General features: G+C 49.7%; 48 protein-coding genes and 4 pseudogenes (1 of these 52 running past the window's edge). 44 read left to right on the top strand and 8 right to left on the bottom strand.

The features are described 5' to 3' along the window. Window positions 1-605: 605 nt before the first annotated feature. Window positions 606-1,706, bottom strand: coding sequence for a glycosyltransferase family 2 protein (locus DWX76_RS09220; protein WP_118570534.1), 1,101 nt, complete (start codon window positions 1,704-1,706; stop codon window positions 606-608). A 175-nt stretch (window positions 1,707-1,881) separates the two neighbouring features. Continuing rightward, a complete protein-coding gene (locus DWX76_RS09225; RefSeq protein ID WP_107000661.1) occupies window positions 1,882-3,009 on the bottom strand; it encodes a carbohydrate kinase family protein in 1,128 nt (375 codons plus the stop codon). Window positions 3,010-3,362: 353 nt separating this feature from the next. Between DWX76_RS09225 and DWX76_RS09230 the strand changes: the two genes are divergently transcribed. The 8 genes and pseudogenes from DWX76_RS09230 to hisD all read left to right on the top strand — a co-directional run bounded on the left by DWX76_RS09230 (window position 3,363) and on the right by hisD (window position 9,545). Then, entirely contained in the window at window positions 3,363-4,184 is an 822-nt protein-coding gene (locus DWX76_RS09230) for a TraX family protein (protein WP_118524391.1), read from the top strand. A 191-nt stretch (window positions 4,185-4,375) separates the two neighbouring features. Further along, a complete protein-coding gene (locus DWX76_RS14460) occupies window positions 4,376-4,711 on the top strand; it encodes a FeoA family protein (protein ID WP_243022514.1) in 336 nt (111 codons plus the stop codon). A 94-nt stretch (window positions 4,712-4,805) separates the two neighbouring features. Then, the gene (locus DWX76_RS09240; protein ID WP_022359013.1) at window positions 4,806-5,030 is read left to right on the top strand and encodes a FeoA family protein; all 225 of its coding nucleotides are present in this window, start codon (window positions 4,806-4,808) and stop codon (window positions 5,028-5,030) included. Between the two features lie 32 nt (window positions 5,031-5,062). After that, window positions 5,063-7,245, top strand: a pseudogene (gene feoB, locus DWX76_RS09245) (ferrous iron transport protein B). Window positions 7,246-7,446: 201 nt separating this feature from the next. Then, entirely contained in the window at window positions 7,447-7,602 is a 156-nt protein-coding gene (locus DWX76_RS13990) for a hypothetical protein (RefSeq protein ID WP_022359011.1), read from the top strand. Beyond that, window positions 7,599-8,018, top strand: a complete 420-nt coding sequence (locus DWX76_RS09250) for a heavy-metal-associated domain-containing protein (protein ID WP_107000658.1) — start codon at window positions 7,599-7,601, stop codon at window positions 8,016-8,018. Before DWX76_RS13990 ends, DWX76_RS09250 begins: the two co-directional genes overlap by 4 nt. A gap of 265 nt (window positions 8,019-8,283) precedes the next feature. After that, entirely contained in the window at window positions 8,284-8,508 is a 225-nt protein-coding gene (locus DWX76_RS15085; RefSeq protein ID WP_412693799.1) for a histidinol dehydrogenase, read from the top strand. Next, window positions 8,424-9,545 (top strand): histidinol dehydrogenase, encoded by a 1,122-nt coding sequence (hisD, locus tag DWX76_RS09255; protein WP_412694032.1) that lies wholly within the window; start codon window positions 8,424-8,426, stop codon window positions 9,543-9,545. The genes DWX76_RS15085 and hisD overlap by 85 nt, the downstream gene beginning before the upstream one ends. Window positions 9,546-9,637: 92 nt before the next feature. On the opposite strand, the gene DWX76_RS09260 is transcribed toward hisD, so the two are convergent. Continuing rightward, a complete protein-coding gene (locus tag DWX76_RS09260) occupies window positions 9,638-10,117 on the bottom strand; it encodes an S-ribosylhomocysteine lyase (protein WP_022359008.1) in 480 nt (159 codons plus the stop codon). A 69-nt stretch (window positions 10,118-10,186) separates the two neighbouring features. Beyond that, window positions 10,187-10,468, bottom strand: coding sequence for a hypothetical protein (locus DWX76_RS09265; RefSeq protein WP_118570535.1), 282 nt, complete (start codon window positions 10,466-10,468; stop codon window positions 10,187-10,189). Window positions 10,469-10,909: 441 nt separating this feature from the next. Between DWX76_RS09265 and DWX76_RS09270 the strand changes: the two genes are divergently transcribed. The 6 genes and pseudogenes from DWX76_RS09270 (at window position 10,910) to DWX76_RS09295 (ending at window position 20,061) form a co-directional block, all read left to right on the top strand. Next, the gene (locus tag DWX76_RS09270; protein WP_118293832.1) at window positions 10,910-12,022 is read left to right on the top strand and encodes a carbamoyl phosphate synthase small subunit; all 1,113 of its coding nucleotides are present in this window, start codon (window positions 10,910-10,912) and stop codon (window positions 12,020-12,022) included. Further along, a pseudogene (gene carB / locus DWX76_RS09275) lies at window positions 12,013-15,307 on the top strand (carbamoyl-phosphate synthase large subunit). The gene DWX76_RS09270 and the pseudogene carB overlap by 10 nt, the downstream one beginning before the upstream one ends. 149 nt (window positions 15,308-15,456) lie before the next feature. Continuing rightward, a pseudogene (locus DWX76_RS09280) lies at window positions 15,457-17,074 on the top strand (CTP synthase). A 19-nt stretch (window positions 17,075-17,093) separates the two neighbouring features. After that, window positions 17,094-18,278 (top strand): LL-diaminopimelate aminotransferase, encoded by a 1,185-nt coding sequence (locus tag DWX76_RS09285; protein ID WP_118570536.1) that lies wholly within the window; start codon window positions 17,094-17,096, stop codon window positions 18,276-18,278. 94 nt (window positions 18,279-18,372) lie between these two features. After that, the gene (locus tag DWX76_RS09290; protein WP_118570537.1) at window positions 18,373-19,362 is read left to right on the top strand and encodes a guanosine polyphosphate pyrophosphohydrolase; all 990 of its coding nucleotides are present in this window, start codon (window positions 18,373-18,375) and stop codon (window positions 19,360-19,362) included. Between the two features lie 114 nt (window positions 19,363-19,476). Further along, window positions 19,477-20,061, top strand: coding sequence for a GNAT family N-acetyltransferase (locus DWX76_RS09295; RefSeq protein ID WP_118570538.1), 585 nt, complete (start codon window positions 19,477-19,479; stop codon window positions 20,059-20,061). A 131-nt stretch (window positions 20,062-20,192) separates the two neighbouring features. Here the strand turns inward: DWX76_RS09295 and DWX76_RS09300 are convergent, their stop codons facing one another. The 3 genes from DWX76_RS09300 to DWX76_RS09310 form a co-directional block, all read right to left on the bottom strand. Further along, complete coding sequence (locus tag DWX76_RS09300) at window positions 20,193-20,735, bottom strand: NADH peroxidase (protein WP_107000650.1); 543 nt, start codon at window positions 20,733-20,735, stop codon at window positions 20,193-20,195. Between the two features lie 353 nt (window positions 20,736-21,088). After that, entirely contained in the window at window positions 21,089-21,484 is a 396-nt protein-coding gene (locus DWX76_RS09305; RefSeq protein ID WP_118570539.1) for a transcriptional repressor, read from the bottom strand. A gap of 86 nt (window positions 21,485-21,570) precedes the next feature. After that, complete coding sequence (locus DWX76_RS09310) at window positions 21,571-21,960, bottom strand: ATP-binding protein (protein ID WP_118570540.1); 390 nt, start codon at window positions 21,958-21,960, stop codon at window positions 21,571-21,573. Here DWX76_RS09310 and DWX76_RS13830 point away from each other — a divergent pair. From DWX76_RS13830 to DWX76_RS09435, 29 genes are all read left to right on the top strand, one after another. Further along, window positions 21,935-22,114: a hypothetical protein gene (locus DWX76_RS13830; protein ID WP_118471376.1), complete on the top strand. Its 180-nt coding sequence runs from the start codon at window positions 21,935-21,937 to the stop codon at window positions 22,112-22,114. The genes DWX76_RS09310 and DWX76_RS13830 overlap by 26 nt on opposite strands. A 266-nt stretch (window positions 22,115-22,380) precedes the next feature. Further along, entirely contained in the window at window positions 22,381-22,890 is a 510-nt protein-coding gene (locus tag DWX76_RS09315; protein WP_118469480.1) for a heme-binding protein, read from the top strand. Window positions 22,891-23,149: 259 nt separating this feature from the next. Beyond that, window positions 23,150-24,928 carry a hypothetical protein gene (locus DWX76_RS14465; protein ID WP_243022515.1) on the top strand — a complete coding sequence of 593 codons (1,779 nt, stop codon included), beginning with the start codon at window positions 23,150-23,152 and terminating at the stop codon, window positions 24,926-24,928. After that, window positions 24,891-26,231, top strand: a complete 1,341-nt coding sequence (locus DWX76_RS14470; RefSeq protein ID WP_243022516.1) for a hypothetical protein — start codon at window positions 24,891-24,893, stop codon at window positions 26,229-26,231. Before DWX76_RS14465 ends, DWX76_RS14470 begins: the two co-directional genes overlap by 38 nt. Further along, entirely contained in the window at window positions 26,156-27,976 is a 1,821-nt protein-coding gene (locus DWX76_RS14475) for a hypothetical protein (RefSeq protein ID WP_243022517.1), read from the top strand. The genes DWX76_RS14470 and DWX76_RS14475 overlap by 76 nt, the downstream gene beginning before the upstream one ends. A 67-nt stretch (window positions 27,977-28,043) precedes the next feature. Then, complete coding sequence (locus DWX76_RS09325) at window positions 28,044-29,375, top strand: lactate dehydrogenase (RefSeq protein ID WP_118469478.1); 1,332 nt, start codon at window positions 28,044-28,046, stop codon at window positions 29,373-29,375. 36 nt (window positions 29,376-29,411) lie between these two features. After that, complete coding sequence (locus DWX76_RS09330; protein ID WP_243022518.1) at window positions 29,412-30,560, top strand: flavodoxin family protein; 1,149 nt, start codon at window positions 29,412-29,414, stop codon at window positions 30,558-30,560. 307 nt (window positions 30,561-30,867) lie between these two features. Next, window positions 30,868-32,148, top strand: coding sequence for a sensor histidine kinase (locus tag DWX76_RS09335; protein ID WP_107000642.1), 1,281 nt, complete (start codon window positions 30,868-30,870; stop codon window positions 32,146-32,148). Next, the gene (locus tag DWX76_RS09340; RefSeq protein WP_022359963.1) at window positions 32,149-32,994 is read left to right on the top strand and encodes a DNA-binding domain-containing protein; all 846 of its coding nucleotides are present in this window, start codon (window positions 32,149-32,151) and stop codon (window positions 32,992-32,994) included. A 155-nt stretch (window positions 32,995-33,149) separates the two neighbouring features. Next, window positions 33,150-34,337 carry a sodium/glutamate symporter gene (gene gltS / locus DWX76_RS09345; RefSeq protein ID WP_118469477.1) on the top strand — a complete coding sequence of 396 codons (1,188 nt, stop codon included), beginning with the start codon at window positions 33,150-33,152 and terminating at the stop codon, window positions 34,335-34,337. A 435-nt stretch (window positions 34,338-34,772) separates the two neighbouring features. Then, window positions 34,773-36,125, top strand: coding sequence for an NADP-specific glutamate dehydrogenase (gene gdhA, locus DWX76_RS09350; protein WP_117796258.1), 1,353 nt, complete (start codon window positions 34,773-34,775; stop codon window positions 36,123-36,125). 276 nt (window positions 36,126-36,401) lie between these two features. After that, on the top strand, window positions 36,402-37,550 hold the full coding sequence (locus DWX76_RS09355) for a TAXI family TRAP transporter solute-binding subunit (RefSeq protein WP_243022519.1): 1,149 nt from the start codon (window positions 36,402-36,404) through the stop codon (window positions 37,548-37,550). A 41-nt stretch (window positions 37,551-37,591) separates the two neighbouring features. Beyond that, window positions 37,592-39,589: a TRAP transporter permease gene (locus tag DWX76_RS09360; RefSeq protein ID WP_182426688.1), complete on the top strand. Its 1,998-nt coding sequence runs from the start codon at window positions 37,592-37,594 to the stop codon at window positions 39,587-39,589. 310 nt (window positions 39,590-39,899) lie between these two features. Then, window positions 39,900-40,814 (top strand): S1 RNA-binding domain-containing protein, encoded by a 915-nt coding sequence (locus DWX76_RS09365; RefSeq protein WP_107000639.1) that lies wholly within the window; start codon window positions 39,900-39,902, stop codon window positions 40,812-40,814. A gap of 71 nt (window positions 40,815-40,885) precedes the next feature. Then, complete coding sequence (locus DWX76_RS09370) at window positions 40,886-41,617, top strand: GTP pyrophosphokinase family protein (protein WP_333489802.1); 732 nt, start codon at window positions 40,886-40,888, stop codon at window positions 41,615-41,617. Between the two features lie 12 nt (window positions 41,618-41,629). After that, a complete protein-coding gene (locus DWX76_RS09375) occupies window positions 41,630-43,447 on the top strand; it encodes a glycerophosphodiester phosphodiesterase family protein (RefSeq protein ID WP_118570541.1) in 1,818 nt (605 codons plus the stop codon). A 38-nt stretch (window positions 43,448-43,485) separates the two neighbouring features. After that, window positions 43,486-43,944 carry a D-aminoacyl-tRNA deacylase gene (gene dtd / locus DWX76_RS09380; protein ID WP_022359969.1) on the top strand — a complete coding sequence of 153 codons (459 nt, stop codon included), beginning with the start codon at window positions 43,486-43,488 and terminating at the stop codon, window positions 43,942-43,944. Window positions 43,945-43,964: 20 nt separating this feature from the next. Further along, complete coding sequence (locus DWX76_RS09385) at window positions 43,965-45,359, top strand: aminopeptidase (protein WP_118523081.1); 1,395 nt, start codon at window positions 43,965-43,967, stop codon at window positions 45,357-45,359. A gap of 276 nt (window positions 45,360-45,635) precedes the next feature. Further along, complete coding sequence (gene tig, locus DWX76_RS09390; protein ID WP_118570542.1) at window positions 45,636-46,772, top strand: trigger factor; 1,137 nt, start codon at window positions 45,636-45,638, stop codon at window positions 46,770-46,772. Window positions 46,773-46,810: 38 nt separating this feature from the next. After that, the gene (locus DWX76_RS09395) at window positions 46,811-47,398 is read left to right on the top strand and encodes a xanthine phosphoribosyltransferase (protein WP_118471362.1); all 588 of its coding nucleotides are present in this window, start codon (window positions 46,811-46,813) and stop codon (window positions 47,396-47,398) included. Then, window positions 47,385-48,179, top strand: a complete 795-nt coding sequence (locus DWX76_RS09400; RefSeq protein ID WP_233430207.1) for an HAD-IIB family hydrolase — start codon at window positions 47,385-47,387, stop codon at window positions 48,177-48,179. The genes DWX76_RS09395 and DWX76_RS09400 overlap by 14 nt, the downstream gene beginning before the upstream one ends. Window positions 48,180-48,371: 192 nt before the next feature. Further along, window positions 48,372-48,965, top strand: coding sequence for a DEAD/DEAH box helicase (locus tag DWX76_RS15090; protein WP_412694033.1), 594 nt, complete (start codon window positions 48,372-48,374; stop codon window positions 48,963-48,965). Continuing rightward, window positions 48,944-50,239, top strand: coding sequence for a RecQ family ATP-dependent DNA helicase (locus tag DWX76_RS09405; protein ID WP_412694034.1), 1,296 nt, complete (start codon window positions 48,944-48,946; stop codon window positions 50,237-50,239). The genes DWX76_RS15090 and DWX76_RS09405 overlap by 22 nt, the downstream gene beginning before the upstream one ends. Before the next feature lie 175 nt (window positions 50,240-50,414). Next, a complete protein-coding gene (tnpA, locus tag DWX76_RS09410; RefSeq protein WP_107000633.1) occupies window positions 50,415-50,831 on the top strand; it encodes an IS200/IS605 family transposase in 417 nt (138 codons plus the stop codon). A 54-nt stretch (window positions 50,832-50,885) separates the two neighbouring features. Beyond that, window positions 50,886-52,142: an RNA-guided endonuclease InsQ/TnpB family protein gene (locus tag DWX76_RS09415; RefSeq protein WP_243022520.1), complete on the top strand. Its 1,257-nt coding sequence runs from the start codon at window positions 50,886-50,888 to the stop codon at window positions 52,140-52,142. A gap of 330 nt (window positions 52,143-52,472) precedes the next feature. Then, window positions 52,473-53,114: a phosphoribosyltransferase gene (locus tag DWX76_RS09420; RefSeq protein ID WP_118570543.1), complete on the top strand. Its 642-nt coding sequence runs from the start codon at window positions 52,473-52,475 to the stop codon at window positions 53,112-53,114. A 329-nt stretch (window positions 53,115-53,443) separates the two neighbouring features. After that, window positions 53,444-54,427, top strand: coding sequence for a tetratricopeptide repeat protein (locus DWX76_RS09425; protein ID WP_182429767.1), 984 nt, complete (start codon window positions 53,444-53,446; stop codon window positions 54,425-54,427). 54 nt (window positions 54,428-54,481) lie between these two features. Further along, complete coding sequence (locus DWX76_RS09430; RefSeq protein WP_118570545.1) at window positions 54,482-55,462, top strand: DUF4037 domain-containing protein; 981 nt, start codon at window positions 54,482-54,484, stop codon at window positions 55,460-55,462. Between the two features lie 108 nt (window positions 55,463-55,570). Then, window positions 55,571-56,185 (top strand): DUF4125 family protein, encoded by a 615-nt coding sequence (locus DWX76_RS09435; protein WP_118570546.1) that lies wholly within the window; start codon window positions 55,571-55,573, stop codon window positions 56,183-56,185. Between the two features lie 109 nt (window positions 56,186-56,294). Here DWX76_RS09435 and DWX76_RS09440 read toward each other — a convergent pair whose 3' ends face one another. After that, a complete protein-coding gene (locus DWX76_RS09440) occupies window positions 56,295-56,525 on the bottom strand; it encodes a hypothetical protein (protein WP_118570547.1) in 231 nt (76 codons plus the stop codon). Window positions 56,526-56,769: 244 nt separating this feature from the next. Between DWX76_RS09440 and DWX76_RS09445 the strand changes: the two are divergent. Further along, window positions 56,770-57,671 (top strand): annotated as a pseudogene (locus DWX76_RS09445) (L-lactate dehydrogenase); it runs 51 nt beyond the window's last position.

Genomic DNA, 57,671 nt, shown 5'->3' on the forward strand with positions numbered 1-57,671 from the left:
GCCCAGTCGGACCCGCAGCGCCCGCAGCCCCGTCAGCGCCAGCCGGGCCCAGTCGGACCCGCAGCGCCCGCAGCCCCGTCAGCGCCAGCCGGCCCAGCTGGACCCGCAGGACCGGTAGCGCCGGTCGGCCCAGTCGGACCAGCCGGACCCGTAGCGCCGTCCAGTCCATCGAGTCCGGCAGCACCAGTGGGACCGACAGGTCCGATCGGTCCGGGGCAGCCGCGTGGTCCTATGGGACCGGGACGACAGCAGTTGTAGGGTTCAAAAGAACCGGGACAGCCGCGATCGCGTCCATAGCCTCCATAGCCGTTATTTTTATAGTCACTATCATCAAAATAGTAGGGATAATTACATGAATGGCGAAACATAAAAAACTCCTTTCCAGATTTAGGACATCCATCCTGATGTAGTATATGTGTGCGATGAAAGAGATGTGCATTAGCAGAAAAGGGCTGGGAAATTGAGGGCTGGGAACTGTGGAATATTATAAGTGTGGAAGACGGTAAGAATGAATGTAGGAAGTGTGGATGCCGCTGGATGGAACGACTCCCGGTCCGCCGCTCAGACCACCGCAGAGGTCGGAGAGAATGTCACAAGATAGGTAATCAGTTTGTTTTATGGTTTGAGGAGATGGTTTGAAAGTATTCTTCATTTGTCAAAACCGCCGGAGAATCCGGGCGGATTTTTTTTGTTTTCTTATGATAATACAGTGCCTTATCATAGTTTCCCATCCGATCATAGCAGACGCAGAGCTGGATTAAAGGAATGAAATCATAGTAATCGGCTTCGATAAAGGCATTTGGATGATATTCTGGTCGGTCTTTGAGGGCAAGCTGGTACCAGAAAACAGCCTGGGAAATTTCGCCGAGGGAAAGTTTCAACCGTCCAATCTCACAGCAGGTTTTAGCACGTGGGCGGTCGTAGAGAAAACTCTGGAACAGGGAAAGCTGACTGGCAGCTATATTTCTGAGTATTTCATGGCAGCGCGCCAGAAGCAGACAGGCGTCCGCCTTATTTTCATACCACCCGTCCGGTTCGTTTAGGAAATGTTCCAGAACCGGGCGGGCTTTTTCGTATTGTTTGTGGTCGATGAGTTCGCGGGCGTAGTAGTATTGATGGCGCGGATCGAGCAGTTCGCCGTCTGCAAGCATTGTTTCATAGATTTTCAGGTTCCGGTCAGAATGGGTGAAAGCGGAAGCAGGCTTCCGGTGTTCGATCTGAATAGGAGAATAGAGAATTCTGCCGCGTGGCGCGATGGCTTCGTGGACGCGTCCTTTCCAGAGAAAATGCCGGTCCGTTCGCAAAATCCGTTCGCGATCGTAGGTAAATGCAGGTGTGCCGTCCGGCTGGAATCCAGCGATGTATTTCATCATGACAACGTCGGGCTGCGGGGATTTGCTTAAAGTTTCTTTCAACTTTAAAATCGCTGTAATCGATTCTGCGGGAACGACATCGTCGGCGTCGAGCCACATCCAGTATTCGGTTGTGACCTTTTCACAGATGAAATTGCGCGCGGCGGCGAAATCATCGTTCCACGGGTAGTGATAAATATGTTTGGTGTATTGCCGGGCGATTTCTACAGTTCGATCGGTGGAACCGGTGTCGGCGACGAGGATTTCATCCGCAAATTGTATGGCAGATGCTAAAACACGCGTCAAAACGGCTTCTTCATTTTTGACGATCATACATAGGCTGAGGCGGATCATGGGATCTCCAAAATCAATATCAAATTGATATTAATATATGAAAGAAGTTTTTAGATGTGTACAGACATTATATATATAATTATATAAGGATAAACAGGAGAAAAGTAACGTACTTTTCTCCTGAAATGATGGCTGCAATTCACTCTGCGCTATTTAACAGCACTTGAAAAAAATATTATAGAGCTTCGAAAAAAGCATCGGTCAATTTCTGTATATTCAGATACGGGTTCTCATAATCAAAACTACGCATCCGTCCCTTGGCAGCCAGAACACCGAGCTGGATCGGCTCAGCGATATCCGAATTGAGCCGATCATCGAGCATACCGCTGATGAAACCGCCGGCAAAGGAATCACCGGCGCCGGTATCGTTGTTTAACTGGTACTGGTAGAGCTTTTTGTGGCGGACTGTGCGGATCTGACATACGCCGTCCTTAAAATGGATCAGCTCATGGCGGTCATCGTGCTTGACAATGAGGGTGCGGGTGGGATCCGGGTTGATCGCAGAAAAATACTCACAGAGGTTCGCGTAGAGCGGACGGGCGCTGCGGGCATTGAAGCCGAGGTTTTTCTTTTCGGATTTATTTAAGAAAACATAATCGGCATATGCGATCAGTGGCTGTAAGCGCTCACGGCGCAGCGATGTATACTCAAAACCAGGATCCATGCTGACTTTCATGGCAGGATTTAAATGTTTTGCCTGGATGACCGATTGCATGATTGCCTCGAATTGGTCGAAATCAGACAGAGATGACAGGTGGATCCAGCGCGCCTGCGCGAGGTACTCCGCCAGTGTGGTTCCCGTCCGGGCTTCCTGTTCATGGATGCGGTCTAAGAGAGTGTTGTTGGCACACGGCGCGATCTTGATGCAATTGCGCGTGTGATTATAAAGGCGGACAATCGATTTGGCAATCGCTTTGGAATATGGATCGTCGAAGCGCTCGCGCGTGGTAAACAGCCAGTCACGGTTATCCAGGTGCGCCAGCTCGGCGTCAATGTCATTTGTCTTGCCGAAGCGCAGATCGAATGGACTGGGCGTGCCGCACACGCCGACGTAAGCGACCTGCAGGTTAGGGAGAATATGCTTTGCCACTTTCAGGGTGATGAAAGCAGAACCGCCGATCTGGGTTGTGTATTCCTTGCCTTTTATCGCCAGCTCCTGAATATCGTTTTCCACATCGGAAATCGGGTTGCTTAAGTTCTCGTCGCCTCCACCGGCGGATGTCTCCACCAGATCAAGCCCGGTGCAGTGAAACATATAGTCATAATTGATAGCGCCAATGCAAATAATATCTAAACCTGCCATGAGATTCTACCTCTTTTGTCCGTGTATTTTTTAGTATTTAAAATGAAGAGCGGTGCGGGATTTTTGCTTTTTCAGCAGGATCTCGCACCAGCACCATTTACAGAATATAACACGGTTTTTCGTTTGTCAAATAAAATGTAAAATTAGTGTAAAAAAGACGCGGAAAAGTGCCGAAAAGCCTTTATTTATAAGAAAAAACTACATTTTTTATTAGAGAAAATAAAGAAAAAAGATGGGGAGAAAGAGTGGAAAATGAGAATGGGAAAATAGGGGAGATGGAGAAAAAGGGAATGGAAAAGTGCGGATGGACAGCGGGTGAAATGTTCAGTATAATTTGATGGAATAGAGATAGAATGGACAGGAAACGAAGGGAGGAGAGTGCGATAAAAGATCGAATCAAGGAAAAGCAGAATGAGAAATCAGAGGGGATGGAAAGAGTGGTTTTAACCCGCCTCCATCTCAGCGCCTCCGCCCTTAAATATTTAGCACTCCTGGCGATGACGGCAGACCACATTGCGGTGATCTGCAGACCGGTTCCGGGATTCCGGACATTTGGGGATCTGGCGTTTCCATTGTTCGCCTTTTTATTAGTAGAAGGTTTTTTTCACACGCGGGATCGCAGATGTTATGGACGGAGGCTGCTTTTGGCGGCGGTTGTGTCGGAGATTCCGTATGATCTGGCATTTTCCGGACGGTGGATGGATGCACAGCACCAGAATGTCTGCCTGACCTTTTTTCTGGCGCTGGTTGCGATGGAGCTGTTAGAGCGGTATGGAAACGGTATCTGGGAGAAGCTGGTGCTAACGGCAGTGTTCTGTACGCTGACAGAAGCGGCGGGAGCAGACGGCGGCGCATGGGGGATGGGAATGGTGCTGGCATTTTATTTTTGTGTAATAGGAAATTCCTTGGAATTCCCTATTACACAAAAAGGCACTAACGTGCCAAGGAACATTCTTTTTCATGAGAAAACGGCAGGGGTGTTTATGAAGATAATCGTTGCCGTTCTCATCGGAGCGTTCGCGTGGCAGGAACCCCTCTGGGTGCTGGCGCTCACGGCTGTCTGCTTCATGTTATATGATGGCTCCAGAGGTCGGAGCAGATTTCGTTCCTTCTTTTATGTCTATTATCCGGCGCATCTTTTGACGCTGTATTTTGTGGGAAAATGGCTGGGATGACTTTTATCCTATGGGAATTTTTGACAATTTTCGGGCGTAAAACACGCCCTTTTTTTATTTCCAGGTCAGGCAAAAAAACTTGACAATAAAGTTAGCATGTGCTAACCTTATGTATGGGTTAGGAGAAACTAATGAAAATTAGTCTCATCTAATGAAAATTAGCTCTCTCTAACAACTGTTAGCAGGCACTAATGAAAATTAATGTACGCGAATCAATTAGATTACCGGCAGATGAAAACAGCCGTTTCCGCCAAGTGAGACATCATGACGGGCAGAAGGTGGAAAAACAGAGGAAGGAGAATCGTATGCAGGGAGCAATGCCGATTTCGATGGCAACCGTAGGAACCGCCTATACGATCAAAAAGATCAGCGGAAACACAGAGGTTCGTTCTCATTTAAAATCCATGGGATTTAACGAGGGAACCGAAGTAAAATTGATAACCCAGCTGGACGGAGACGTGATTATTCACGTAAAGGAGTCCAGAGTGGCTATAAATAAGGATCAGGCAAGACACATTCTGATCTAAGACAAGGGAATGGGGATATTCCGGAGCAGGTTGTATGGTAGAAAAGCAGACGGAATCCCGAGTAAAAAATTGGAATGGTTAGGAGGAACAGAGAATGACGCTTAAAGATGCACAGGTTGGATCTACCGTCAAAGTTGTCAAGATTCATGGCGAAGGCGCATACAAACGCCGCATCATGGATATGGGCATCACGAAGGGAAGCGAGATTTTTATTCGAAAAGTAGCTCCGCTGGGCGACCCGGTAGAGGTTACGATTCGTGGATATGAGCTTTCACTTCGTAAAGCCGATGCTGAGTGCGTAGATGTTCAGACAGTTTAATAAGTTTGATTAAAAAAGCAGGAGGATGAAAAATGGCAATTCATATTGCTTTGGCGGGTAACCCGAACTGCGGTAAAACAACCATGTTTAACGCACTGACGGGTGCAAACCAGTATGTAGGTAACTGGCCGGGTGTTACAGTTGAGAAGAAAACCGGTAAATTAAAAGATGCTTCGGGAGAGAGGTAAATGTAACGGACCTTCCAGGAGTTTATTCCCTTTCTCCGTATACACTGGAGGAAGTTGTAACCCGTGATTTTATCTTAAAAGAGAATCCGGATGTCATCGTAGACTTAGTCGATGCAACCAACATTGAGCGTAACCTGTATCTGACCACACAGCTGATCGAGACAGGTATTCCGGTTGTTATCGCTTTAAATATGTGCGATCTTCTGAAGAAGAACGGCATCAACATTGATGTAAAGGCACTGTCCAAGAAACTTGGCTGCCCGATCATTGAGACTTCCGCGCTGAAGAAAACCGGTCTAAAGGAAGTTATTGCAGAGGCAATCAAAGTTGCAAAGAGCCATGCAACAGGCACTGTAAGCGCTATTTTCGAGGGCAGCGTAGAGGATAAAGTAAGCGCAATCGAGGCAGAGCTTCCGTCCAGCATTCCGGAAGCAGAGAAGAGATGGTACGCAATCAAAGTTCTCGAGAATGACAGCAAGGTTGTAGAGCAGCTTGGTCTTAGTGCAGACAACCGTTTCTCCCGTTACACCAAGGAGCTGGAGAAAGAGTTTGATGATGACGCTGAGTCCGTTATCACTGACCAGAGATATGTATACATCCAGAAGGTTATCGAGGAGACCGTAAAGAAACCGGCTCAGAAGATGAGTCTTTCGGATAAGATCGATAGCATCGTAACCAACCGTTTACTTGGTATTCCGATCTTTGTTCTTGTTATGTGGGCGGTTTACTATGTATCCGTTACTACCGTTGGTACATTCGTAACAGACTGGACCAATGATACATTTGTTGGCGCAATTCAGGGCTGGGCTGGCGATGCACTGGCAGCAGCAGGCGCTTCTGACCTGATTGTAAGCCTTGTAGTGGATGGTATCATCGGCGGTGTTGGTGCCGTTCTTGGTTTCGTTCCGCAGATGGCTATCCTGTTCCTCTTCCTTTCCATTCTGGAAGATTGTGGTTACATGGTACGTATCGCATTCGTTATGGACCGTGTATTCCGTCACTTCGGATTGTCCGGTAAGAGCTTCATCCCGCTGCTGATTTCTTCTGGCTGCGGCGTTCCTGGTATCATGGCGTCCAAGACCATCGAGCAGGACAACGACAGACGTCTTACCATCATGACAGCAACCTTCGTTCCGTGTGGTGCGAAGCTGCCGGTTATCGCTCTGATGGGCGGCGTTATGGCTGGTTATATGAGCGGCGACATGGATCTGGCTACTATGATGGCTCCGATCATGTACTTTGTAGGTATCGCTGCGGTTCTTGTATCCGCGATCATGTTAAAGAAGACCAAACCGTTCTCCGGCAAACCAGCTCCGTTCGTTATGGAGCTTCCGGCGTACCACATTCCGTCCGCTAAGACCGTTCTCCTTCATGTTTGGGAGCGTCTGAAGGGATTCATCATCAAGGCTGGTACAATCCTGTTCCTGGCTTGCGTTGTTATGTGGTTCCTGTCCTCCTTCGGATTTGTAGACGGTGGATTTGGTCTGGTAGAAGAATCTGCTGATTCTATCCTGGCTATGCTGGGCGGCGCTATCGCAATCCTGTTCCGTCCGCTTGGTTTCGGCGAGTGGCAGCCGGTTGCAGCTTCCATCACTGGTTTCACAGCAAAAGAGGCTATCGTTTCCACCATGGGCGTTCTGGCAAATGTATCCGAGGATCTGTCTGAGGAGACCGATGTCGTAGCAGCAGCAATCCAGACATGGTTCCCGACAACCATCGCAGCCTTTACATTCCTGCTGTTCAACCTGCTTGACTCTCCGTGTCTGGCAGCTATCGCAACGATGGCACAGCAGCTCCAGTCCAGAAAATGGTTCTGGTTCGCTATCCTGTATCAGAATCTCTTCGCTTACGCTGTATCCCTGATTGTATATCAGTTAGGTGGTCTGGTACTTGGCGCAGTTGCATTCAACGTATGGACTATCGTGGCAGCAGTCCTTTTGGTATTCATGCTCTTCATGCTGTTCCGTCCGGATCCATACAAGGATCAGAAGAGCTACACAAGAAGCTCTGTAGAGGCAGCTTCATAAGTTAGTTTCTAAATGAAAAATAAAACAGGTTCTGCCGTCCGGCCGGTGGTTTTGCGTTTCCGCTGACCGGGCATCGGCAGGTGCCTGTAATCATAAGTGATAAAATTAATCCTTTATAAGGCTGCCTCGGATAGCAGGATGAAAGTCTGCTGTTTGGAGGCAGCTTTATTCGATTTCAAAAAAGAAAAGGAGAAAGCATAGATGGGAGATTCATCCGGCTCCATGTTTTATGGTGTGATTGGTTTTCTGGTAGTTTATTTTGTAGGATATTTTATCTGCCGTGTGTATGATAAAATAAAAAAGATACTCCGAAGCCATTCATCGAAAAGTCAGAGAAGAGAGGACGATAACGTATGAGACCGATTGATATTGGAATTTTAATTGTAGTAGCGATTTTGCTTTTGCTGGCATTACGTTCGGCGATCCGTCATTACACGGGAAAGGGCGGCGGATGCTGCGGATGCTCCGGTGGAAGCTGCGGTTCCTGCGGCAGCGATGGGAATGCTGGTGCGCGCGGCGAAGATCTTTCCAAGAAAGCGGTTACAGCGGGTACCCCGTCCAAGATCATGCGGATCGAGGGTATGCACTGTGCAAACTGCAAGAAATCCGTTGAAAAAGCCCTGACCGCCCAGAACGGCGTCATCCGTGCAGATGCGGACGTAGACAGAGGCATTGCCCGCGTGTTCTATGAGAATGGCGTGGACGATGCGAAGCTGCAGGAAGCGGTTGAAAAAGAGGGATTTGTGGTTAAGAATATTGAGACGGTTGTCTAAGAGAAAAAGTGTGATCCTGTTCTGGTGTTACTGTTCACGCAAACGTGCCCAGTAACGGAATTTGCCGTGGCTTCGCATTTAAATACGGCAAATTCCTGCTGCCACCACGTTTTCTTACGGCACTTTCGGTTCCAAAAGTGCCTACCCGTGTACAGTAACGTTCTGGTTTCAGATGTGCTGGATAGGTTTATTTTGTATCGCAAAATAAAAAGACTTGTGGTATACTTGGAAAAAATGATAAAACTTATACAGAGAGGCAGAACGTATGATCAAGATTATAAAAGAAGCACAGGTTCGAAGCGAGGAAGATAATCGGAATCTGCGAGAGACCGTGGCGGGGATTATTGGTGAGGTCCGGGGGCGCGGGGACGCGGCTCTGAGGGAGTACAATGAGAAGTTTGACGGATGTACCGTGAATCGCTGCGGGTCAGCCGGGAGGAGATTGATGCGGCTTATAAGGAGCTGGGCGAGCAGGAGCTGGCGGATCTGAAAGCGGCGCATCACAATATTGAGGCATTTGCGAACGCGCAGAGGCAGACAGTGAAACCCCTTGACAATTTCAGCCCAGAGCCGGGGGTCTTTTTAGGACACCGCATCATTCCGGTGGAGTCCTGCTGCTGTTATGTGCCGGGCGGCAATTATCCACTGTATTCCACGGCACTGATGTTAGCGACTCCGGCGAAGGCAGCGGGAGTAAAACGTATCACCGCCTGCTCTCCGGTAGTGCGGGGAACGGGTCATATTAACGCCAAGACACTGGTTGCGATGGATCTGGCTGGCGTGGATGAGATCTACGCACTGGGCGGCGCACAGGCGATCGCAGCATTTTCCTATGGAACTGAGAGCATCAAGCCGGTGGATATTATTGTAGGACCGGGTAACCGCTTCGTAACCGAGGCGAAACGTCAGTGCTACGGGCAGGTCGGCATCGACTTTGTAGCCGGACCGAGCGAGGTCCTGGTAATTGCGGACGGAAAAGCGAGTGCGAAGGTTGTAGCTGCCGATCTGCTGGCACAGTCCGAGCATGATGTCAATGCGAAAGGCATTCTTCTGACAACGGATGAGGCATTTGGAAAGAGCGTGATTGAGGCGGTAGAGGAAGAGCTGAAGATTCTGGATACGGCAAAGATTGCGAGACAGTCCTGGGATACGTTTGGAGAGATCGGCGTGGTAGACAGCCTGGACGAGGCAGTTCAGTATGCGAATGAGTATGCACCGGAGCATCTGGAGATCAACGTGGAAGATCCGGATGCACTGATTCCGAAGCTGGTTAATTACGGCTCCCTGTTTATCGGTCAGAATACGGCGGAGGTATTTGGTGATTATGCTTCCGGAACCAACCACACACTTCCGACTCTTCGGGCGGCACGTTATACCGGTGGCGTCTGGGTTGGTACATTCTTAAAGACCTGTACCCACCAGAGCATGACCCCGGAGGCATCCGCGCGGATCGCACCGCTTGTATCGCGTATGGCGCATGGAGAAGGATTATCTGGACATGCAGCGGCTGCGGATGCAAGAAAATAGGGAAAATAGAAAATAATAGAATAAAACCCTCAGATGTTGCAGCATCTGGGGGTTTTGGTGTTTCAAAGCATACCGCCTGCCATTCTTGTCTCTTATTCCGGATAAACCAGTCTCTCCGGACCAATTCCATCTAAGACTTCGCGCAGAAAGCGGTCAGCCAGCCAGTTTGCCATCGGCAGGTTCATATCGAGGTAGTTGCCGCAATCTTTTGCACAAGCACCCGGAACCTCGTCTTTGTAGTCGCGCATGAAAGTAAAGAGCCCTTTCATCAGCGGCACGATCTCCTCGGATGTCAGGTCGCCTGCGAGAAGCAGGTAGAAGCCGGTGCGGCAGCCCATCGGTCCGAAGTAGAGGACGCGGTCTTTCCACTCCTCGTTATTTCGCAGCCAGGTGGCAGCCAGGTGCTCGATGGTGTGAACCTCCGCCGTATTCATGACTGGCTCATAGTTGGGGCGTGTCATGCGGATATCAAAGGTGGTGATGACCTGATCGCCCACGCGATCCTTACGGGATACATAGACGCCAGGGAGCAGTTTCAGATGGTCGATAGTAAAACTGGTAATTTTATCCATAAAAAAATACCTCCTAAATCAAAAATGCCTGTCCTTATTATATAAAGAAACAGGCATAAGAACAAGCACTTATTTTTTTGCAGTCTTAAAAACGCGGAAGCCAGCTACTACATTTAAAGCAAGAAACGCAGGAATACAGATAGACTCAATAGAGGGATAGATATCCTGGATACCGCTGATATCCTGAGTCATCATGCGAAGATTGATGTCATGAAGGGAAAGCAGCAGAAAGAGTGCAAAGCAGGCATAACTGCCAAGCGTAAGGATGTATGCCATAGTTTTACCTGTAAAAAAAGCAAGAATGGCAAGTAAAAAGCTTAGTGGGAATAAAACTAAAAGAAAGAGACTCATAAATCAATACCTCCTGTTAAGTAATAGAGACAGTATACAGGATGGAATAGACAACCGTGTTACTTATTCCTTAATAAATCCTTACATATGTATACTTGATGTTTGCATAATAAATAAAAATGAAAAACAATAGGCAGAAATGCATAAAAATGCATAAATGACGTATAAAACATAAAAAAATGTATAAAAAATCTCTTGACGCATAGAACTTTCCTATGCTATAATCTTTCAGAATATGAACAAAGGCGTTCATGGGCTCTGCTCATGGACGCCTTTTTTGCAGAATCAGACAATTTATAAAATACGTCTGTAATGATGTGAAAAACGCATCTGAGGAAAAACAGATTTGCTCAAATGTGAGGCTATTGAGAATGAAAAAGTAAACTGCCTGCATGAAGCTATTCACAGGCGGGGTACGAGAGAGAAAGGAATGGTGACCAGATGGAGAAACCGGTATATCTTCTGTTGGAAAACGGCGACTATTTTGAGGGAAAAAGCTTTGGCGCTCCTTTACGTGAAGTGACCGGAGAAGTCGTATTCACAACCGGTATGACAGGATACCTTGAGACGATCACAGATCCCAGCTATTTTGGACAGATTGTCGTTCAGACATTTCCGTTAATCGGAAACTACGGAGTGATTCCGCAGGACTTCGAGAATGAAGAGGTATATTTATCAGCCTATATCGTAAAAGAGTGGTGTCAGGAACCTTCCAACTTCAGATGCAGTGGGGATCTTGACACCTTTTTTAAAGAAAGAAACATCCCGGGCGTCTATGGAATCGATACGAGAAAGCTGGCAAAAACCATTCGTGAATCCGGTTCGATGAACGGCTGGCTGACCGAGGTGAAGCCGCCGTATGATGCGAAAAAGCTGGAGGAAGTGAAAAACTTCCACATTACAAAGGCAGTTGAAACCGTTACACCAAAGAAATGTGAGATCAAACCGGCGGATGAGAAAGAAGAGTTCCAGATTGTGCTCTGGGATTTCGGCGCAAAGGAAAATATCATCCGCGAGCTGACTAGGCGCGGATGCCGCGTGGCTGACCTTCCGGCAGGTACGACGGCGGAGGAGATTCTTAAGATGAATCCGGACGGAATCATGCTTTCCAACGGTCCAGGCAACCCAGAGGACAACCCGGAGATCATCGAGGAGATCCGAAAGATTACGAAGGCTGGAAAACCGATGTTCGGCATCTGCCTGGGACACCAGCTGCTGGCGATTGCCAAGGGCGCGAAGACTGGAAAGATGAAATTCGGTCACAGAGGTGCGAACCAGCCGGTCAAGGATCTGACGACCGGACGCGTCTACATCAGCAGCCAGAACCACGGCTATGAGGTACTGCGCGATACGCTGCCGGAGGGCGCGGAGGAGACATTTATCAATGTCAACGACGGCACCTGCGAGGGGATCACCTACCACGATATGCCGGCATTTACCGTCCAGTTCCATCCAGAGGCTTGTGCAGGTCCGAAGGATACGGAAGAGCTGTTTGGGCGTTTCATTCAGATGATGAGAGATTATAAGGAAAAGGAGGGCGCGTCATGCCGTTAAATAAATCCCTGAAAAAAGTTATGGTAATCGGTTCCGGCCCTATCGTCATCGGTCAGGCGGCAGAGTTTGACTATGCAGGAACGCAGGCGTGCCGGGCTTTAAAAGAGGAAGGTCTGGAGGTCGTTTTAGTAAACTCCAACCCGGCAACCATCATGACGGACAGCGCCATTGCGGATCACGTATACATCGAGCCGCTGACCCTGGAATTTGTCAAGAGAATCATTGAAAAAGAGAAGCCTGACAGCATCCTGTCCACCCTGGGCGGACAGACCGGACTGACACTGTCCATGGAGCTTGCCAAAGAAGGTTTCTTAAAGAGCCACAATGTAACGCTTCTCGGCGCGTCCCCGGAGACCATCGATAAGGCGGAGGACCGCCAGTGCTTTAAAGATACGATGGAAGCTATCGGTGAGCCGGTCATTCCGTCCAAGGTTGTCACCACCATCGAGGATGCGCTTGATTTTGCCGAGGTTATTTCTTACCCGGTTATCGTGCGTCCGGCCTTTACCCTGGGCGGTACCGGCGGCGGTATTGCGGCAAATAAAGAAGAGCTTTACAACATCGCGGAGGCGGGTATCCGCCTGTCACCGATCAATCAGATTCTGGTTGAGAAATGTATTTCCGGATGGAAGGAGATCGAGTTTGAGGTAATGCGCGATGCCATCGGCAACGAGATTACGGTCTGCTCGATGGAAAACTTTGACCCGGTCGGCGTCCACACCGGCGACTCCATTGTTATCGCACCGGCTGTGACGCTGGCGGATAAGGAATACCAGATGCTTCGTTCTGCAGCGCTGAATATTATCCAGGCGATGGGCATCGAGGGCGGCTGCAACTGCCAGTTTGCGCTGAATCCGGAGAGCTTTGAATATGCCGTTATCGAGGTAAACCCGCGTGTATCCCGTTCTTCCGCCCTTGCTTCGAAAGCAACCGGATATCCGATTGCCCGCGTGGCAACTAAGATTGCGATCGGTTATCATCTGGACGAGATCCCGAACGAGGTAACCGGCGAGACGATGGCATGCTTCGAGCCGGCCCTTGACTATGTAACGGTTAAATTCCCGAAATGGCCATTTGATAAATTCGTTTACGGACGCCGGAAGCTGGGTACCCAGATGAAGGCAACCGGCGAGGTTATGGCGATCGGCCGCAACTTTGAGCAGGCGCTCATGAAGCAGTCCGCGGCGCGGAGATCTCCCAGAACAGCCTGAATATGAAGAAACTGGCGCCGATGAGTGTGGAAGAGCTGAGAGAAAAAATTCTGGCGCAGGATGACGAGCGTCTGTTTGCAATCTATGAGAGCTTCAAGCGCGGCGTGACCGTTGCCGAGATTCATGAGTTGACCAAGATCGACGAGTGGTTCTTAAATAAACTGATGCATATCCTGTCCCTGGAACGCCGGATGCAGTCTGAGACTCTGAGCGATGCGCTTTATATGGAAGCCAAACAGAACGGATTCCCGGATGCAGTCATCAAGGAGATGACCGGGCTTTCGGAAATCAAGCATGTTCCGGCATGCTACCGCATGGTTGATACCTGCAGCGCTGAGTTTACGGCAAGTACCCCTTACTTCTACAGCACCTTCGGCGAGGAAGATGAGGCAGAAGAATTTATTAAAGAGAATGCAAGCGGAAAACCGGTTGTTATGGTATTTGGTTCCGGTCCGATCCGTATCGGTCAGGGTATCGAGTTCGATTTCGCCTCTGTTCACTGCGTATGGTCGTTAAAGAGAGCCGGTTATGAGGTTGTCATCGTAAATAACAACCCGGAGACCGTTTCCACCGACTTCAACGTAGCAGACCGTCTGTATTTTGAGCCGCTGACACCGGAGGATGTGCTGGATATTATCCGGATCGAGAAGCCGATCGGCGCAGTTGTGGCCTTTGGCGGACAGACAGCGATCCGTCTGACAAAATGCCTTGTAGAGAACAATATTCCGGTTCTCGGCACTCCGGCAGACAGCATCGATATGGCGGAGGATCGCGGACGTTTCGCAGCCCTGCTGAAAAAATTAAATATGAAACAGGCAGCGGGTCAGACCGTTTACACTGAGGATGAGGCAATCCAGGCGGCAAATCATCTGGCTATCCGGTTCTGATGCGTCCGAGCTATGTATTAGGCGGACAAAACATGATTATCGCGTACAACGACGCCGATATTCATGAGTATATGAAGATTATTCTCTCACACAAGATTGAGAATGCGATCCTGATTGATAAATACCTGATGGGTACCGAGCTGGAGGTCGACGCGATCTGCGACGGCGAAACGGTTCTGATTCCGGGTATCATGGAGCACATCGAGCGTGCGGGTGTCCATTCCGGTGACTCCATCGCGGTATATCCGGCATTTATGCTGACCGAGAGCCAGAAAGACCGTCTGGTGGACTATTCCATCCGTCTGGCGCTGTCCATGAATACGAAAGGCCTGATCAATATCCAGTATGTCCTGCATGAGGATACGATCTATATCATCGAGGTCAACCCGCGTTCGTCCCGTACCGTGCCGTACATCAGCAAGGTAACCGGCGTGCCGATGGTTGATCTGGCAACCCGCATCATGATGGGCGAGAAGCTGGCTGACATGGGCTACGAGACAGGCCTGTATCCGTGCTCTCCGTACTACGCAGTCAAGGTTCCGGTCTTCTCTTTTGAGAAGCTGTCCAACGTAGACACACAGCTCGGACCGGAAATGAAATCGACCGGCGAGGTACTGGGTATCGCCCGGACGATGGAGGAAGCGCTGTTCAAAGGCCTGGTAGCAGCCGGATATACGATGAAGCGCGAGGGCGGCGTCTTAATCAGTGTCCGCGATACCGATAAGAGCGACCTGCGCGAGCTGGTTAAAGAGTATGTGGCGATGGGATTCCACATCTACGCGACCTCCGGTACTGCAAGCCGGTTAAACAGCGTCGGCATTTCTTCAACGTTAGTCAAGAAGCCGAAGGAAGCCAAAGAGGGAGAGGAGACGACCATTTCTCTGCTGGAAGAAGGAAAGATCAGCTATGTAATTTCCACTTCCAAGACGGGACGCCAGCCGGGACGCGACAGTGTCCGCCTGAGAAGAAAGGCAGTCGAGCTTGGTATTCCGTGCCTGACATCGCTTGATACCGCGGCTGTCCTGGCGCTGACCCTGGAAAGCAAGTACAACGAGGATAACGTTGAACTGGTAGATATCGCGCACATTGCACATGGTGCAGCGGCTAGAAAAGAGCTGAGCCAGATGGAAAAACCGGAAGAAATCCAGATTCCGGGTTATGTGCTTCAGGAGCATGAGAACGACTAAAAAGAACGATGGTCTGCATGGATTCTGCGTTTTGAGGGTTGCGGAATCCGTGCAGGCTGAAATCTTTTGCGAAGGCAAAATTTGACAGAATCATATATGACGGAAAAAGTGGATTAATATTTTAAAGAAAGGAAGAGGAGGAAAAGCAGATGGCAAAATTTATTTTTGTGACAGGCGGTGTTGTATCAGGATTGGGGAAGGGTATTACAGCAGCGTCTCTGGGACGCCTTTTGAAGGCACGGGGATTTAAGGTAGCAGCGCAGAAGCTGGATCCGTATATCAACGTCGATCCGGGAACCATGAGCCCGTATCAGCACGGCGAAGTATTCGTAACAAACGACGGTGCGGAGACGGATCTGGATTTGGGACATTATGAGCGTTTTATAGATGAAGATTTAAACCGTTATTCTAATCTGACGACCGGTAAGGTCTACTGGAATGTGCTAAATAAAGAGCGCCGCGGCGAATATCTGGGCGAGACGGTACAGGTGATTCCACATATCACAAATGAGATAAAATCATTTATCTATCCGTGCAGGAAAAGACCGATGCGGACATCGTTATCACAGAGATCGGCGGAACGACCGGCGATATTGAGTCACAGCCGTTCCTGGAAGCCATCCGCCAGGTGTCCTGCGAGGCGGGACGCAGCAACTGCCTCTTCATCCATGTAACCCTGATTCCGTATCTGGAATCTTCCGGCGAGCATAAATCTAAACCGACCCAGCATTCAGTCAAACAGCTGCAGTCCTTCGGCATCATGCCGGATATCATCGTGGCGCGCTGTGACCGTCCGGTGGACGATCCGTCCATTTTCCGCAAGATCGCACTGTTCTGCAACGTCAAAGAGGACTGCGTCATCGAGAACCTGACCCTTCCGGTTCTCTACGAGGCGCCGATCATGCTGGAGGAAGCAGGACTTGCCAAGATCGTGCTTCGCGAGCTGGGCATCGAGAAAGCGCCGCAGGAGTGCGATCTGACGGAGTGGAAACATATGCTGGACCGCATCAAGAACAGCCGCAAGACGGTCAAGATTTCCCTGGTCGGCAAGTACGTCAAACTGCACGACTCCTATCTGTCGATCGTAGAATCCCTGCACCATGCCGGATGGGAAAATGGCGCGCAGGTGGAGATCAACTGGGTGGATAGCGAGACGATCACCCCGGAGACGGCACCGGAAATCCTGGGCGGTTCAACCGGTATCATCGTGCCGGGCGGCTTCGGCATCCGAGGCATCGAGGGCATGATTGCGGCAGCTGATTATGCGAGAAGAAACAATATCCCGTACTTTGGCATCTGCCTTGGTATGCAGATCGCGCGATCGCATTTGCCAGAGGCGTGTTAGGCTATGAGGATGCGAACTCAACCGAATTTGCGCCGGACAGCAAGCATCCGGTCATTGCCCTGATGGAAGAGCAGATGGATCTGGCTGACATGGGCGGAACGATGCGTCTGGGTGCATATCCGTGCCGCATCAGTCCGGATACGCTGATGATGAAAGCGTATGGAAAAGGTCTGATCGAAGAGAGACATCGCCATCGTTATGAATTTAACAACAAGTTCCGGGAAGTTTATATGGAGCATGGCGCTATCTTTTCCGGACAGTCTCCGGACGGTACGCTGGTAGAGGCGATGGAGATTCCGGGACATCCGTTCTATCTGGGAGTTCAGTACCATCCGGAGTTCAAGAGCCGCCCGAACCGCGCACATCCGATCTTCCGGGAGTTTGTGAAAGCGGCTCTGGAGGTAAAGGAAAAAAATTCTTAAAATATGGAGAAAATAAAGTATGAAGATCAACGAAAACTATAAAAATCTGGAAGAAAGCTATCTGTTTTCCACCATCGCTAAAAAAGTAGATGAATACACCAAAGCCCATCCAGAGGCAAAAGTAATCAAAATGGGTATCGGTGACGTAACCCTTCCGATCTGCCAGAAAGCAGCTGACGCATTTGCAAAAGCAGCTATGGAGCAGGGCAAGGCGGCTACGTTCCATGGATATGGTCCGGAGCAGGGATATGATTTTCTGCGCGTAGCAGTTCAGAAGTATTATGCGTCCTTCCAGGTTGAGGTGGCGGCGGAGGATATATTCATCAGCGACGGCGCGAAGAGTGATGTCGGAAATATCCTCGATCTCTTTGATGCGGACAACACGGTCCTGATCCCGGATCCGGTATACCCGGTTTACATGGATACGAACGTGATGGCAGGCAGAAAGATCGTATTTATGGATGCCAATGTGGAAAATGGCTTTCTTCCGATGCCTCCGAAGGGACAGAAAGCGGATATTATTTATCTCTGCTCCCCGAACAACCCGACTGGCGGTGTGTACAACCGTGAGCAGTTAAAAGAGTGGGTTGACTATGCGAACGAGCAGGATGCGATCCTTTTATTTGATGCGGCGTATGAGTCCTTCGTAGCAGATCCGGCGCTTCCGAGAAGTATTTTTGAGATTGAGGGCGCCAAGACCTGCGCGATCGAGTTCTGCTCCCTTTCGAAGCTGGCAAGCTTTACCGGAACCCGCTGTGGCTATACTGTGGTTCCGTCTGAATTAGAGCGCGGTGGTTCTTCCATCCGCAAGATGTGGCTGCGCCGCCAGACAACCAAGTTTAACGGCGTTTCCTACCCGGTACAGCGCGCCGCAGAGGCAGCTCTTTCACCGGAGGGCATGGCACAGTGCCGCGAGCACCTAGACGTATACCGCACCAATGCGAAGATCATGACAGAGACCTTAAAAGAGCTTGGAATCTGGCACATCGGCGGCGAAAATTCACCGTACATCTGGATGCAGTGCCCGAACGCCATGAAATCCTGGGAGTTTTTCGACGATCTGCTTGCCAAGGCAAATGTGGTCGGCACACCGGGCAGCGGATTTGGTAAGAATGGAGAAGGATTCTTCCGTCTGACTGCATTTGGTACGACTGCGAATACAAAAGAGGCAATGGAGCGGATCAAGAAGGTTTACGGAAAATAAATAGCTCTATTTTATAAATAAGGGGGCTGGTGCATCTGGGGCATTGTTATCCTACGCACCGTCCCTTTTTTGCTGAAGCAGGGAGGTGAGGCTCATGGTGACCTTAAACGATTATCTGTATTCCGGCGATACGATGTTTAAGATTTTAAAGAATTACAGCCGGGATTTGAAAACAGAGGCAAAACAGACAAACAATGAGATAGACCTGATACATGCAAATTTCCTGATTCAGATCCGGGAACTTTTAGAACACAACGATTTCCTGACGACCCAGTCACAGAAGATCCGGGAATTTTATATTCATATGGCAAAGGAATATCCGCTTCTGGCATTTAATTTTAAGGGAAGAATCAAGTCGCTGATCCGCTCGGAGGCGAAATTTAATGGATATATCGTTGAATATATTTATGACTGTTATACGGAACATAAGGCATTTCCGTCGATCTCCGATTTGAAGCGGAGATTGAGCTGTTTCCGCGACCTGATCGCGTACCGGATCGTGATTTCACTGCCGAAGTGTTACCTGAAACCGGGGGAATCGCAGCAGGAGGCAGATATCCGGTACCTCTACCAGATTGCGAATGAACTTCCGGGATTTCTGGAGGAACGCGGGTTTACGGCGGAACCGGCTTACGGGGTGAAGGAGAGTACCTCCCCGTTGATGGATGAGGAGGTAAGGCCGTACTACCGTGATTATGTCTGCGGAAATAGTTCGGATGATTACCAGTCTCTGCATATTACGTTTTACGATAATTGTTCCAGAAGCTATGTGGAGGTACAGCTTCGCACGAAGCACATGGACGATATCGCGGAGATCGGCGTGGCCAATCATTTAAGCTATGAAAAGCGCCAGGAGGGCGAGCGGGCCAGGCGGGATGAGATACCGGAAGGTGCATGTATTTATTTTGATGAAGCATATGAACGCTGTCAGCGCCTGGTATCGCTCAATTTAGCTGAAGTGGATGTCAATATGTTTTCGGCGATCAACAATGACCTAGTCAATGACGGCTGCGGGCTGTACCGGGGGCGGCTGATTCTGCCATATGAGCATTTATCGAGGCATCAGAATGAGCTGGTGGATTGAGGGGGTTCACGGGCAGGCATGAATCTGGTTGCGAATAGTTGACGAAACGGGAAGATTCATATATAGTTGCCTGTAAAGGAAAAATGACCGAAAATGATAGGGAGGAACCAGTTTATGGACCATACATCCTGCCGCCTGCGTCTGGCTGCTATCGCCGATGCACCTGCGATATTGGAAATTTATGCACAATATATGGACACGCCGATCACGTTTGAGACGGAGCTGCCGTCCCTGGAGGAATTTGAGGGGCGCATCCGGGCGATCACGGCAGAATATCCGTGGATTGTCTGCGAGGATGAAACGGGCAGAATCATTGGCTATGCATATGGGCATAAGCAGCTTGAGCGCGCGGCGTACCGTTGGAATGCGGAACTTTCTGAATATCTGGACAGTCGGGTGACGTCGAAGGGCATCGGCAAACGGATGCTTCTGGTGCTTTTAGAGCTTTTAAAGGCACAGGGCATCCACACCGTCTACAGTCTGGTGACAAGTCCGAATGTGAAGAGCGATGCGATGCATAACGGATGCGGATTCCGGACGATGGGCGTGTGCAAAAATACCGGTTATAAGAGCGGAAAATGGCACGATGTTACCTGGTATGAGAAAGCGCTGCTGCCATATGAGGACGTACCGGCGGAGATGATTCCGATTGGGGAGATGGAGAAGGAGACGGTAGATAAGATTTTGGCGTCTTTTTGAACAGAGACATAAAACAAATCTGCATAAAATAAACAGGGCGTATGAAAAAGGAATTTTCCATTTTCATACGCCCTCATCAGTTCTCTTTTATTCACCAGCGCCGTAATGCGCTGTCCATTCATTCACTCAGATTAGTTGAAGTATCTCTTTAACAGACCCTCAAATGCCTTGCCATGTCTAGCCTCGTCACGAGCCATCTCATGAACGGTGTCATGGATTGCATCCAGGTTAGCAGCTTTCGCACGTTTTGCAAGGTCAAATTTGCCTTCGGTTGCGCCGTGCTCAGCCTCTACACGCATCTCCAGGTTCTTCTTGGTGGAATCTGTTACAACCTCACCCAGAAGCTCTGCAAACTTAGCAGCGTGCTCAGCCTCTTCGTAAGCTGCCTTCTCCCAGTACAGACCGATTTCCGGATAGCCCTCTCTGTGAGCCACACGTGCCATCGCCAGGTACATACCAACTTCTCTGCACTCGCCTTCATAGTTAGCTCTTAAATCTTCGAGAATATCCTCGCTGACACCCTGTGCCACACCAACTACGTGCTCAGCTGCCCAGGTCATCTCGCCGGACTGCTCTTTGAACTTGGAAGCCGGAGCGCCGCATACTGGACATTTCTCCGGAGCAGCCTCACCCTCGTATACGTAACCACATACTGTACAGACAAATTTCTTCATAGTCAATTCTCCTTTTCTAAAATAAATTTTTAATTTCGTGTTTTATAGAAACAATAAATAGATAGTAAAGTTGCTTGCAACCATTCTGTTTCATAGGAGCTTTTAAAACGAAATCGTTTATTTGGCTTAAATGAAATCAGTAATGATTACTGATATTAAGATATCATAGATTCCTGTGTTTGTCAATGAAAAAAATAGAAATAATTCTTATTTTTTTCATTTTTATCGATAACCTGGATATTCTCAGAACTTTTTCACTGGTGATGTATTCATACCCGGTCAGCGCATGGCAGAAATCGGGAAGCGGCTCATTTGGTCCCGTCTGTTCCGATACAAAATCAGCCGCTTCTATATTAGTGCTTTTCCCCTTTCATACACTCATCGCATATCCCATAGAAAAACACGGTATGGTCGTCGATCGTTCCCGGCACAAATTCTTTGGCGGCTGTCTCCAGCTCCTTGGTTGCTTCCATCGGAATATCCATGACCCGTCCGCACTGGCGGCAGACGTAGTGGTAATGTGGGGATGTATCATAATCGAAATGATCCGTGCCGTCGCCGCAGGACAGCTTCCGGATCTCGCCCAGCTCAACTAACAGGTTTAAATTGCGGTAAACGGTTCCAAGGCTGATATTCGGAAACTGTTCCCGGATGCTGGTGTAAAGGGCGTCGGCGGTCGGATGATCCTTCCGGCTCATCAGGCAGGCTTTGATCGATTCGCGCTGACGGCTGTATTTTAAGGTTTTCATAAGCGACACTCCAATCCTTCTAAATAATATTGATAATGATTATTATTTATATTATGCGTCCTGACGCGATGAAAGTCAATCTTTTTTCAAAGATTTCCGTGAGAAATTTTAGAGTCAAATTTCAACATCACCGATGCATAAAAGATCCCGTCCTCATACCGGAAATCCACCAGGCCCTGGTAGCGCTCGGCGATCGAACGGATGGAGGCGGTTCCCGTGCCGAACCCGTCATGTTTGGTCGAGCGGAACCGCCCATTTTCCTCGCTCGGCGGATGGCAGCAGGTATTGTCAACGGCGATCACGATGTGACTGGCATCCTCCTGGGCGCAGATGCGGATAAACGGCGCGCTGTCCGTACATTCCCGGCAGGCATCGAGAGCATTTTCCAGAAGATTGCCGAAGATCGAGCAAAGCTCCGGCTCACGCAGCGGGAGAGATGGCGGAAGCTGGATGCGGACCGAAAAATCGACCGACATTGAAGGTCTGGAAAAAATGCTGGAGGGTGCGGACGGGACGAAAACCGATAAAAACTGGAAGGAAGTCAAGGTCCGCTGGGTGCTGGATGAGACATTTAGTGAGAAAGATACATACGAAGGAAAAACACCGGGTATCTATCTAAATACCTTATGAAGCCGAGTCAAAATGAAATTCCAATGTGTTTACAGCTGTATTCATGAAAAAATATAATGAGCGCAGGAGAAAAGAATGCGGCTGCGAAGCAGACATATTCTTTTCTTGCGTCATTAACGAACGAACAGCCATGCGAAGCAGGGCGGTAGAGCGCGATAGCGCGGGTTCGTGAGTGGACGGGTGAGAATACGTATGATATAATGAACCCCGGGGGATCATAACCTGATTCACAAGGGGAAAACAAACCGACACAGGAGGGGGAACACATGAAGAATTTCTACACCGAAGAACAATGGAATGAGATTCTGAAACAGCAGGAATCCGTACTTTGCTACGACACATTTACCCGGAAACAGGCGCTTGAGCTGGGACTTTTGATTGCAGAGGTCACGGAGAAAAAATATCACGGTTCGGTCGCTGTCCGCATCGTGGAGGACGAGACGACCGTCTTTGCCTACAAGATGGAGGGCGCGACGCTGGAAGCAGACTGGTGGATGACCAACAAGCTGGCAGCATCGCGGCTCACGGGGATGAGCTCGCTGCGGGCGCTGACGGCATCGAGAGCCGGAGAACTGGAAGCATCCTGGAAAGTGCGCGAGGAGAACTTCTTCGTGTGCGGCGGTTGCATTCCGGTTTTCATGAGAGATGGAAGCCGTCCTTTTGCCTATGTGATGGTATCCGGCATGGAACACTGGGACGATCATCAGGTGATCGCGGATGCGATGGCGAAACAGCTGGGGGTTGAGATTCCGGAGATTCGGAAAGAGCAGCCATAAAACGATTGACTTGTAAAAACAAAGACGTTTGCAGAAATGGGAGATAGATGAGCTATCTGCATTTTTGCAGGCGTCTTTTGTGGTTTTACTGTGCCGTATGGCGATGAATTATCCGTTATTTTGTATGGCGCACTTCCCCACCTGGTGGTATAATTCAAGTATTATAAAATTTGATATGAAAAGAATATTTGCAATGACTCAGATGGTTTTTGCACAGCAAAGAAGCCTCTGAGAGATCCAGAGAATGTGAGGGATGTGGATGAGTAAAAAAGAGGTACGTCAGGCGGCTGCGGAACTGACCGAGCGCCTTTGTGAAAAAGACTTTTTAGACCGGTCGGGACTGAGCCGGAAAAATGTCATGATGCTCATGAACAAGGAACACTGGGAGGAGCAGTTTGCCCATATTTTCCCGATCAAAAAGCGGATTTCCTGCCGGGCGGTCTACGAGATCTGTGAGGAACCGTTAAGCCTTTTAGGGCATGAGCCGGAAGAGGGCTGGATGAAGTTTACCTACCAGTATGTGTGCCATATTCTCTACCCGGATGCGGAGTTTAAGAAGGAAAATGCCGCTTTTTCCGCCGGTGCGGAGTTCTATCTGGCAGTGCTTCAGTTCGTGTTTGACCGCGAGCGGGCGGTGCTTCCGTACAAACCGATGGAGGACTTTGCATTTTTGGGTGATGAGGAAGCTTCAAGCTTTGAGTGCGCGGCAGAATACAGCCGTTTCAAGAAGTTTTTCGCACAGGAATACATCTATGAGATGATGCGCCTCAATGCGGAGGTGACGCCGTTTCGGACGCTGGAACACATCGCGGGCGTGCATTACGTCGCGATGACGGTGGCACGCGGGCTTTACGAGGCGGGTGTTCCGATCGATCTGACGCTGACCTCGGGCGCGGCTGCAGGTCATGATCTCGGCAAATTCGGCTGCAAGCCGAATGAGCGGGTTCCGTATCTTCATTACTATTATACAAACCAGTGGTTTAACAATCATTCGATGGAATACATCGGTCATATCGCGGCGAACCATTCGACCTGGGATCTGGAACCGGAAAACCTGTCGGTTGAATCCCTGGTGCTGATCTATGCCGATTTCCGTGTAAAACAGAGCCGCGGCGACGACGGGCGTGAGATTACCTACATTTCCAATCTGGATGAGGCGTTCAACGTCATCCTCTCGAAACTCGACAACGTGGACGAGGTCAAATTAAACCGTTACCGCTTTGTTTATTCCAAACTGCATGATTTTGAGGATTATATGCGGTCTCTCGGTGTGGATGTGGATTTGAATGGACACCCGAAAAAGCCGGAGGTGCTGCCGGATATTTCCCTTCGGAACGCAGAGCAGACGGTGCAGTCCCTCATTTTTATGGGTATTGAGCATAATATCCGCGTCATGCATCAGATGGGGGCGGAACGCCAGTTTGGCAATCTCCTCGAGGCGGCGCGCAGCGAGAAGGATTGGAAGAGTGTCCGCGCGTACTTAAACATTTTCCGTGAATATTTTACATATACAAACGACAAGCAGAAAGAGCAGACGCTGGGCTTTTTATATGAGCTTCTGATGCACCGCGAGGGCGACATCCGCGCGCAGGCGGCGAGGCTGCTCGGACATGTGATCGCGCAGTTCAACGCCGGTTACCGCAAGGAGCGCCCGGCGGGTATGCCGGATATTGCCGAGGAGCGGGTGATGGAGATCTGGAAGCAATATCTGGAAATGATCATCCGGCCGGATCACAAGCTGATGCTGCAGCAGAAACGGCGCATCCGTTATCACCTGAAAAATGTGTTGGCATCGGTGGTTGATCATGCGACGCCGGGCGATCTGCGGGAATTTCTGGAGGCATTTCTGGTTTGGTATGATCGGGCGGATGAGCTGGATCCGGGCGAGGCATTTTCTTTGCTGGATACGGTGCATTTCATGCCGTTTGATAAGCTGAGTGAAGAGGAACTGGGGAAAATCGCAAAATTTGCCCTGATTGAGTCGCAGAGTGGGGAACCGGATGTGCGGATCGCATCGTGGCGCGCTTCAAGCTTCTGACGGCGTACCAGCCGGATCATCCGTGCTGTGCGAGATCGGCGTGTGCGTGAAGGCGGCGCAGGTTGAGGACAATATCACGATGACCTTCCTCAAATACCGCGTGTTAAGTAACCTCGGAGAGGACACGGCGAGAGAACAGGAACTTTTGTATGACCGCGACGTTGTCTCCGATATTTTCCTGGATAACCTTAAAACAGCGACGCCGTGGGTCATCAAGTCGGCCAATATCAAGCTGCTTGTCGATCAGATTGCGCATGGTAAACAGGAACATATGCTGCATATCGCAGCGCATCTCTCAAACCTTGTAAAAGTCAGCGAGCACGTGATCGTGCGCCATGATGCCGGAACCGCCCTGCTTCGCATCATCGGGCTTCTGACACCGGATCAGAGAAATGAGATCGTGGTTGAGCTGATGAAGGGGCTGGAAGTCGGTGAGTACGAATTTTCCAAATATATTCCGCAGTATCTGGGGCAGGCGGCGCTGTGGCTGCCGCCGGAACAGCTGGAGGAGATCGTTTCCTACCTGCATGGCATGATGGCAAATGCAAACGACCAGATAGTCTCGGTTGCGCTTGATACGGTCGGCGTGCTGCTGGAACGGTATTCGTGCTACCCAGAGCGCTTTGCGGAGGAAAAAGAGGTATGCGAGGAACGGCGCGGACGTCTGCTTGGCATCCTGCTCAGCGGTCTGGCGAATTACCGCGAGTCGGTGCGCCAGGAGGCGATGCTGGTGCTGGGGCAGACCGTCTTCGGCTCATCCTGGATGGAGTGCCGGGAGAAAAAAGAGCTGTTCGCCCTGTCCTTCCGCAAGATGCTGTTCTTATTCAATGAAAATAAGGGAAATGAGCTGACGGCATTTTATCGTGCGGCGTCCCTTTCTAATATTTACCGGTTCATCACGCAGTATCATATGACCGAGGGCAATTTAGAGATCAAGGAGCGGAACCAGGTGGCATTCTTCCCAGGCACATTTGACCCGTTTACGCTGTCACACAAGGAGATTGTCCGCGAGATTCGCGATCGCGGCTATGAGGTTTTTCTGGCGGTCGATGAATTTTCCTGGTCAAAAAAGGCGCAGCCGCATCTGATCCGCCGTCAGATCGTGAGTATGTCGGTGGCGGATGAGTTCCATGTGAATCTGTTCCCGGATGAGATTCCGGTCAATATTGCCAATCCGGCGGATCTGAAACGCCTGAGAGAGGTATTTCCGGAAAAGAGCTGTATATCGTGGTCGGCAGCGATGTCATTGCCAATGCCTCTTCTTATAAGAAGAAACCGGTCAAAAATTCGATTCATTCGATGAACCACATCGCGTTCCGCCGCGTGGGGGATGTCAAGGCGGACAATAAATACAACCGTCAGATGATGGATCAGATTAGCGGCAAGGTCGTGGAACTGGAGCTTCCGGAGCATCTGGAGGACATCAGTTCGACGAGAATCCGTGAAAATGTCGATCTGAACCGGGATATTTCGAACCTGATCGACCCGTCTGTGCAGGAATATATCTATTACAATGGTCTGTATCTGCGCGAGCCGGAATATAAACCATATATCCGCGCGCGTGCGATCTCCTATGAGGAGGTGGAGATGCCGGATGAAATGCTTCTGGCGGAAATTTCGAATTTCGTTCTGCGGGACGAAGAAGATCGCGAGAACCTGTTGAATTCGATGAAGGAGTCGGGCGACCGGCTGCTGCTTCTTAGGAATACCGTGCAGGAAAACCGGCTGGTCGGAGTGGCACGGCTTCGTTATCTGGCGCCGGATGAGCTGTTTGCCGTTCTGGGACAGGTCAGTCTGGCAGATCAGGTGCGCCGCCATACCTACGGTGAGATTCTTCTGATTTCGGGTATCTATGTCGAGCGCGATCCGATGATCTACGACGCGGAACAGCTGCTTTTAACCGAGGCGATCGCACGGTCCTTTGAGTATAAATGCGGCTATGCACTTTTCTTCCCGGCAGACGGTTACTGCCCGGAGCGCGTGCTGTCGGCGGTGGTCCGCCAGGGCTTTGTGAAGGCGCCGGAATCCCCGGAAGACGCGCCGCTCTATCTGGTCGATATGCATGCGCCGCTTGTATTAGTGCAGAATCTGGAAACAACGTTAAAAGAACCATTTTCCAGCAATCCGCGCGTTCTGGATGCGATCTACAAGGCGCATCGGGAATTGCAGATGGCGATGACGCGCTTCTATCCGGGACAGCTGGTTCTTTCGATGTCGGCGAGCGTGATTTACCACCGTCTGGTGGAACGGATCACGGCGTTAAATGGTGTGCCGCGTGACCCAGTGACGCCGAGACGCCTCGGCGGGGCGATGTGCGTGCCCTTCGGCAAGATCCTGCGAGGAAAAGTTATTCCGAATACGGTGACGAAGACGCTGCATACAGATAAAGTGTACGATCCGGAGCTGAAAGAGAAGTCGATCGAAGCGTTCCCGTACTATTCGCCGTTGCGAAGCCAGATCAAGGCTATCAAGTCCTTTGACCGCCCGGTGATTCTGGTGGATGATCTGCTGCATCACGGCGGACGTTTCGAGGCCTTGGAGCCGATGCTGCGTGAAGAGGGCGTGGAAATCAAAAAATTGGTGTTAGGTATGATTTCAGGCTATGGGCGCGACACGATGGCGACGAAGGGCGTGCCGGTAGACAGTATTTATTATATTCCGAACCTGCGGAACTGGTTTGTCGAGTCCACACTGTACCCGTTCATTGGAGGAGATACGGTGCGCCGCGATACCGTGAAGGTGGCGGGACTGACGCCGTCGATCAATATGATCCTGCCGTATGCCGCACCGCCGGTACAGGGAAGTACGCCGGAAGCCGCGTTTGAGTTCTCTGCGTGCTGCATCCGCAATGCGCGCAACATCCTTCTGGTGCTCGAATCCGAGTACCGGGCGCTGTTTGCGAGAAACCTGACGTTAAGCCGCTTGTCTGAAGCGGTCATCCTGCCGCTCTGCCCGGATAAAGGCGAGTGTGTCAGCTACGATCCGAATCTGGCAGCGTCGGTGTATCTGGAAAATGATTTGGAGATGCTGTATCGGACGCGGAAGTGAGAAATTATGTCAAATAATGCAAAATAATATTATATAAGATATCAAAAAAGAGCAGGGGGTATGCAATATGTACTATTATAAAATTGGAGATAAAATCTGCTGTTCCTTCAATGGAAATTTATCATACGAAAAGGCAGAAATGCCGCACCCGGGCACACCGCTCACATTCTTATTCGAACGCGAGCCGGGAACCGGAAGAGATTCTTTTAAGGTAAACTCGCCGCTGCTTTTATTCCAGGAGGCAGAGAATGTTTCCTGGTTAAGCAGCCGGAAGCTGGAAGCGCAGGCGGAGACGATGAAGAAAAAGCTGGAAGAATCGACGGAAAAAGCGGCAGGCAGCGGTGCATCTGAGAGTGGCGCGGCAGAAAAGGTGAATTGCGAACTTGACGAGGCAGTCAAAGCTGCGATCATTCAGGGCGTGATGCGCGCAGTCAACCGCCTGCATCCGGATTTTGAGGCTATTTTGGCAGAAAAACCGCAGAAAACGAAGAAAAGAGTCCATGTGCTGGCGATCGGCGACGTCGGAAGTACGCTGTTGACCGGGCTTCATCTTCTGGGCGGCGACTGCATCAGTTCGATCGGCATCTGTGATATTTCCGATAAAGTGACCGCACGCTGGGAATTTGAGGAAAACCAGATCGCGTACCCGTGGGCATATGACGCGCTGCCGGAGGTCGATGTGGTAAAACCGGAAGACCTCTTTAAGTGCGATGTGTTTGTATTTGTTGCTTCCAAGGGAATCCCGCCGGTTGGTTCCGGTGTCAAGGATGTGCGGATGTACCAGTTTGAAAATAACTCCAAGATCGTTGCGCAGTATGCAAGACAGGCGAGAGCCGAGCATTTCAAGGGCTTATTTGCCGTTGTCTCCGATCCGGTTGACCCGCTGGCAAAGACGGCATGGCTGGAGAGCAACAAGGACGAAAACGGCATCCTTGATTTAAAGGGACTCCGCCCGGAACAGGTACAGGGCTTCGGACTGGGCGTTATGAATGCGCGTGCGGCTTATTATGCGAAGCGCGACGGGCGGTTTTCACAGTTTTTGACTGAGGGGCGTTCCTTCGGACCGCATGGACAGGATCTCGTCATCGCAGATTCCATTGAGAATTACAACGACGAGCTTTCAAAAGAACTGACCCAGCTGACGGTAACGGCAAACCTGCATATGCGCGCGATCGGTTTCAAGCCGTTTATCGCACCGGCATATTCCTCCGGCGCAATCTCCCTGATTCTGATGATGCGCGGCGAATGGCACTGCGGTTCCGTCTTCATGGGCGGTATCTTCATGGGCGTGAAAAACCGTTATACCGAATATGGTCTGGAAACAGAAATTCTGCCATTGCCGGATGCGCTGTATGAGCGGATTGTGACGGCGGAGGAAAATCTGAAAAGGATTGTCTGATCAATGAGTCTTATCGCAGGAAGGAAGCGAAAACAAGTGATTCATTCAAATTCAGAAGGAGATATTTATATAGAAGAAATGCCACTCCTCCTCGTCCATCTGCGCGAGGAGGAAAAAGGTGCGGATGCGCGCCTTTCGGAGGTGTTATCCTATGCGCTGGACGGCTACGTCTATGAGACAGCGACGGAAATCAGCACGTTTGAAGATTATGTAAACCGATGGAGGCGCCTGAAAAAGACACAGAATCGAAAAAATCCAGTCCAGGGACGTATCCTGTTTGCCGTGCCGCTTGGCACATCTGGTATCAACCTGGAGCTTTACCGCCTGATTCGCTTTCTGCGGGAACATCCGGATTTTCTGAACGGTTTTGTCGGCGGGCTTTTGGTGGACAGTGAAAATGACCTCTATTCCAAATCGGCGGCGAAGGATCTGGTGTTTGCCGCTAACTGCGCGGGCTGCGCGTTCGTGGGGCGTCCGCTCGTCGAAGGCACGCGGACACTTTCCAATTACACGATCGTTTCCAATAATCTTGGAACCGATCTGATGGGGGCATACCGCGAGAGCGCGGCGGGGCTGGTCAAAGAAGTACTGGGAACGGATTGCGTCAGGAAAAAATGTCCGAAAGTATTGGTATTGCACGCGTCAAGCCACAAGACCTCCAACACCTACGCGATCTGGAACCGGGTGAAAGAACAGCTCCCGGAGATGGAGATCCGGGAGATAGGGCTTCGAAACGGTACGCTTTCCGACTGCGCCGGATGCCCGTACAAGATGTGCCTGCATTTTGGCGAGCAGGGAAGCTGCTTCTACGGTGGAGTGATGGTCGAGGACGTCTATCCGGCAGTCCGCGAGGCGGATGCGATCGTGATGCTCTGTCCAAACTACAACGATGCGCTGTCGGCAAACCTGACTGCGTTCATCAACCGCCTGACTTCGCTGTTCCGGACGACGCGGTTTTATGACAAAGCGCTGTTTGCGGTGGTTGTGTCGGGCTATTCCGGAAGCGATATCGTGGCGGAACAGCTTATCGCGGCGTTAAATATGAACAAAACCTTCTATCTGCCGGGGCAGTTTGCGATGATGGAGACGGCAAACAATGCCGGGGCAGCGATGCAGCTGCCGGGGATTGAGGATCGGATGAATGCGTTTGCGGAGAGAATCCGGGAGACGCTATTATATAGGTAAAGAGGGGTTATAAGCAGGGCAGCGTCACTGGGAGAGTTTGTAACTGTTCACAGGTAGGAATTTTTTGAACTGAAAATTCCGTACGATACAGTTCCGGCAGCAGATTTTGCCGATTTGGAATGCGTAGCATCGGCAAAATCCCGTTGCTGGGCACACGTGTGTGAACAGTAACAAGAGTTTCACATCTGTTATAAAATTCTTTACAGATTTCATGAAACTAAGTATACTATATGAATATGTAAAAACTGTTTTACTCAGGCTAAAGACCATGTGAAATCGAACCGTTTAAAGAGGGAGAAAGGCAGAAATGAAATCCTGGAGACGAACATTAGCGATAGGCTTTATCATAGCGATAACTTCGCAGCTGTATTGGAACGTATTTGTCAACAATTTCCGTGTGTCAGCGTCGGTTATCCTGCTTCCGGTGCTGATTATGACAGTCGGAAGCCAGATTCACACGATGACGATCTGTACGGTGACGTCGATCATTGTTTTTTTGTTCCGAATTGTGATATATTATCTGCAGGGAATGCCATCCGAGATGCTGGTACAGCTTGCGATGCCCGGAGCATTCTTTTATATCGTGTACGGCATGATGTTCAAGCTGCAGATCCGGAATAAACATATCGCGAATCTGGAAAATGTGATTGCGGCGGCATTTTTCTGTGACTTATGCTCGAATATATTCGAAAACTTCCTGGCGGCGCTTCTTAAAAACAATGCGATGCCGGGACCGGATATAATTCAAAAGCTTTTTATGATCGCTGCAGTCCGCACACTTTTTGTGGCACTGGCACTGATCGGAGAACAGCAGTACCGGCTTCTTCTTACGAAAGCGGATCATGAGAGCCGTTATCAGCGGTTATTTCTTATGACAACGGGACTCAAGACTGAGATTTACCTGATGCATAAGAACACCGAGGAGATCGAGCGCGTCATGAGCAATGCATACAAGCTCTATGAGCAGATTCTGGAAAAGGATCTTCCACGGGAAATGCAGCAGATGGGACTTGAGATAGCGCGGGATGTCCATGAGATCAAGAAAGATTACATCCGCATCATTCAGGGCATTGAGGAGGCGATCGAGGAAGAGTCGAACGAGGAAACGATGAGCCTGCAGGATCTTCTTCGGATTCTGGAATCATCCACCTACCGGACCATGGCGGAGAAAAAGCTGGATATCCGTCTGATGTTTGACTGCCGGGACAATTTTATGACGCAGGAACACTACCAGCTTATGACGATTCTCAAAAATTTGGTAGGAAATGCGGTGGAAGCGATCGAATCGACGAAAAAAAGTGGGATGATCTGGATTCGGGAGTACAAAAAAGATGGTAATTATGTGTTTGAAGTAGCGGACGACGGACCGGGAATTTCAGAAAAACATCTCCCACGGATTTTCAATATGGGATATTCAACGAAGTTTGATGAAAAAACCGGCAATATATATAGAGGCGTCGGGCTCTGCGGTGTGAAAAACGCGGTAGAGGAGCAGTTTGAAGGTAGTATTTCAGTGGATTCGGAAGAGGGAAGAGGAACGAAATTCCATATTGAGATACCGATAGCGAAATTGGAGGAAATAGAGTAAATGGAGATTTATATTGTTGAAGATGATATGTCAGTGATCAGCGTCCTGCAGGATATTATTGAAGATAATGATCTGGGAATTGTCTGCGGTACTTCAGAGGGACAGCCGGCGGATGTGGATGATATCCTGGCAAAGAATCCGGATATGGTTCTGATTGATTTCCTGATGCCGGAAAAGGACGGTGTTCAGGTCATGCGCGAACTGCGGGAAAGAGGCTGCAAGGCAAAATGCATCATGATTTCCCAGGTGGCGGCAAAAGAATTGATCGGCAAGGCATACGATGCGGGCATTGAGTTCTTCATCAGCAAGCCAATCAATATCATTGAGGTAAAATCGGTCATCCGTAATGTGGATGAGCAGATCAAGAATGAGAAAACACTGACGAATATTAAGAAAATGTTCATGGCAGAGATCGCGGATATGCCGAAGGAGAAGAAAAAAGATGACGGTTACGGCAGAAAGGTGCTTTACATTTTAAACCGTCTCGGCATGTCCGGCGAGAAGGGCGGCGACGATATCCTTCGGATCTGCGAGTATCTGCACAACAACGGACGCCCGATCTCCCAGGTCAGCATCGGTCAGCTCTGCGAGCTTTTGAGCGATGCGCCGAAGAACATGGAGCAGCGTGTCCGCCGTGCGATCGCGGTCGGCATGTCGAACCTGGCACATTTGGGTATTGAGGATTTCATGAATGAAACCTTTACTGCATACTCCAGCACCCTGTTCCCATTCGAGGAAATCCGGGCAGAGATGGATCACATCCGCGGTAAACGCCGTTACGGCGGCAAAGTCAGCATCAAAAAGTTCATCGACAGCCTGATGCTGGCGGTAGATCGTGAGGTATAACGGGTAGATTTACAAAACTTTCCAATTTATTTATCATAAGTTAAAAAAATGTTATAAAAATTTTATGTTTTTATGATGGATCTTGTAGTTTTTTGTCGGGGCTACAGTATTATACACCTGCGAGCAAGAAAAAAAAATAGGTTGGAGGTAGTTGTATGAAGACAATCGAGCTTGATATGTATCAGGCAACCGCAGTTGCGGCACTTGTACTGTTACTGGGACGTGTTCTGGTAGCTAAAATTTCTATTCTTCGTCGGTATTGTATTCCGGCACCTGTAGTTGGTGGTTTCCTTTATGCAATTGTTCATACCATCGTAAGAGGCATGGGCATTCTGGAAATTTCCTGCGACATGACACTTAAAAACGTATTCATGGTAGCTTTCTTCTGTAGCGTAGGTTTCACAGCATCCTTCCGTATGCTGAAGAAGGGCGGCGTTCAGACAGTTGTATTCCTGGCTCTGTCAGCTGTTATGGTAATTCTTCAGAACGTTCTGGGGGCTGGTCTGGCAAGCGTATTTGGTCTGGATCCTCGTCTGGGTCTGGCAACCGGTTCCATCCCGATGGTAGGTGGTCACGGTACTGCTGGTTCCTTCGGACCGTTACTTGAGGAATTAGGCGTAGCAAATGCGAGCGTTGTAGCTATCGCTTCCGCTACTTATGGTCTGGTTGCAGGCTGCGTAATCGGTGGTCCTATCGCAACTGCTAAGATCCGTAAGTACAAACTGTCCGCAGTTGCTGAGGCAGCTACTAAGACTGAGACTGTAGAGACAGATGAGACTGGTGCAATCGATTCCGCTAGAATCCTTGACGGTCTTCTGTACTTAATCGTTGCTATCGGTGCTGGTACTATCGTATCCATGTTCCTTGGCAAGTTTATGACATTCCCGTTCTACATCGGCGCAATGTTAGTTGGTGCTATCATCCGTAACATCATGGATGTTCAGAACAAAGAGATCCCGATGGAAGAGATCAGTACACTGGGCGGTGCTTCCCTTTCCGTATTCCTGGGTCTGGCTATGATCGATATGAAGCTGTGGCAGTTAGCTGAGCTGGCTGTACCGATGGTAGTTATGCTTCTTGCACAGACAGTACTTATGTTCTTCTATGCAAACTTCGTTGTATTCAACGTACTTGGCAAATCCTACGATGCTGCTGTTATGACCAGTGGTTTCTGTGGATTCGGTATGGGTGCTACCCCGAACGCTATGGCAAACATGCAGGCAATCACCGGCGTATATGGTCCGGCTCCGACTGCATTCATGGTAGTTCCGCTGGTAGGTTCCTTATTCATCGACTTTGTAAACGCAACTATCCTGACAGGATTCATCAGCTTCCTGGGCTAATAGATGCGAATTTCAAGAGGTCTGCTTTTGGGCAGGCCTCTTTTTTTGCGTAATAGGAAATTTCTTGGAATTTTCTATCACACAAAAAGGAACGAATGTGCCAATGATACGTACTCGCGCGAAGATGCAGGTTGTCGCAAGCGGCCGCGCGAGACGCCCGAATGTGCCAGGACACATTCGTTGTCCATCCCCGAGTTATAATCAAGAACAATATAACTCCATAAGCAAATGATAATAACATCTATAAGACTATTTTTATTTGATTTTGCCGAAGAGATGATATATAATACATTACAGAAACAGAAAAGTTCACAAAAACGATTTGGAACCAGAGGGAAAATTGTACAAGATAGATGAATATATCATCGAGTATTAGTGGTAACCATAGTTGAGTGAGCTATTCAAACTTATATACATATCAGGAGGTATTATCTAATGAGCAAGTATGTTGACAGAGTTCTTGCAGAACTCAAAGAGAAAAACGCACATGAGCCGGAATTCCTTCAGACTGCAGAGGAAGTATTATCTACTCTGGGTCCGGTTGTAGATGCACATCCGGAGTACGAGAAGGTAGCTCTTCTTGAGAGAATGGTTGAGCCGGAGAGAACAATCGAGTTCCGTGTTCCGTGGGTTGATGACAACGGTGCTGTTCATGTAAACCGTGGCTATCGTGTACAGTTCAACGGCGCTATTGGACCGTACAAAGGAGGCTTACGTTTCGCTCCTTCTGTAAACCTGTCTATCATGAAGTTCTTAGGCTTCGAGCAGACATTCAAAAACAGCTTAACAACTCTGCCGATGGGCGGCGCTAAAGGTGGTTCTGACTTCGATCCGAACGGCAGAAGCGACAACGAGATCATGAGATTCTGCCAGTCCTTCATGACTGAGTTATATCGTCACATCGGACCGGACGTAGATATCCCGGCTGGTGACCTTGGTGTAGGCGGACGTGAGATTGGTTATCTGTATGGTCAGTACAGAAAACTTCGCGGTGCATTCGAGAACGGTACTATCACAGGTAAGGGAATGTCCTTCGGTGGTTCTCTGGTTCGTCCGGAAGCAACTGGTTACGGCGCTGTTTACTATGTAGAAGCTGTTATGAAACATGAGAACGATACAATCGAAGGCAAGAGCGTTGTTGTATCTGGTTTCGGTAACGTTGCTTGGGGTATCTGCAAGAAACTGGCTGAGCTGGGTGCTAAGGCTGTTACCCTGTCTGGTCCGGATGGATACATCTACGATCCAGATGGTGTTGTAACTGAAGAGAAGATCAACTACATGCTGGAGATGAGAGCTTCTGGACGTAACAAAGTTCAGGATTACGCAGACAAGTTCGGCGTACAGTTCTTCCCAGGTGAGAAACCGTTCGGCGTTAAGGCTGACATCATTATGCCGGCTGCTACTCAGAACGATGTTCGTATGGAAGAGGCTAAGAAGATCGCTGCTAACGGCATCAAGTACTACATCGAGGTAGCTAACATGCCAACTACCAACGAAGCTCTGAGATTCTTAATGGATCAGAAGAACATGGTAGTAGCTCCGTCCAAGGCTGTTAACGCAGGTGGCGTTCTTGTATCTGGTCTTGAGATGAGCCAGAACAGCGAGAGATACAGCTGGACAGCAGAGGAAGTTGATTCCAAACTTCATCAGATTATGACTGGTATCCATGATGGTTCCGCAGCAGCAGCTGAGAAATACGGCTTAGGCTACAACCTGGTAGCTGGTGCTAACATCGTTGGTTTCCAGAAAGTTGCTGACGCTATGATGGCTCAGGGTATCTGCTGGTAGTCAGTAGTTCCCCATACCATATGGAGTGAATGTATAAGTAATATAATTGCATAACGCAGTTACATAAAAGAACTGCTGATTCGGACAACCTGGTGACAGGAAGTCCGGATCAGCGGTCTTTTTTGCGTAATAGGAAATTCCTTGGAATTCCCTATTACGCAAAAAGGCACTAACGTGCCAAGGAATAATTCTTCCCTCCCACACATAAAATAGTAATGGTAATTTTTGACAGTCTATCTAAGACGTAAATGTTCAAGCAGGGAGGAGAATGAGAGAATGAGAAGAACAAAAAAGACGAAAAAAATGAGAATGCAGGGACACATGGCAGTAGCAATTTCCATGGCGATGGCGGCAGGGCTGGCGCTGACGGGATGCGGCAGTACCGGAACGACAGGAGTATCGGCAGAGACATCTGCGGGAGGTAAAAATGAAGCCGGGAGGAATACTGCCGGTAACACAGCAGGCGGACAGGAAGAAAGTCAGAGTGGGGCTGGCGCTGCGCAGGTGACAGACACGAAAAAGGGCGGAAAGGATGGCGGAACCAGCCTCATTTTCACGACGGGAGGCGATCAGGGTACATATTATGGATTTGGCGGCGTGCTTGCAGGAAAGATAGGGGAATCGACCAGCACTTCGGTGACGGCGATCACATCGGGCGGTTCACAGGCAAATATCGAGGCGCTGGATGCACATGACGCGGATTTGGGATTTGTGCAGTCGGATGTCATGGCATATGCCTACAATGGTACGAATCTCTTTGAAGAATATGGAAAAGTTGCTGATTTCTCGACCGTGGCGGCGCTCTATATGGAGCAGGTGCAGATTGTTACGCTGGATCCGTCGATTCAGTCGGTAGCCGATCTGGAAGGCAAAAATGTTTCGGTCGGCGCGGCGGGGTCAGGCGTCTATTATAATGCGGTGGATGTGCTGGGAGCATATGGATTGGATATCGAAAAAGATATAAATCCGACGTATCAATCCTTTGGGGACAGCGCAGAGGCGTTGCAGGATGGCAAGATTGATGCGGCATTTGTCGTAGCGGGTGCACCGACGACCGCAATCACCTCCCTGGCAGCGACGAAGGATGTGTATCTCGTCAGCCTGGACGATGAGCATATGGATCAGCTGATTAAAGAATCGCCATATTACAGCAAAAACACGATCCCAGCGTCCGCGTATGGAACGGATGAGGATATCAGGACGGTGGCTGTCGGTGCGGTAGTAGTGGCGCGCGATGACGTTCCGGCAGAGGATATCTATAACTTCTGCTATGGCGTCTTTGAAAATATGGATTCCATCAAGGCGGCGCATGCGAAGGGAGCGGAGCTGAACCTTGAATTTGCCACTTCGGTCACAGCGGTTCCGTATCATCCGGGAGCAGCGGATTATTTCGCAGAGAAAGGGATGGAGGTGCCGGTGAAATAAGGGGGAAACCCAGAAATGAAGTATGAAAGGGGGTTATACGAATGGGTGAATGGAAGGAAAAGAAAAACAGGGCACCAGATCTAAAATACCTGGAACGTGAAAGCCTGAAAAAGGGCGATTCGGACACAGGGACAGCTGCGGATGTTGAGTTAGTCATGAAAAAATATGACCGCGAGTCCAACACGCGCGTCTGGCAGGGGAAACCAGCATCGATCATCCGGTGGCTGTCGGTATTATTTTCCGTTTACAGCATTTATGTGACGCTTTTCAGTACCGCCTTGCCGGAAATCCGGTTGTCGATGTTTCTGGGAATGATTCTGATTCTCGGGTATCTGCATTATCCGATTCAGAAGGGAGACGGACGCATCAACCATATGCCGTGGTACGACTGGGTTCTGATGGCAGTGGGGGCGGTTCCATTTTTCTATTTTGCGGCGAACGCGCATGCGATCATTAAGCTGGCGACGCGGGTCACGAAGAATCCGGTTATGGTGCTGATGGCGATTCTGGCGGTGCTCTCGCTGATGGAACTTTGCAGGCGTTGTGTGGGAATCCCGATTCTCTGTGTGGTCGGTGCACTGCTTGTATATACATTTGCGACGGTGCGTTTTGGAAAGGTTATTTATGATTTATTTTACACGACGAGCGGCGTTATGAATACGCCGATCAATGTCTGTGCAAAATATATTGTGGTCTTTATCATTTTCGGGGCGTTTCTGGAACGGACGGGGATCTCGAATTTTTTTATCGACCTGGCGAACTGTCTCTGCGGTTCCTCGGCGGGCGGTCCGGCGAAGGTGGCGGTTATCTCCTCGGCGCTCTGCGGGATGGTATCGGGATCTTCGGTTGGAAATACTGTCACAACGGGTTCGGTCACGATCCCGATGATGAAAAAATGTGGTTACCGCCCGGAATTTGCCGGAGCAGTGGAGGCGGCTGCTTCGACCGGCGGGCAGATCATGCCGCCAATCATGGGCGCGGCAGCATTCCTGATGGCAGAATATATGGGCGTGCCGTATGCGACGGTGGCGCTGAAAGCGATTCTTCCGGCAGTGCTGTATTTTGCGGGTATTTATATCGCAGTGCATCTGGAGGCACAGAAACTGGGACTTCGTGGAATTCCGCGGGAGGAACTGCCGCAGATGCGGGTGCTGATGAAACAGATCTATCTGCTGGCACCGTTGATTGTGCTGGTGGTGCTGGTATCGACAAATACATTTACGATGCAGTTTTCTGCGTCGGTAGCGATCTTTGCCGCGATTGCGGTCGGTGCTCTGAACCGGAATAACCGGATCACGCTGAAAAAGATTGTGGATGCGCTGGAGGCAGGCGGACGCGGCACGATCACGGTGGCGGTTGCCTGTGCGATGGCGGGGCTGGTGGCTGGATGTATCACATCGACCGGTCTGGCATCGAAGCTGATCACGGCAATTGTGGCAGTTTCCCAGGGAAAACCGCTGATCGCGCTGTTCCTGACGATGTTATGCTGTATCGTGCTTGGCATGGGCGTTCCGACGACGGCAAATTACTGTATTATGGCGGCGACCTGTGCGCCGATTCTGATTGCACCGGAGATCGGGATCAATCTGGTCTGCGCGCATTTCTTTGTTTTCTATTTCGGAATCGTGGCGGATATCACACCGCCGGTGGCATTGGCAGCTTATGCGGGTTCCGCGATCGCGAAAGCGCCTCCGATGAAAACGGCGCTCAATGCGACGCGGCTGGCGGTTGCCGCTTTTATCGTGCCGTATATTCTGGCATTTAACCCGGCGATGGTATTCATCGACACGAATGCACTGCAGGTTGTGCAGATCTGCATCACCTCGCTGCTCGGTATCTTCGGGATTGCGGCGGCGCTTAACGGTTTTCTGTTTGGATGGCTATCCGTTGTAGAGCGGCTGGTTTTGATCGTGGGCGGTCTGTGCATGATGGATCCGGGCGCATGGACGGATCTTCTGGGACTTGTGTTGGTTGGCGGTGTGACATTCTGGCAGAAGAACCATGGATTGGAGAAAGATGCGGAGACGGGTGTTGGATGAATGAATTTGCATTGCAGTTTACATAACGTGTAAACTGTGATGTGAAGTGTGTGTAAACGTAGACCGCACAGGCGCAGGCATGTGCGGTCTTTTGTGGCATAGGAAACTTCGGGCGGTTTCAGCAAGGTATGTTTTTTGTTTCCGGTGGGATGTTTGCAAACCAGAGGCTGTGAATCGGGCGGTAGCGAATCGATTTTAAGATAATTTTCACAAATTCACTCTGGAAATATCGGGTGGAATATGGTTAAATAGTCAATAGAGTTTTGCCACCCAAAAGAGTGTAGAAGGAACGGAAAGGAGAAATACCAGGATGGATGAGAATAAAGAGTTGGTAGAGACAATGGAGGACTATGCCGAGGAGCTGGAGGCGTCTTTCAAGCGTCTGCATGAGGGCGATATTGTGACTGGCACGGTTGTTGCAGTGACGGACGACCAGGTGCTGGTGGATTTGAAATATTTTGCTCAGGGCGTGATTGACCGTGAGAATCTGAGCAATGATCCGGATTTTAATATGAAAGAAGAGATTCAGCCGGGCGACCTGCTCACGGCAACGGTAATTCAGACCGACGACGGCGAGGGCAATGTCGTTTTATCCCGCAAGGAGGCGAATGACAGGATGACGTGGGAACATTTCCGTCAGCTGCTCGATGAGCGCACACCGCTTGAGGTTACTATTTCCGAGGTCGTAAACGGCGGTGCGGTTGCGATGGTGGAAGGCGTGCGCGGCTTTATACCGGCGTCGAGACTGGATGCAGCGTATGTCGAGGATCTGGACAGCTGGAATGGAAAGAAGATTCCGGTGCTGGTGATTGAGGCGGATGAGGAGAAGAAACGTCTCGTCCTGTCCGGCAGAGAGTTGGCGAGAGAAAAACAGGATGCGGAGAAGAAGAGCCGGATTGCGCGTTGTGAGACCGGCGCGATCATGGAAGGAACGGTCGAGACAATCAAGCCATACGGCGCGTTTGTTCTGCTGGAAAATGGCTTAAGCGGACTGGTACACGTTTCCCAGATGAGTAAAAAGCGCGTGGAGAATCCGGGTGCAGTCGTAAAGGTGGGACAGAAAGTGACGGTGAAAATCCTGTCTACCGCAAATGGCAAACTAAGCCTTAGCATGAAAGAGGTAGAGCCGGACGAAGCGCCGGAAGAGGAAGTATTTAATTATCATGAGTCAGGCGAGGCGACAACCGGGTTTGCTGAGCTGTTAAAGGGCTTTAAATTTGACTAAATAGCAGTAAAGGAGAGGGAAAATTGAATATCCCTGAGACGTATAATCAGCTTGACCAGTGGACGACAGTCATGTTTCTGTACAATTCTGCCCTGAAAGCGATTAACACGAAAATTGAAATTCTAAATAACGAGTTTATTCATTTATATAATTACAATCCGATTGAGCACATCAAATCGCGCCTGAAAACACCGGAGAGTATCGTCAAGAAGCTTAAACGCGGTGGACATGAGGTGACGATCCCGAACATGATTGAGCATCTGAGCGATATTGCGGGCATCCGTATTATCTGCTCGTTCAGCCCGGATATTTACCGGATCGCGGAGATGATCGCGCGTCAGTCGGATGTGACAGTGCTGGTGGTGAAGGATTATATCAAGAATCCGAAGCCGAACGGCTACAAGAGTTACCATATGGTTGTGACGATCCCGATTTATCTAAGCGATGGTCCGGTGGATACGAAGGTGGAGATCCAGATACGGACGATAGCGATGGATTTCTGGGCAAGTCTGGAACACAAGATTTATTATAAATTTGAAGGAAATGCGCCGGATTATCTGGAGCAGGAACTGAAAGCCTGCGCGGATATGGCGGATATGCTGGATAATAAGATGTTTTCCCTGAATCAGGCGATCACGAAGATTGCGGAGGAACAGGCGAAGGAGAAGGAAGCTGCGAAAGTGGCGGAGGAAATGAAGAAAGCAGAGCGGGAGGATGTGCCCGCGGGGAACGAGCAGGAGCCGAAAGACGGGAAACGGAGCGGGGAATCTGCGTCCGGGAACCGGAAAGAAGCCGGAGAGTAAGAGACGAAGAAAATGAAGATACGCAGGCGGATGGGTGAGACAAAGCAGATTGTTCAGGTAAATGGGGGGAATATTCTGCTGTTTGAGCTGGCTTTCCGTTTGCTCACGCTGCCGCTTCTTTTGCAGGCAGTGGCGGCGCTGTTCCGGCTGTCGGTGCGCGCGTCTGGCTACAGTTATGTGACGGTCAGCAATCTGGTTTCCTACCTGCTGCGGCCGGTTACGATCGCGATTCTGGTTTTGATGGCAGCGATCCTACTGGTGGGAGTTTCCATCGAGGCGGCGGGACTTCTGGCGGCATATCAGGCGGCGGCACTCTCGCGGAAAATGAGCGCTTTTTCGATGTTTGCGGCAGGCATCCGTCTGACGGTATCAGAGATCCGAAAGCGGAATCTGCGGTTGTTTCTGGTGCTGGCGGTTCACGGCCTGGTGCTTCATTCATTTTTGATTTACCGGATGTTATGCCATGTGAAGGCGGTCAAATTTATCCTTCCGGCGCTTCTGGCGGAGAACTGGGGGCGGCTTTTACTGGTTGGCGTGATTGTTGGCGCGGTTGTGATTTCACTTCCGACGATTTTTATCTGTTTTGGCTGTATGCTGGAGCAGCGGTCGTTTCGGGGCGGATTTCTGCGAAGCAGGGAGTTGCTGCGCGGTAATCGGGTACAGGTAGTTGGGACGCTTGTTTTGTGCAATCTGGCAGTTACGGCGGTGACGGTGGTGCTCTATCTGATTGCGGTTGTGATTGTGGCGGTGTTTGCTGTCTGGTTTGCGGACCGACGTCTGGAATTGATTCTGGTTTTAGAGGCGCGCGACCGGATCGAGATGGTTCTGATGCCGCTCATGAGCATCGCGCTGATGTCGGTCAATTATGGCGCATTGACGGTGTTATATGTGCAGCTGGACCGGAAACGTCAGAACAAAGAACGCTGGAAGTTTGAAGCTGGCGAACATGCGGGTCTTCCGTGGTTGAGCCGCCGCAACCGGATGGCGGCGCTGGCACTTCTGACGGCATTGAGCGCCGGAGCGATGTACGACGCTTTTTACCGGGGCAATGTGCTGGCGGCGGATCAGCTGAGGGAAGTGCAGCTCACAGCGCATCGGGGCGCATCGACGAGCGCACCGGAGAACACGATGCCTGCGATGGAGGCAGCGGTCGATCAGATGGCGGATTTTGCAGAGCTGGATGTGCAGGAGACGCGGGATGGTGTGCTGGTATTGTTCCATGACAGCACTCTGGAGCGGATCGACGGGACGCGGCGGACGATCCGGTCGCTTTCCTGGGACGAGCTGCAGCAGGTAGATGCCGGTGGCTGGTATTCGGAGCAGTACAGCGGGACGCGGATTCCGAAGCTGGAGGACGTTATCGAATATGTCAGGGGACGGATGATGCTGAACATCGAGATCAAATATGCCGGCACGTCGAGCGATCTGCCGGAAAAGGTCGTGGACTGTATCCGGGAGAATGATTTCGTGGAACAGTGCGTCGTGACATCGACGAGTCTTTCTTATTTAAAGCGGGTAAAGGCGGTGGATCCGGATATTTATACGGGCTATATCCTGTCGGCAGCATATGGAAGCTATTACGAGGATGATGCGATCGATTTTATCAGCCTGATCTCCAGTTCAGCGAACCGGAAGCTGGTCGAGCGCGTCCATGCCTGTGGTAAGGAGGTTCATGTCTGGACGGTCAATAAAAAGAGTGAACTGGAGCGAATGAAGATGATCGGCGTTGATAACATCATCACTGACCGGCCGATTCTGGCGCGGGAGGTCATTCTGGGCGAGGAAAATGCGGAGAATCTGCTGGCGCGGCTGAGGGCGCTGCTGCGGTAAAGAAAGATTACAGGAAAAATAAAAATCAGGAGAAAAACATGAGATTTGTACTACAGAGAGTCAAACACGCGAGTGTAAAGGTAGACGGCGAGCTGATCGGCTCGATCGGCCGTGGATATATGGTGCTGATGGGCGTCAGCGACACCGACACGGAGGAAATCACCGACAAAATGGTGGATAAAATGTGCAAGCTGCGTATTTTTGAGGATGAGAACGGCAAGACGAACTGTTCGCTGGCGGATGTGGATGGCGAGATCCTGCTGATCAGCCAGTTTACTTTGTACGCAGACTGCAGCCACGGAAACCGTCCGGGCTTTACGGGTGCGGGAAATCCAGAACTGGCGAACCATCTCTACGAACACGCGCTGGCGCGCTGCGCCGGACAGGTGCGGAAGGTCGAGCACGGTATTTTCGGGGCAGATATGAAGGTCGAGCTTTTAAACGATGGACCATTTACGATTCTGCTGGATAGTGATACGATAGTGAAAAAGAAATGATTTGCAAAAGGAGGAAGGATATGTCAGTAGCGAAAGAACAGAGAGAAAAACTGATCTGGGAATTTCCTAATATTGGAAAGAAAGCCCCGGAGCAGGAGGAAAAGGCATTTGCGTATTGCGAGGGATATAAGGAGTTTTTAAATGCGGCAAAGACCGAGCGCGAATTTGTGCGCGAGGCGGTGCTCCGCCTGAAAGAGGCTGGTTATGAGGAGTTCGAAGAAGGAAAAATCTATCAGCCGGGCGACAAGGTATACCAGATCAACCGCAAGAAAGCGCTTCTGATGAGCACGTTCGGAAAACGTCCGCTGGAGGACGGCGTCCGCATTAACGTGGCTCACATCGATTCCCCGCGCCTGGATCTGAAACCGAACCCGCTGTATGAGAAGGCAGAGGCGGCATATTTCAAGACCCATTATTACGGCGGTATCCGCAAATACCAGTGGGCGACGATCCCGCTGGCGATGCACGGTGTTGTGATTTTAAAGGACGGCACATCGATGGATATTTGCATCGGCGAAAAAGAGGGTGATCCGGTCTTCTGCGTGACCGATCTGCTTCCGCATCTTGCCGCACAGCAGAATGAGCGGAAACTGAAGGACGGCATCAAGGGCGAGGAATTAAATATCATTGTTGGATCCCTGCCGTACCCGTGCGAGGAAGAAGACTCGATCAAGGAGCCGGTCAAGCTACTGGCGCTGTCGATCTTAAATGAGCGCTTCGGCATGACGGAGAAGGATTTCCTGCGTGCAGAGATCGAGTTTGTGCCGGCAGTAAAAGCAACGGATGTCGGTCTGGACCGCAGCCTGGTCGGCGCTTACGGACAGGATGACAAGGTGTGCGCGTACACGGCACTGACCGCAGAGATGAAAGCCAAGTCCCCGGAATATACGACGGTTACGATTCTGGCAGATAAAGAGGAGATCGGTTCCGTTGGAAATACCGGCTTAAATTCCGATTTTACCCTGCATTATATCGAGGGACTGTGCAAGGCAGGAAATGTGGATGTCCGCAAAGTGCTGAAGCATTCTCTGTGCCTGTCGGCGGATGTCAATGCGGCGTATGACCCGACGTTTGCGAGCGTATTTGAAGAAAAAAACTCCTGCTATCTGAATAAGGGTGTCGTTTTGACGAAATATACGGGTGCGCGTGGCAAATCCGGCAGCAACGACGCGAGCGCGGAGACGATGGCGAAAGTGATCCAGATCATGGATGAGGCAGGCGTATACTGGCAGATCGGCGAGCTGGGCGCAGTAGACGTCGGCGGCGGCGGCACGGTTGCCCTGTTTGTGGCTGGCATGGATGTAGATGTTGTGGATATGGGTGTTCCGATTTTATCCATGCATGCCCCATTTGAGCTGGCATCGAAACTGGATATCTATAACACATATCTGGCATTTGCAGCATTTTGCAGCTAAAAAATAGCCAGAAAATTCCGTCAGGAAAGACAAAACGTTTTTTTCTGGCGGAATTTTTTATCAAATAATTCATATCCGGTTTCCTTAAATTGGGAAAAGTGATGAACTATGAAAAAAGAGTTGCTGAAAATATAAAATATTGAAAAATCGCTTTTTCGACAGGCTGGTTTGTGGTATGATGATTGGTAAGACATACGTGCAGATATATCATATGTGCGTTTGAAAGCCAGGTGCCGGATGGCGCAGGCAGGAAATTGAGAGATAGAGGACGACTAAATGAAGAGATGGAAAATAGCAGGCATCTGTCTGGCGGTTGCGGTAGCAGCAGCGGCATCTGGATGCGGAAAAAAGACAGGGACTGAGACGACCGCAGCAGAGAGCACGGCAGCAGAGACAGAGGAGTATGTCGCAGAGAGCAGCGTGAAGCTGGGCGAGTACAAAGGCATCGCTGTGACCGTGACCGAGGCATCCGTGACGGACGAGGAAGTAGAAAACCAGATTCAGCAGGTGTTGAATTCAAAGGCCGAGTACCGCGAGGTAGACCGGGCAGCTCAGATGGGCGATCAGGTCAACATTGACTATAAGGGGCTTTTAGACGGCGAGGCATTTAAGGGTGGTACCGCTGAAGGATATGATTTGACGCTTGGATCCGGCAGCTTTATCGATGGATTCGAGGATGGGCTGGTCGGCGCTGTGAAGGGCGATCAGAAAGACTTAAACCTGACCTTCCCGGATTCGTATCCGAACAACCCGGATCTGGCAGGTAAGGAGGTTGTATTTGAGGTAACGGTCAATGCGGTCAAGGAGCGCTCCGTTCCGGAACTGACGGATGAGTTTGTTGCTTCCGTATCACCGGATGATGGAACCGTGGAGAAATACCGTGAATCCACCCGTGAGAACCTCTTAGAGCAGAAACAGCTCTCGATTGACAATCAGAGAGATACGGATATTCTGAATGCGGTTGTGGACAATTCAGAGGTTGTATGCTCGACTGCATCGATCGACGAGGCATATGATACACAGTTAAAGGCATACACCAACATGCTATCCTCCTACGGCGTCGATCTGGCGACCTATGCGGGCATGATTGGAAGCGATGAGGACAGCTTCAAGCAGGAGATCCGAGAGGAAGCCAAGGAAATGGCGAAACAGTCCCTCGTTTTAAATGAGATTGCGAAGCAGGAAAATATCACGATCGACGATTCGGACAAGGAAGCACTGGCGAAACGCTACGGCTACGAGAGCCTGAAGACGATGCTTCAGAATGACAACATCGATCAGAAGATGGTGGACGATACGGCACTGATGCAGAAGACACTTGATTTTCTGGTAGAAAATGCCAAGATCACCGTCAGCACTGAGGAGAACAATGCGGCGCTGAATACAGAAGCAGCCGAGGACGAGGCGGAGTAGAAAGCGTCTCATAAAAATACAGATAAGGGGATAGACATATGCAGATTTTATACGACAGAATCCGTAAAGATGGAATCGTAAGAGCAGGAAATGTATTGAAAGTGGATCGTTTCCTGAATCACCAGATGGATATTCATCTGTTCCAGGAGATCGGCAAGGAGTTTAAACGCCGTTTTGAGGGTGAGGAGATCAACAAGATCCTGACGATCGAGGCGTCGGGTATTGGTATTGCCTGTATCGTAGCCGAATATTTTGATGTTCCGGTTGTATTTGCCAAGAAAACAAAGACGAAAAATATTGCCGGAGAAGTGTATACAACGAAGGTTGAATCGTTTACCCATGGCACTGTATATGATATTATTGTGTCCAAGGAGTTCCTTGGAAAAGGCGATAAGGTTCTGGTTATCGATGATTTTCTGGCAAAGGGCAAGGCATTAGACGGTCTGACCACTTTGATTCAGGATTCGGGAGCAGAATTAGTTGGTGCGGGCATTGTCATTGAAAAAGGTTTTCAGGACGGCGGCAAACGCATCCGTGATAAGGGCATCCGCGTTGAGTCACTGGCGATCGTAGACAGCATGAATGCAGAGACCGGGGAGATCATATTCAGAAATGAAGATAAATAAAAAAGCATTGTTTTTTGATATTGATGGAACATTGTTTAGTGAAAAATTAAGGCAGGTACCGCAAAGCGCGGTGCTTGCCTTAAAAAAAACAATGGAAAAGGGAAATTTGACATTTATTAATACGGGGCGGACCTGGTGCCAGACGTCCAAAATCCGGGAGGAAGCGCCGGTAAACGGGCTGCTCTGTGGCTGTGGTACCTATATTTCCGTGGATGGAAAGACACTCTATGACCAGAGAATTTCGCCGGAACGGGCGGAGAAACTGAAAGAGGATATTCTGCGGTTCCGGATGGATACAGTGATGGAGGGCGTGGACGCCTGCTTTTTCCGGCCAGATGGGGTGCAGACCGAAACGATGCGGGCGATCCGCTCGATTCTCGACCAGAGCGGCTCGGTTTCGGCGAAGAACTGGTCGGATCCGTCCTTTTCGATCAGTAAATTTTGCGTGGCAGTCGGAGCAGACAGTGATCCGGCGGGATTTTTTGAGACACTTCGGGATTTTGAGGTGATTGACCGGGGCGGCGGCTTCTATGAGTGTGTGCCGATGGGGCATTCTAAGGCGAGTGCGATCGAGTGGATTTTGAAGCAATATGGGATCGCGCTGGAGGACGCGTGGGTCTTTGGAGACAGCATGAACGATCTGTCGATGTTCCAGTATGTGCCGAATGCGGTTGTCATGGGAAAACACGATGCCGGGCTGGAGTCGTATGCGACGTTTACGGCGAAGACCGTGGAGGAAGATGGGATTTACCGGGCGATGGAAGAGCTGGGGCTTTTGTAAGGAAGCAATGGTTTGGTGTTTGATATATATGTATAAAGAGTGAAATTTGTGTGGATGTGTGGAGTTCAGAGAAACATCCTGTGGAGAGAGGTTTAAGGAAAGATTGACCTGGTGGATGTCTGAGACTGGAAATGCTCAAGATTGTGGATAGTTGAGACAGAACTAGAATGAAAGGGCGTTGGATAAAGATATATGAATTATGAGAAATCGGAAAAATATGAAGTTCTCAAGCGGTATTTCGGATATGACAGCTTCCGCGAAGGACAGGAAATACTGATTGACGGGATTCTTGATGGGCGTGATGTGCTGGGAATCATGCCGACGGGCAGCGGAAAATCACTGTGTTATCAGGTTCCGGCATTGATTCTTCCGGGAATCACGCTGGTGGTGTCACCGCTGATTTCTCTGATGAAGGATCAAGTCACGGCACTCAATCAGGCGGGCGTCCACGCGGCGTATCTGAACAGTTCGCTGACGACGGCACAGTATTATAAGGCGCTTGGGTATGCGCGCGAGGGGCGTTATCCAATCATTTACGTGGCGCCGGAGCGTCTGATGACGGAGACATTTCTTGATTTTGCGATGCACGTGGATATTGCGATGCTGGCGATCGATGAGGCGCACTGCATTTCCCAGTGGGGACAGGATTTCAGACCGAGTTATTTGAAGATTGTTGATTTTATCGAGAAGCTGCCGAGGCGTCCGGTGTCAGTGCTTTTACGGCGACCGCGACCAAGGAGGTCCGGGACGATATCATCGACATTTTGCAGTTACAGAATCCGGTGATGCTGACGACGGGATTTGACCGGAAAAACTTGTATTTTGCAGTGGAGACGCCGAAGGACCGCTATGCGGCAATCCGGGCATATCTGGAGGCGCACCCGGGGCAGGGAGGGATTATTTACTGTCTGACCCGCAGAAATGTTGAGGAGATCTGTGAGAAGCTGATCCGGGATGGATTTTCAGTGACGCGTTACCATGCGGGACTTTCCGATGCAGAGCGGCAGAAGAATCAGGATGATTTTATCTATGACCGGGTTCCGGTGATGGTGGCGACCAATGCGTTCGGCATGGGAATCGACCGGTCGGATGTACGGTTTGTCCTGCACTGCGGGATGCCGAAGAACCTGGAAGCCTACTATCAGGAGGCAGGACGTGCCGGGCGTGACGGCGAACCGGCGGAGTGCATCCTGTATTATAGCGGGCGGGATGTGGTGACGAACCAGCTCTTTATTGAGCGGAACCAGGACAATCAGGAGCTTGACGACTATACGCGGCAGGTGGTGCTGGAACGTGACCGGGAACGCCTGAAAAAGATGACATTTTATTGTTTTACGAATGAGTGCCTGCGTGATTATATCCTGCGGTATTTCGGCGAATATGGAAGTAATTACTGCGGAAACTGTTCGAATTGTATGACGCAATTTGACACGATCGACATTCAGGCGGCGGCAGAGAGTCTCTTAGGCTGTGTGCAGTCGTGCGGACAGCGCTATGGAACAACGGTGATTCTCGACACGGTGCACGGGGCGAATACGGTTAAGATCCGCAATTACCGGATGGATGAGAATCCGCATTATGGGGAGCTGGCGAAGGAGAGCGTCGTGCATCTGCGCCAGATGTTTAACTTCCTCCAGGTGGAGGAGTATCTGTTTGTCACGACGGATGAGTATTCGATTGTCAAATTGACGGAAAAAGGTGTTGCTTTCCTGGAAGCACCGGAACCAATCGAGATGAAGATGGCGAAGGAGCGGGAGAAACAGACAGCTGGAAGCAGCAAAAAGAGCCGCCGGGGCGCGAAACTTCCAGCCGGGGCAGACGAATTTACGGAGAAGGAAGAGACGCTCTTCGAGGCACTCCGCGCGCTGCGCCGCGAGATCGCATCCGAGGGAAAAGTGCCGCCGTATATCGTATTTTCTGATAAGACGCTGACGCATATGTGTATTTTAAAACCGGTCACGAAAGCGGAGATGCTGGAGGTGTCCGGCGTGGGTGCGTATAAGTTTGAAAAATATGGAGAACGGTTTCTGGAGTGCGTGCGGAAGTTCTTAGGACAATAAGCGGGAATCCTCGGCAATTCAATTACCGAGATGAAAGCGCAGTAGTGTGCATATCTGCACAATGCAAATAGTATAATAATTCTCATCCTTTGATAGTAATGCCGTAACCGGCATACAATAAAAACGAAAATACGTTCGAATAATGGTTGCGCATTACATTTCGATATGATATACTATATGTATGAAAGAAAATCTTATACATTATAGGACTTGTGTGTGTAATATTAACTACCATATGGTTTGGTCGGTGAAATACAGACGGAAGATATTAACCCCAGAAGTTGAGAAATACCTACAGGAACTCGTGCAGCAGATAGCTGACGATAAAGGTTTTACCGTTCATTTATTTGAATGTAGTGAAGGTGATCATGTTCACTGTTTTGTATCAGCTCCACCAAAGCTGTCAATAACAGCCATTATCAAGTATCTGAAGGGGATCACAGGCAGGAAATTATTCGAACGTTTTCCGGAAATAAGAAACCAGTTGTGGAAGGGAGAACTGTGGAACCATTCCTATTATGTGGAAACGATCGGATCCGTATCTGAGGAAAATATTCGCCGTTATATTGAACATCAGAGCAAGTCGTATTAATTCAATGTGAATTGTAAATATTCATATGCATGGCTGTCTGAAGGGGAGAGGAGAATGCTGTTGTCTCACAGAACATCGGTTAATATCCGGCCGGAATATTCTAATATTATAGGGCATATGTGTTACGCTGCTTCCAAGCTCTGGAATGTCTGCAACTATGAACGTCGTCGATATAAAGAATTGGGGCTGGAGAAGTATCCTGACTGGTATTATCAGAAGAAAGCGCATAAAGGAGATCTGTGGTATAGACAGCTTCCATCCCAGACAGCGCAGGAGACCTGCAAGCAGCTGGATAAAGCCTGGAAATCATTTTATGCCCTTAAAAAGACCGGTGGGATCAAAGATCCAAATCCGCCGCGATTTAAACAGGACAATATACCAATCACTTACATGCAGATGGGAATCCGGCACGAGAAAGGTTCCGACCAATTACGGCTGTCTCTGTCAAAGGATCTGAAAAGCTATATGGAAGAAACTTACGGGATTCATGAAAAATTTCTATATCTTGAAAATAAGATTTTCAGGAACATGGATCACATAAAACAGCTGCGGATCTATCCACCGGAAGATGGAAAATGTGACCTTATCGTTATTTATGAGATCAAAGAGCCAGAACCGCTTTCCCTGAATGGTCATTATTTATCAATTGATCTTGGAATTCATAATCTGATGACCTGTTATGATTCCGGAAATGGAAGGAGTTTTATTCTAGGAAGAAAATATCTTTCGCTGGAAAGATACTTTCACAAAGAAATCAGCAGGGTTCAATCAATATGGTATGCACAGCAGGTGGAAAACGGCATAAAATATCCCCGATCATCGAAACACATCAAAAGGATTTATCGGAAAAAACAGAACGCAGTAAAGGATTACCTTCATAAGGTGACCAGATGGCTTGCAGAATACTGTAAAAAAGAAAGGATAAGCTGTGTAATCATAGGAGATATTCGAAATATCCGTAAAGGAAAAGATATAGGGCACAAGACAAACCAGAAGTTTCACGGACTGCCGTATAATAAACTTTATATCATGTTGGAATATAAACTAAAACTGTATGGAATATCACTGACAAAACAGGAAGAAAGCTATACCAGCCAGTGCAGCCCGTTTTCACCAGAACTATCAAAAAGATATGCAGAAGCATCAAACAGAAAAGAGCGTGGCATGTATATAACGGATGGAGTAAGATATAATGCGGATGCAGTAGGAGCATTTAATATCCTGCGTAAATATCTTTCCGGATCCGGAAAACAGAAAGAACTGTCCGTAACCGGACTAAAGAATCCAGAAATAATAAAAGTAGCTGTATAGCCGAAAGGTAAGCAGTAGTGGTGTCATGGACGCACCCTGAAAAAAGGCGGTATCCCGCCAGATTTCAGATGCTCTGGTAACTTAGTTACCGAGTAGTTCACAGTCTTAGTATCGGGTGTGTGTTCTGTTTGTGAGAAAAAAATGCCTGGAGAAAAGACAGAAAAATAAAAAAATATACATATGATGACAGATTTTATCTTGTTAAACGCCACATTTTCTAGTATAATAAGGGTATCAATCCATGGATGGAAGTGACTGTGAACATGGAACTTTTAGAAGCAGTTTCAAACATTTATGAACACCTATTTAGATGGAGAAGGGGGCGTTTTTATGGAGAAAAGTTATACAAAGATCTACACAACTGGAGCGACAGTACCGTTAAAGATTCGGCCAGGACATTTCGCAACAAACCATGCACATATCAATTATTACATTGATGTGACGACCCTGAAAGCGAGAACGAAAGAGGCGGAGGAAGTTGCACAGGCGCTGGTTGGCATGTATCTGTATGACACCGTGATCGACACGATTGTCTGCATGGAGGGCACGGAAGTTATCGGTGCTTTTCTGGCGGAGGAGCTGGCAAAGGGCGGTTTTCTCTCGACGAACGCGCACAAATCTATCTATGTAATCAGCCCGGAGTTTAACAACAACAGCCAGATCATTTTCCGTGACAACCTGATTCCGATGATCCGCGATAAACATGTGATGATCCTGATGGCATCCGTGACGACGGGACGTACCTTAAATAAGGCAGTTGAGAGCATCCAGTATTACGGTGGTATCTTACAGGGCGCATCGGCGATTTTCAGTGCGATGGATTCGCTGGATGGTGTGCCGATCAAGTCAGTCTTTGGCAAGAAGGATTTACCGGATTATACGTATTCAGATTACCGTGACTGCCCGCTCTGCAAGGTAGGAAAGAAGATTGATGCGCTGGTAAATACGTTTGGATATTCGCCGATGGGGTGATGCGGCGATCGGAAGCTGCTTCGTTTGATGAATACAGGATTTGTAAAAGCCGGATCGTTGAAATGAAACGCGATCCGAATGCGGGTGCTGCATGGCGGCATAGAAAGCATTATTGAGAAAGAGATAGATTTTACAAGGTTTGAGAACAGATAGTGGATACCGCAAAACCACAGAATCCGTGCACTGACCTGTCAGAAATAAGAAGATGGGGAGCAGAGGGATGGGAAAAAGGTTTTGCGGTATCTCTTTTTGTGTCAAAGGTGCCAAGCACATTAATGAAAAAAAATAACAGAAACAAGAATAAAGAAGGGAAAGAAAGAGGGATAAAAATGGATACACAGCAGATGTTTCAGGAACTGGATCGCCTTTATGCGCAGGGAAAACTGGACGAAGCGGAAGAGAAAATGATGGGCTGGATGAAGGAAGGGCTGGATTCAGGGAACAAAAGCCTTTGCCTGATGATGTGCAATGAGATGGAAGGACTCTACCGGAATACCGGACGGGTTGCACAGGCAGTCGATATGGCGGATATGGCGCTGTCCCTGATTGCGGGGATGGGACTGGATGGTTCGATCCACCATGGAACGACACTTTTAAATGCGGCAACCGCGCGCCGGATGGCAGGAGATGTGGAGAAAGCGCTTTCCCAGTACCGGGAGGCGGAAGCGATTTTTAAGAATCTTGGAAAAACGGATGGCTATGAGATGGCAAGTCTCTACAATAATATCAGCCAGATTTATCAGGAACAGGAGGAACATGAAAAGGCGCTGGAATCGCTGGATAAGGCGCTGGAACTAATTAAAAAGATGGAGAACAGCGAGGCGGAGGTGGCAACGACCCATGTCAACCGGGCGCTATCCTTGATGGCGCTGGGACGGCTGGATGAGGCAGACGAGGAGTTAAAGGAAAGCCTGACCTTTTATGCGTCCCCGGAGGGCGTGCAGTCGGGACACTTTGGTTCGGCGCTGGCAGCAGCCGGGGAGCTGGCATGGAGGCGCGGCAATTATGATCAGGCGATCGGGCTGCTGGAAAAAGCGCTGATGGTAACGCAGTCCCGGTTTGGCGAGAGCGATGCGTGCGCGGTGATCCGCCAGAATCTGGAGATGATCAAAAAAGAAAAGGAAGAAAAAGGCATTACCGGAGCTGCAGACAAGAAGGAAGACAAGGGCGGAAACCCGAGCACTGTGCGAGCTGTCAGTTCAAGGATGCGAAATTCTGAGACAGGACAAGAAAAAAAGCGTTTTTTGAAAAGTTTTCAGATGGAAGATTTGATAAAAAGCGTGCAAGAAACGCGCATGAAAAAAAGATACTGAAAATAGAGAAAACGTAGAAATAGAAAAAACCATAAAATCAGGTAGGGGGATTAGATGCAGGGACTAGAACTGGCAAAACGATATTATGAAGAAGTCGGGCGTCCGATGCTGGAGCGGGATTTTCCAGAGCTTCTGCCGCGATTGGCGGCGGGACTGGTGGGCGAAGGTTCGGAATGTCTGGGATTTGACGATGCGATATCGCAGGATCACGATTTCGGGGCGGGTTTCTGTCTGTGGTTTTCGGCGGAAGATTATAACCAGTACGGAAATGCGCTTCAGGATGCCTATGACCGTTTGCCAGGGGAGTTTGCAGGTGTTCCGGCACGCCTCACAAGTGCGCGGGGCGGCGGACGTGTCGGTGTGTTTGAGATAGAGGCATTTTACAGCCGTTTTATCGGGATGGAACAGCCGCCAAAGAGCCTGATGCGCTGGCTGCATCTGCCGGAAGATAAGCTGGCGGCAGTCGTGGGCGGGGCAGTATTTGAGGATGGACTGGGAGAATTTTCTGCGATCCGCGAGGCGATCCGGAAGTATTATCCGGAGGATGTCCGGATCAAGAAGATCGCGGCGCGGGCAGCGAAAATGGCGCAGTCGGGACAGTATAATTATGGCCGCTGTATGCGGCGGGGCGATACGGTTGCGGCGATGCTGGCGCTCGATGAATTTGTGCGGCAGGCGATTTCGATGGTCTATTTACTAAACCGGACGTATATGCCTTACTATAAGTGGATGTTCCGGGGAATGGAAAACTTTCAGATTCTGCCGGAGGTGGCGGAAAAAATCCGGGAGCTTTCGGTGATGGGAGATACGAGCGAGATGTGGAAGCCGCCGTTTCCCCCGGGATGGAATCCTTATGTAAACCAGTTAGATCCGCGTGTGGGTCGGATCGAGGAAATCTGTCAGGCGGTGGTTGGGGAACTGCGAAAACAGGGACTGACTGACAGCCGGGATGCATTTCTGGAAGCGCATACGTGGGAGATCATGAAACGGATTCAGGATCCGGAGCTGAAAAAATGTCATGTGATGGAAGGATAAGCCGCGGATAGACACATCAAAATGGGAACGCGCATGGACTGTAACTGAAAGAAAAGATGCAGGAAATTGATTTGGAAGGGATCTGGCAAGCGAAAGGGAGGACAGCGTATGACGAAACAGGAGAAAATAGAGAAACTGATTCAGATGGAGTGGGAAGATTTTCAGAAAGTCAATAACGAGGGCGGACGTGCTTCTTGTCAGGACGATCCGGAGACATTTTTTATCATGCGACGAAGCCATTTTGCACCGTGGACAGAGGAACTCATCGACTGCGTGCAGGCGGATATGGACCGCGCCCATGAGCAGGGGCGCAATCTGGTAATGGAGAAATATGCGTGGATGATGGCGAGCACCGCACCGGAGCAGTTTAAGAAACTGCATCATTTTCTGATTGATCCGACGCTGGCGGGCGAACAGTGGAGTGATGCGATCGTGAAACAGCAGCTTGCCTGGATGGAAGAGTACCAGGCGAAATATCCGGTGCTGGCGTCTGGAAACCGGCTTCTCTACAGTTCTGAAGATACGCCGTATGATACTTCCTTCCAGACGTACCTGCTTGGAGAACTGCGGACTTACTCGGACAGCACTCTGCATACGTACTGGCAGTTTATCAATGAACTGAAAAAGGAAGGAAAGAGTCTGGCACTTCTGACGATGGAGGCGGAAGTGAAGGCGTATGGATATGAGGGGCTGGATGCGGCGGAGAAGGCGCTCTCTAAATAAAAATTAGAAGGATGCATATTCGAAAATATATGGAAATGATTTCGAAAAAAGTGAATGTATAATAGCTAATATACAAGGAAAGTTGAAAAAAATCGGAGAGAATGAATGATCAAAGTTCCTCTCCGGTTTTTCTTATATCAGCACATTCTTTGTTTCCGATTTTTACGAAAACCGCCGAACCACCCGCATCACCTGTTCCACCGTATCGCTCAGATTCTTCCGGGCGGAGGCCTGCATCCAGCGATCCATGTTTACGATATCTTCCCTGGAAGCGCCTTTTTGCGGACCATAAATAGATTTCGGCAGGATCGAAGCAGCGGGACTGTACGGAAAAATACATGATGGGAACTCCTCTTTGCTGGTAGCTCACATTGTCGTCGGATGATCAGAAAGTGTTGTAGTTTCTATTTTTGTTGTTTAAACAACTGAAAAAATGTCCCAAAGCATGTATACTCCTTCTTGTAAGCGGCACAATACATATGAATGGCAGGAGAGACTAGAGGTATGCTTGTCCATATGCAGAGATCGGATGCTAGAAACATGGACATGTAGTATAAGCCGGAGAAAAAAGGAGAAATGAGCGTATGAGCAGAGAGGTAAATCCAAGAAAAGCGGCAGTCATCGGGTGCGGATTTGTGGGTTCAGCAACGGCATTTACACTGATGCAGAGCCGGTTATTTTCCGAGCTGGTTCTGTTAGATGTAAATATGGAAAAGGCGGACGGCGAGGCGAAGGATATCGCGCACGGGATTCCGTTTGCAGGGCAGATGAAGATCTACGCGGGCACGTATGACGACGCGGCGGACGCGGCGATCATCATTATCACAGCGGGGGCGAACCAGAAGCCGGGGGAGACGCGGCTTGATCTGGTGCAGAAGAATACGGCAATTTATCAGAGTATCATCCCGGAGATTGTAAAACGCGATTTTGGCGGGATTCTGCTGATCGTATCGAATCCGGTAGATATTTTGACGTATGTGGCATTGAAACTGAGCGGGCTGCCGGAGAACCGGGTGCTCGGTTCGGGTACGGTGCTTGACACGGCACGGCTTAAATATGCGCTGGGCGAACACCTGGCGTGGACAGCCGGAGTGTACATTCGTTTATCATCGGTGAGCACGGGGACAGCGAGATCGCGGCGTGGAGCAGTACGAATGTATCGGGCATTCCGCTGAACGATTTCTGCGAGATGCGCGGGCATTTTAACCACGATGCGGCGATGGACGCGATCGCGGAGAAGGTCAAAAACAGTGCTTACGAGATTATTTCGAAAAAACAGGCGACGTATTACGGAATTGCGATGTCGGTAAAACGTATCTGCGAGTGTATCGTCCGCAATGAGCGCTCGATTCTGCCGGTGTCTGCGATGATGCACGGGGAGTACGGCATCGAAGATATCACGCTGAGTATGCCGGCGATCGTGGGAATCGGGGGTGTGGAGACGCATGTACCGATTGCATTGAGTGGGGAAGAGGCGGAGAAGCTG

It is taken from the genome of Clostridium sp. AF21-20LB (assembly GCF_003478795.1).
GTDB lineage: Bacteria > Bacillota > Clostridia > Lachnospirales > Lachnospiraceae > Otoolea > Otoolea fessa.

Excerpts from the sequence above, each read along its gene's own strand:
- DWX76_RS09230 (WP_118524391.1), top strand. The coding sequence starts at position 3,363 with ATGGACAGGAAACGAAGGGAGGAGAGTGCGATAAAAGATCGAATCAAG.
- DWX76_RS09340 (WP_022359963.1), top strand. The coding sequence starts at position 32,149 with ATGGAGATTTATATTGTTGAAGATGATATGTCAGTGATCAGCGTCCTG.
- DWX76_RS09430 (WP_118570545.1), top strand. The coding sequence starts at position 54,482 with ATGCAGGGACTAGAACTGGCAAAACGATATTATGAAGAAGTCGGGCGT.
- DWX76_RS13830 (WP_118471376.1), top strand. The coding sequence starts at position 21,935 with ATGCGGACCGAAAAATCGACCGACATTGAAGGTCTGGAAAAAATGCTG.
- DWX76_RS09370 (WP_333489802.1), top strand. The coding sequence starts at position 40,886 with ATGTTTCTGTACAATTCTGCCCTGAAAGCGATTAACACGAAAATTGAA.
- DWX76_RS09375 (WP_118570541.1), top strand. The coding sequence starts at position 41,630 with ATGAAGATACGCAGGCGGATGGGTGAGACAAAGCAGATTGTTCAGGTA.
- dtd (WP_022359969.1), top strand. The coding sequence starts at position 43,486 with ATGAGATTTGTACTACAGAGAGTCAAACACGCGAGTGTAAAGGTAGAC.
- DWX76_RS09435 (WP_118570546.1), top strand. The coding sequence starts at position 55,571 with ATGACGAAACAGGAGAAAATAGAGAAACTGATTCAGATGGAGTGGGAA.
- DWX76_RS09270 (WP_118293832.1), top strand. The coding sequence starts at position 10,910 with ATGGAGAAACCGGTATATCTTCTGTTGGAAAACGGCGACTATTTTGAG.
- gdhA (WP_117796258.1), top strand. The coding sequence starts at position 34,773 with ATGAGCAAGTATGTTGACAGAGTTCTTGCAGAACTCAAAGAGAAAAAC.
- DWX76_RS09250 (WP_107000658.1), top strand. The coding sequence starts at position 7,599 with ATGAGACCGATTGATATTGGAATTTTAATTGTAGTAGCGATTTTGCTT.
- DWX76_RS09310 (WP_118570540.1), bottom strand. The coding sequence starts at position 21,960 with ATGTCGGTCGATTTTTCGGTCCGCATCCAGCTTCCGCCATCTCTCCCG.
- DWX76_RS15085 (WP_412693799.1), top strand. The coding sequence starts at position 8,284 with ATGATCAAGATTATAAAAGAAGCACAGGTTCGAAGCGAGGAAGATAAT.
- DWX76_RS09290 (WP_118570537.1), top strand. The coding sequence starts at position 18,373 with ATGGTGACCTTAAACGATTATCTGTATTCCGGCGATACGATGTTTAAG.
- DWX76_RS09360 (WP_182426688.1), top strand. The coding sequence starts at position 37,592 with ATGGGTGAATGGAAGGAAAAGAAAAACAGGGCACCAGATCTAAAATAC.
- DWX76_RS09420 (WP_118570543.1), top strand. The coding sequence starts at position 52,473 with ATGGAGAAAAGTTATACAAAGATCTACACAACTGGAGCGACAGTACCG.
- DWX76_RS09425 (WP_182429767.1), top strand. The coding sequence starts at position 53,444 with ATGGATACACAGCAGATGTTTCAGGAACTGGATCGCCTTTATGCGCAG.
- DWX76_RS15090 (WP_412694033.1), top strand. The coding sequence starts at position 48,372 with ATGAATTATGAGAAATCGGAAAAATATGAAGTTCTCAAGCGGTATTTC.
- DWX76_RS09365 (WP_107000639.1), top strand. The coding sequence starts at position 39,900 with ATGGATGAGAATAAAGAGTTGGTAGAGACAATGGAGGACTATGCCGAG.
- DWX76_RS09260 (WP_022359008.1), bottom strand. The coding sequence starts at position 10,117 with ATGGATAAAATTACCAGTTTTACTATCGACCATCTGAAACTGCTCCCT.
- DWX76_RS13990 (WP_022359011.1), top strand. The coding sequence starts at position 7,447 with ATGGGAGATTCATCCGGCTCCATGTTTTATGGTGTGATTGGTTTTCTG.
- DWX76_RS09385 (WP_118523081.1), top strand. The coding sequence starts at position 43,965 with ATGTCAGTAGCGAAAGAACAGAGAGAAAAACTGATCTGGGAATTTCCT.
- gltS (WP_118469477.1), top strand. The coding sequence starts at position 33,150 with ATGAAGACAATCGAGCTTGATATGTATCAGGCAACCGCAGTTGCGGCA.
- DWX76_RS09285 (WP_118570536.1), top strand. The coding sequence starts at position 17,094 with ATGAAGATCAACGAAAACTATAAAAATCTGGAAGAAAGCTATCTGTTT.
- DWX76_RS14465 (WP_243022515.1), top strand. The coding sequence starts at position 23,150 with ATGAGTAAAAAAGAGGTACGTCAGGCGGCTGCGGAACTGACCGAGCGC.
- DWX76_RS14470 (WP_243022516.1), top strand. The coding sequence starts at position 24,891 with ATGTGCGGATCGCATCGTGGCGCGCTTCAAGCTTCTGACGGCGTACCA.
- DWX76_RS09300 (WP_107000650.1), bottom strand. The coding sequence starts at position 20,735 with ATGAAGAAATTTGTCTGTACAGTATGTGGTTACGTATACGAGGGTGAG.
- DWX76_RS09395 (WP_118471362.1), top strand. The coding sequence starts at position 46,811 with ATGCAGATTTTATACGACAGAATCCGTAAAGATGGAATCGTAAGAGCA.
- DWX76_RS09325 (WP_118469478.1), top strand. The coding sequence starts at position 28,044 with ATGTACTATTATAAAATTGGAGATAAAATCTGCTGTTCCTTCAATGGA.
- DWX76_RS09305 (WP_118570539.1), bottom strand. The coding sequence starts at position 21,484 with ATGAAAACCTTAAAATACAGCCGTCAGCGCGAATCGATCAAAGCCTGC.
- DWX76_RS14460 (WP_243022514.1), top strand. The coding sequence starts at position 4,376 with ATGAAAATTAATGTACGCGAATCAATTAGATTACCGGCAGATGAAAAC.
- DWX76_RS09355 (WP_243022519.1), top strand. The coding sequence starts at position 36,402 with ATGAGAAGAACAAAAAAGACGAAAAAAATGAGAATGCAGGGACACATG.
- DWX76_RS09335 (WP_107000642.1), top strand. The coding sequence starts at position 30,868 with ATGAAATCCTGGAGACGAACATTAGCGATAGGCTTTATCATAGCGATA.
- DWX76_RS09265 (WP_118570535.1), bottom strand. The coding sequence starts at position 10,468 with ATGAGTCTCTTTCTTTTAGTTTTATTCCCACTAAGCTTTTTACTTGCC.
- DWX76_RS09440 (WP_118570547.1), bottom strand. The coding sequence starts at position 56,525 with ATGTATTTTTCCGTACAGTCCCGCTGCTTCGATCCTGCCGAAATCTAT.
- tig (WP_118570542.1), top strand. The coding sequence starts at position 45,636 with ATGAAGAGATGGAAAATAGCAGGCATCTGTCTGGCGGTTGCGGTAGCA.
- DWX76_RS09240 (WP_022359013.1), top strand. The coding sequence starts at position 4,806 with ATGACGCTTAAAGATGCACAGGTTGGATCTACCGTCAAAGTTGTCAAG.
- DWX76_RS09315 (WP_118469480.1), top strand. The coding sequence starts at position 22,381 with ATGAAGAATTTCTACACCGAAGAACAATGGAATGAGATTCTGAAACAG.
- DWX76_RS09295 (WP_118570538.1), top strand. The coding sequence starts at position 19,477 with ATGGACCATACATCCTGCCGCCTGCGTCTGGCTGCTATCGCCGATGCA.
- DWX76_RS09220 (WP_118570534.1), bottom strand. The coding sequence starts at position 1,706 with ATGATCCGCCTCAGCCTATGTATGATCGTCAAAAATGAAGAAGCCGTT.
- hisD (WP_412694032.1), top strand. The coding sequence starts at position 8,424 with ATGTACCGTGAATCGCTGCGGGTCAGCCGGGAGGAGATTGATGCGGCT.
- DWX76_RS09415 (WP_243022520.1), top strand. The coding sequence starts at position 50,886 with ATGCTGTTGTCTCACAGAACATCGGTTAATATCCGGCCGGAATATTCT.
- DWX76_RS09400 (WP_233430207.1), top strand. The coding sequence starts at position 47,385 with ATGAAGATAAATAAAAAAGCATTGTTTTTTGATATTGATGGAACATTG.
- DWX76_RS09225 (WP_107000661.1), bottom strand. The coding sequence starts at position 3,009 with ATGGCAGGTTTAGATATTATTTGCATTGGCGCTATCAATTATGACTAT.